The following is a 57,671-nucleotide window of genomic DNA, read 5'->3' as shown; positions in this document are numbered from 1 at the left end:
CCGGCTCGTTGCCGTGGCCGTAGACGACCGCGGGAACCTTGTTCTCGCGGCGGATGCGGCGGGCGGCGCCCTTGCCGAACTCGGTGCGGGCCTCAGCGGCGAGCTTGATCTCAGCCATGACTACTCCTCGTAGGTCAGGTCAATCGATGAAGGGGGTCCCCCTGCTCCTGAAGAGCTCGGGGACGGTCACCCGGCCATACGACTACTGGCCTGCTACGAAGAGCGCGTCGATAACGGACCGCCGTACACACCCCGTATCCGGAATGAGAACGGCCTCCCTCGCCGAGCAACTCGCACAGTCTACTCGGCGGGGAGGCCGCACCCAAAAGGATCTTTACGAGCGCTACGCCTGCTCGTCGAAGAGGCTCGTCACCGAACCGTCCTCGAAGACCTCGCGCACCGCGTTCGCGATCGTCGGCGCGATCGAGAGCACCGTGATCTTGTCGAGCTCCAGGTCGCCCGGGTCGGGCAGGGTGTCCGTGAAGACGAACTCGCTCACCTTGGAGTTCTTCAGACGGTCCGCGGCCGGGCCGGACAGCACGCCGTGCGTGGCCGTCACGATGACGTCCTCCGCGCCGTGCGCGAACAGGGCGTCTGCGGCGGCGCAGATCGTGCCACCGGTGTCGATCATGTCGTCGACCAGGACGCAGACGCGGCCCTTCACGTCACCGACGACCTCGTGCACGGTGACCTGGTTGGCGACGTCCTTGTCGCGGCGCTTGTGCACGATCGCCAGCGGCGCGCCGAGGCGGTCGCACCAGCGGTCGGCGACGCGCACGCGGCCGGCGTCCGGGGAGACCACGGTCAGCTTCGAGCGGTCGACCTTCGCGCCCACGTAGTCCGCGAGGACCGGCAGGGCGAAGAGGTGGTCGACCGGGCCGTCGAAGAAGCCCTGGATCTGGTCCGTGTGCAGGTCGACCGTGAGGATGCGGTCCGCGCCCGCGGTCTTCATCAGGTCGGCGACCAGCCGGGCCGAGATCGGCTCGCGGCCACGGTGCTTCTTGTCCTGACGGGCGTACCCGTAGAACGGCACGATGACGGTGATGGAGCGGGCCGACGCGCGCTTCAGCGCGTCGATCATGATGAGCTGCTCCATGATCCACTTGTTGATCGGAGCGGTGTGGCTCTGGATCAAGAAGCAGTCGGCGCCGCGGGCCGACTCCTGGTAGCGGACGTAGATCTCGCCGTTGGCGAAATCGAAGGCCTTCGTCGGCACGATGCCGACACCCAGCTTGTGTGCGACCTCCTCGGCCAACTCGGGGTGGGCGCGGCCGGAGAAGAGCATCAACTTCTTCTCGCCGGTCGTCTTGATCCCGGTCACAGCACTGTCTCCTCAGAGAGTTCGTCCCGCTGCCGTACTCACGCGTCCCGGTGCGTCGAGTCGGCCGATGTGTGCACCTATCACGGTACGCCGTGTCAGACGCACCTGTTTCCGGTCAGCTTGCGCTGTCCGGACTCTTGGGGTCCCGGGACGCCGCCTCCGCCGCCTTCGCGGCCGCGCTCCCCGGACGCTTACGGGCCACCCAGCCCTGGATATTCCGTTGCTGGCCCCGCGCGACGGCCAGCGAACCGGCCGGCACATCCTTCGTGATCACGGACCCGGCGGCGGTGTACGCGCCGTCCCCGATGGTGACAGGAGCCACAAACATGTTGTCCGAACCGGTCCGGCAGTGCGACCCCACCGTCGTGTGGTGCTTCGCCTCGCCGTCGTAGTTCACGAAGACGCTCGCGGCGCCGATGTTGGAGCACTCGCCGATCGTCGCGTCGCCCACGTACGACAGGTGCGGCACCTTCGAGCCGTCGCCGATCGTCGCGTTCTTCATCTCCACATACGTACCCGCCTTGGCCTTCACCCCAAGCCGGGTGCCCGGCCGCAGATACGCGTACGGACCGACGCTCGCCCGCTCCCCGACCTCGGCGCTGACCGCGACGGTGTTGTCGACCCGGGCCCCGGCGCCGACCCGCACGTCCGTGAGACGGGTGTTGGGGCCGACCTCGGCGCCCTCCCCGAGGTGCGTGGCGCCCTGCAGCTGCGTACCGGGGTGCACGAGCGCGTCCTGCTCGTACGTCACCGTCGCGTCGATCCACGTCGACGCGGGGTCGACGACCGTGACGCCGGCCAGCATCGCCTCGGTGAGCAGGCGGTCGTTCAACGTGCGCCGGGCCGCGGCCAGTTGTACGCGGTTGTTGATCCCGGCGATCTCCTCGTGATCGGCGGTGACGGAGGCGCCGACCCGGTGCCCCGCCTCCCGCAGGATCCCGAGCACATCCGTCAGGTACTCCTCGCCCTGGCTGTTGTCCGTGCGGACCTTGCCGAGCGCGTCCGCGAGCAGCGCGCCGTCGAAGGCGAAGACGCCGGAGTTGATCTCCCGGATGGCGCGCTGCGCGTCCGTGGCGTCCTTGTGCTCGACGATGGCGGTCACGGCGCCGCTCTCGCCGTCCCGCACGATGCGGCCGTACCCGGTCGCGTCCGGCACCTCGGCGGTCAGGACGGTGACGGCGTTCCCGTCGGCGGAGTGCGTGGCGGCCAGCGCCTGCAGCGTCGCGCCGGTCAGCAGCGGGGTGTCGCCGCACACGACGATGACGGTCCCGTCCACGGAACCGCCGAGCTCCTCGAGCGCGATCCGGACGGCGTGCCCGGTCCCCTTCTGCTCGCTCTGATAGGCCGTACGCACGTCGGGCGCGATGCCCCCGAGGTGCTCGACGACCTTCTCGCGCGCGAACCCGACGACGGTGACGAGCCGCTCGGGGCTCAGCGCGTACGCGGCCTGGAGCACATGCCCGATCAGGGACCGTCCGCAGATCTCGTGCAGGACCTTGGGGGTGGCCGACTTCATACGGGTGCCCTCACCCGCTGCGAGGACGACGACGGCTGCCGGGCTGTTGGCGCTCACAAGGGTGCCCTTCGGCTTCGAAAGTGCGGGGAGTGGACATCCGCAGGATACCGGGGCGTTGTGGGGCGGAAATGAGGGCGGGTCCCGACTGTGACCGTCAGGACCCGAACAGAAGAAGCTCCCCCGCCAGGACTCGAACCCGGACAGATGGCACCAAAAGCCACAGTGCTGCCAATTACACCACGGGGGATGGAAGCGACCGAAACCGGACATTGCGTCAGGTCCTCGGCCGGGCACCCAACACTATGCCGTACGTGACGCCCTCCACGCGACGGTGTAGATCGATGCCTTCCGACCCGTCTCGCGGGGCGCCCGGAATGCAGGATTCCGCTGCGAAATGATCATTGGTTCAGGGGTTCGAGGGATACCGGCAGGTTTCGCTTCTTCTCGAACGACGCGTGTGTTGGATCACCGCACGGGAAACTCGCCGGAAAAGGAGGGCTTCGCGCCCGTAGGCTGGAAGGCATGACCACGACGGGGGAGAGCCACGCGGCGGCCGTGACCGGGCCGTGGTGGTGGGAGCGGCGGCGCAGTGCCGTGCTTGATGTGGGGCTCGCGCTGGCCTCGGCCGCCGAGTGCGGGGCCGAGGGGATCACGTTCGCGGGGGACACGGGGATTCCGGTGCCGGTGGGGGTCGGCTTCGGGGTCGTCGCCGGGTCGGCGCTGGTGCTGCGGCGGCGGTGGCCGATCGCCGTGGTGCTCATCTCGATCGGGATCACTCCCGCGCAGATGGGCATTCTGCTGACCATCGTGGGGCTCTACTCGCTCGCCGCTTCCGAGCTGCCCCGGCGGATCATCGGGTCCCTCGCCGGGATGTCGCTCCTCGGGACGCTGATCGTCACGCTGGTGCGGACGCGGCAGGACATGGCGAGCGGGGATCTGGCGTTCGCCGAGGGGTTCATACCCTTTATCGCGATTACGACTTCCATTGGGGTTACCGCCCCGCCGATCCTGCTAGGCCTGTACGTGGGAGCCCGGCGGCGGCTCATGGAGAGCCTCCGGGAGCGTGCCGACAGCCTGGAGCGGGAGTTGCAGCTGCTCGCCGAGCGGGCCGAGGAGCGGGCCGAGTGGGCCCGGAACGAGGAGCGGACGCGGATCGCCCGTGAGATGCATGACGTCGTCGCCCATCGGGTGAGTCTGATGGTCGTGCACGCGGCCGCCCTCCAGGCCGTGGCCCGGAAAGATCCCGAGAAGGCCGTCAAGAACGCCGCCCTCGTCGGTGACATGGGACGCCAGGCGCTGACCGAGCTGCGGGAGATGCTCGGGGTCCTGCGGACCAAAGAGTCCAAGGCGACCAAAGCGACGGCCACCGCATCGGTGGCGGCCTCCGACGCCGTGCCGCTCGCCGCCGTGGGGTTCGCCGCTGCTGCCGCCGCCTCGCGTGCGGTGGACGAGGACGGGCCGTGCCTGGCCGAGCTGGACGAGCTGGTGGGGCAGTCCCGTGCCGCGGGGATGGCGGTCGATCTGTCGGTGGAGGGCGAGACGCGCGCGTACGCCGCCGAGGTCGAGCAGACGGCGTACCGAGTGGTCCAGGAAGCGCTGACCAACGTCCACAAGCACGCGGCCGGAGCGAAGACGTACGTCCGGCTCGCGCACCGCGGCGCGGAGATCGCGATGCAGGTGGAGAACGAGCCGCCGCCGGAGGCGGGCCCCGCCGACGCGCGGCTGCCGAGCGGCGGCAACGGCCTGGTGGGCATGAAGGAGCGGGTCACCGCTCTGGGGGGTGTGTTTGTGTCGGGGCCGACGGACGCGGGCGGGTTCCGGGTCTCCGCGGTACTGCCGGCGGGGGCGTAGTTTCGGCTGTGCCGCCGGCCGGGGCCGCCGCGTAAGCCGTCAGACCGCCCTGAGGCGTTCCGGCCGCGCGCCCGACAGCAGCGTGTCCAGGGCCTGGTCGATGTGCGCGCCGAGGTACCAGTCGCCGCTGTGGTCCAGGGAGTACAAGCGCCCCTCCGCGTCGATCGCCAGCAGCGCCTGCGTCTCGCTCTCCTCCCCGATCGGGCAGACCTCCGTGTCGAGCGCCCGGCCCAGGTCCCCGAGGGTGCGCGCCATGTGCAGCCCGTACAACGGGTCGAGATGCATGGTGGCCGGGGCTATCTGCCGCCCGGGGCCCTGCGGGGTGATGTGCAGTCCGCCGAACTCCGCCCAGGCCTCGACGGCCGCCGGGAAGACGGTGTGCCGGTGCCCCGCCGGCGAGATGTGCTCGCGCAGGACGTCGGCCCAGATCTCGGCCTGCTTTATGTCCCAGCGTCCCGGCGTCCAGCCCGCCGCGCGCAGGGCGGCGTCGACGGGGACGGAGAAGCGGGGGGACGCGGCGGCGGGAGCGGTGTGCTGCTGTTCGGTGTGCATGGGCCCTCTTGCGGTAGCGCGGCTCGGTGGGGGGGTCAGGCTTCGGCGGTGGTCGGGTCCACGACTCGTACGCCGAAGTGCGCCGTGAGCGCGGTGCAGGAGCGGCAGGGGCGGGCGAAGCCGCCGTGCAGGGGGTCGCCGTCCTCGCGGATGCGGCGGGTGGTGAGCTTGGCGTGCTTGAGGGCCTTGCGGGCCTCGCCGTTGGTCATCGGTTTTCGCGCCGCGCGTTTGGAGCGGCTGCCGTCGGCGGCCGTGAGGTGCCGGGAGATGAGGATCGCCTCGGCGCACCGCCCGGTGAAGCGTTCCCGCTGGCCGCTGGTGAGGGTGTCGAGGAAGTCCTGCACGAGCGGGTGAAGGGCGGGCGGCTCCTCGCCGCGCCCCGCGGTGCAGGTGAGGGTGGCGCCGCGCACGGAGAGCGCGGCGGCGACGGTGGGCAGGATGCCGTCGCGGCGCTGGCGCAGGGCGGGCGCGTGCGCGGAGGTGCTGCTCCAGCCGACGCGGGGGTCGCCCGAGCCGGTGGTGTTCGCCCCGGTCGCGGCGGCCGCCGTCGTGGACGGTGTGTGGCTTGACCGACTGGTTTGTGCCGTGTGCATGGTGGTGCTTCCCTCCCCGCAACCCGCGGTGCGACCGCGTGTGCCACGCCCCCGCGTTGCGGAGACAGCCTGCCAAATGGGGCGGGGGGTGCGGAAGCCGGGCCGCCGCGACACGCCTGGCTTTCGTCGCACGGTGACGGTGCGGTGGCTGCTGGTCATGGAACCGGAGGCCCGGTGACCGGTGTCGTCCTTACGCATAGGCTGTCGACATTCGCAGTACGCAGAAGCAGTTTGCGGTACGGCGACCCGCAGTACCGCAGAACAGTGATCCGCAGAACCATTAACAGTGCCGCAGGGGGCAACCGCCATGACGACAGGTCGGCTGGGGCAGCAGACCGCGCCGCCGAACGCGGCCTACGCCGGGCAGGTCGTGCATTTCCCGGACCCGGTCCGGGCCTCGCGCCATCCCAGAGGTGTGCGCGTGGACGAGCACGGCTACCCGGACTTCTCGTCCTACGCGCGCGCCGCGGCCGAGATCGCCGAGCCCCCGGAGGGCTTCGGCGTCGACGAGCTGCGGCTCACGGACTATGTCTCCGCGAACGCGGCGCTCGCGGCGTCGGGCCATGACCTGTGGGACACGATCCCGCCGGTGGCGACCCCGCACGGCTGGACCTGGCACCACGTGCCGGGCGGCCGCCGCCTTGAGCTGGTGCCGGTCGAGGTGAAGGCGCTGCTCCGGCATCACGGCGGCATCGCGACGACGGCCGTGGACCACGACAAGAGGGGCACGCGCCCGCTCCAGGAGACCCGTCCCGCGCATCTCGCGCTGCCGAAGTCGGCGGTCGCGGTGAGCGAGCAGCAGGTGCTGGGCGTCGAGGAGGACCTGGGCTACCGGCTGCCGGGTGCCTACCGCTCGTTCCTGAAGGCGGCGGGCGGCTGCGCGCCGGTCGGCGCCGCGCTCGACGCGGAGCTGGGCCTCCTCGTTGACCAGCCGTTCTTCACGGTGCGGGACGAGGCCGCGGTCAACGACCTGGTGTACGTGAACAAGTGTCTGCGCGACCATCTCACCAAGGACTACTTGGGAGTCGGCTTCGTGCAGGGCGGGCTGCTCGCCGTGAAGGTCAAGGGCGACCGGATCGGTTCGGTGTGGTTCTGCGCGTACGACGACGCGCGCGACGTCTCGGAGGCGGCCGGCTGGCAGCCCGCCGAGCGGGTGGAGCGGCTGCTGCTGCCGTGCGGCGACGATTTCGACGCGTTCTTGTCCCGGCTCGCGGGGAACCCGCCGGAGCTGGAGACCGTGGCGAACCTGATGGTGGACGGCGGCTTCGCGCAGGCCGTTCCGGTGGGGGAGTGACTTGGCGATGGTGACCTTCGCGCAGGCGCAGGAGCGCGCCGAGGAATGGATCAACGGCGACGTGCCCGGCTATCAGCACCGTGAGGTGCGGGTCCGGGAGTTCGACCTCGGCTTCGTGGTGTGGGCGGAGGACCGGGAGAACGGTCCGGTCTCCGACGGCGGCCGGCAGCGGCTCGTCATCGCCCGCGACAGCGGCGAGGCCACGCTCTGGCCGGGGCTCCCGGTCGGTGAGGTGATTCGCCGGTACGAGGAGGAGTACGGCGTCGTGGACGCGGCGCCGGAGGATCCCGCGCCAACGCCGCCGGAGCGGGTGGACCTGAATCAGACGTCGTTCCTGTTGAGCCCTCCGGAGTGGCTCCAGGAGGCGGCGGACAAGCTGGGCATCCCGGACCGGCGGTCGGACGCGTCGCAGGGGGCGGGTGCCGCGGCTTCTCCGGCGCCTTCGACTCCTTCGGTCCCGTCGGCTCCCTCGACTCCCTCGGCTCCTGAGGCGCCCGCACCGGCAGCTCCCGCACCGGTCGCGGCGGCGGCTCCCGAGACTCCCGAGGCGCCCGGTGGCGGTACGCCGTGGCCCGCGGCCGGATCGTCGGGTGCGCCCGGCGGTGCCGCTCCGTGGGACGGCACGGACACCAACGGGGCTTCGGGTGACGAGGGTTCGGTGCCCGCGCCCGCGACGGTCTTCGCGCCGCCGCTGGTCGGCGGGGACGCCGACGACACCCCGCCGCCCGGTGTGCCGCCGGAGGCCAAGACCGCACTGATGCACGGCGGCAGCGCGCTGCCGTCGACGACGGTCGCGCCCGCGCTGGACGTGCCGGGCGCGGGTGTGCCGGGTGCGCCCGCAGCTCCCGCCGCTCCGGGGCCGAACCTGCCGCCGCCGCCCGCCGGTGCGGCCGTCAACATGCCGCCGCCTCCGGGTGCGGCCGTGCCCGACGCGTCCGCGTACGGCTATCCGCAGGGTCCCGCTCCGGCGGCTCCCGGTGTGTCGGCTCCGGGTGCGGGTGACATCGCCGACGCCGCGACCAGCAAGGCGGAGGCGCCGCCGCGTTCCGCGCGGGGCAGCGGTGCGGGTACGCCGCCGCCTCCGAGCGCGCCGGGTACTCCCGGTGCGGCTCCGGGGAGTACGCCGCCGCCGTCGGGGCCCGGTGCTCCGGGTACGCCCGCGGGCGGTTACGTCCCGACGCAGCTGGTGTCGGCGCTGGGTCCGGACGGGCCTCAGCCGCCTGCGGCTCCGGGTGCGCCTGCGGCTCCGGGTGCTCCTGGTGCGCCGGGTGCCCCGCAGCCTCCGGGTGCTCCCGGTACGCCGGGTACGCCGCCCGGTGGGGTGCACCACGCCGCGACGATGCTGGCCGACCCGAGCCTGGGCGGTCCCGGCGGGATCAAGCCGCCGGGTGCCCCTGGTGCTCCTGGTGCGCCGCAGCCGCCCGGTCCTCCTGGTGCTCCTGGTGCTCCCGGAGCGCCGGGTGCCCCGCAGCCTCCCGGCCCGCCCGGTACGCCGGGTACGCCGCCCGGTGGCGTGCACCACGCCGCGACGATGCTGGCCGACCCGAGCCTGGGCGGTCCCGGCGGGATCAAGCCGCCGGGTGCCCCCGGTGCTCCCGGTGCCGGCACCCCCGGCACCCCGCCCCCCGGCGGCGGTGTCCACCACGCCGCGACGATGCTGGCGGGACCCGCGGTCGGCGGCCCCGGTGCGCCGTTGCCGCCTCCGCAGGGCCCCGGCGCTCCCGGCATGCCGCCGCCCGCGCCGGGTCAGCCGTACGGCTATCCGCAGCCGCCCACCGGTCAGCCGACCGTCGGCCCCGGCTACCAGGCCGTGCTCCGCTACCGCGCGCAGGACGGCTCCGAGCAGCAGCTCATCCGCCGCTCGGCGCCCGGTACGCCGCACCCGGAGTGGCAGATCCTGCACGAGCTGCGCGGCATGAACGTGCCGCCGCAGCAGGTGCTCGAACTCCACACCGAGCTGGAGTCCTGCGAGCTGCCGGGTGCGTACTGCGCCCGGATGATCCGTGAGACGTGGCCGCAGGCGCGGATCACGTCCATCGCCCCGTACGGCACGGACCATGCGTCGCGCCAGGGCGGCATGCAGCAACTCCTGGCCCACCAGGGCGAGTTGCACCAGGTCGCGGACGGTCCGGCGCGCCCCGCGCCGGTGCGCGCGCCGCTGCCGCAGGTGCAGCCCGCGCCGCCGATCCCGCCGGAGGGCGTCGCGCAGGAGCTGGCGGGCGCGTTCGGGCCCGGCGTCTTCCGCTTCGACCAGCGCGCGGTGTCGCGGCAGGGCGTGCCGGACATCGTGGCGCACACGCTCGTGGTGGCGGGTCTGCCGGTCGACTTCGGTCCGTTCTTCTGGGCGCAGGCCCAGCCGGGCCGTCCGGTGCCGACGCTTGCCGAGACGGCTCAGGAGCGGGGTGTGCAGCCGGCGTCGGACGCCGGTTCGTACCTCGTCATGGGCAGCGACTTCGGCCGCGCGATCTGCGTCCAGTACGGCACGGCGAACATCGTGGCCGTGCCGGTGGAGGCGGGTCCGGGCGGTGCTCCGGTGCCGCCGCAGTTCGTGAACACGGGCCTGCCCGAGTTCACCCGCTGCCTGGCGCTGCTCGGCCGGATGTGGCGACTCCGCTTCGGCCTCAACCAGGAGCAGGCTGGTCGCTGGACGGTCGACTTCCAGAGCCAGCTCGCCGCGCTCGACCCGGCGGCGCTCGCGTCCCCGGAGAGCTGGTGGTCCGTCCTCCTCGAGCAGATGTGGGACGGCCTGCTCTGAACGAAGCCCCGCCAGGGGCACCGCAGGAACCACCGAGGCGCCCGACCCGCGACAAGGGTCGGGCGCCTCGTCCGTATGCCCCGGCGGCCCACTGGGCCCCGTATCGGAACCGATTCCGACTTCTGTCACCAAATGACGCATCCTTGAACGGATGAGATGCGCGGAGTGTCGCGTTATGAGCGCTTCCGCTTGATCCATCAAGATGTGCGCCAATCGCGCAGTGCGCGCGGGGTGCGGTGGAGAGGGGATTCAAGGATGAGCAGCGGTGCAACGGCGTCGCCGTACGGCTTCGTCGGCGTACGCGGACGCGGCTACCGTCCCGAGCAGGTGGACGCGTACGCCTCCGGCCTGTCCCGGGAACGCGACGACGCGTGGGAGCGCGCGGCGCGGCTCACCGTCCTCGCCAAGGAGATGGAGGCGGAACTCGGCCGGTTGCGGGAGGCGGTCGCGGGCCTCGCCCCGCAGACGTACGAGGAACTGGGCGCACGGGCCCAGCAGATCCTCGCGGTGAGCGAGGCGGAGGCGGCGGAGCTGCGGGCCGGCGCGGAGACGGAGGCCCGCCGGGTGGGCGACGAGTCCGACGCGGCGGCACAAGAGGTCGCCGCGACCGCCCGTGCGTACGCCGACGACCTGCGCGCCGAGGCCGAGGAACGCGCCCGGCAGCGGCTTCTCGCGGCCCGCGCGACGGCCGACGACGCACGCATCGCGGCCCGCCGTGACGTGAAGGAGCGCCGGGGCGAGGCCCTGGCCGCGCTGCGGGACATGCGGCAGCGCAGCGCCACGCTGCTCGCGGACCAGGAGAAGGAGCACGCCGAGCGCCGCGAGGCCGTGGAGCGGGAGATCGCGGCGGCGGTGACGGCGGCGGACGCCCGCGAGGCGCAGCAGGTGGCGGCGGCCGAGGCCCGCCTCTCGGAGGGGAAGCGGGCCTTCGCCGAGGCGGAGGAGTCGGCGCGCCACGGCCAGGAGGACGCGGAGGCACGCGGCGCGGAACTGGTGGCCGAGGCGGTGGTCAAGGAGGAGCGGATCACCCGCGAGACGGAACGGCTGCTGCGGGAGCACGGCGAGGAGTGGGACGAGGTGCGGGCCCACATGGACCACGTACGCACCAGCCTCACGGCCCTGACGGGCCGGGCCCCGGCAGAGGAGACTCCCTGACTCCCCCGCCCACCACCCCCACCGCCGGGCATGATCCTCGCCTCCGCTCGCACCGCCGCCTGGGCGGCGCATTGGCCGTGCGAGGAATTGCTGTCGTGCGCGAGGCGCTGTGGAACGCCCAGGCTCTGTCCGGCCCACCCGCCCACCCGCTTACCCCCGCTTGATCCCCGCCAGGATCCACCCCTCCACCGCCTCGTACCGCTTGCGCTGTTGCTCCGATTCGCTGCGGCCCGACGACACCGTGCCCAGCCAGCCCAGGAGGAAGCCGAGGGGGATGGAGGCGATGCCTGTCGTCGTGAACGGGAACCAGTTGAAGTCCAGGTCCGGGAAGGCCGAAGTCGGGGAGCCCGAGACCAGGTTGGTGCCCGTCATCAGGATCGTGGAGCCGAGCGTGCCGCCGATCAGGGTCCACAGCAGGCCCCTGCGGGTGTAGCGGCGCCAGAAGAGGCTGTAGACCAGGGCGGGGGCCAGGGCCGATGCGCCCAGGCAGAAGGAGAGGGTGACCAGGGGCTGCAGATTGCGGTGCTGGACCAGGACCGCCAGGAAGATCGCCAGGCCTCCCACGGCGAACGCCGCGACGCGGGCCAGCGTCATTTCGCGGCGTGGGGTCATGCCCTGCGCGCGGTGCGCGAAGACGTCGTGCGCAAGGGAGTTGGCGCAGGCCAGGATCATTCCCGCCACCGAGGCGAGCAGGGTCAGGAAGATCGCCGTGGTGACCGTCGTGAAGATCAGGGTCTCGGCCGTGGAGGGGTCCGCGCCGAACACCGCCTTCGCGCTCAGCAGGTACGCCGTATTGCCCTGCTGGTCCGCCTGCGCGATCGGCTCCCTGCCGATCATCGCCGTCGCCCCGAAGCCGACGACGGAGATGATGAGCACGAACAGGGCCACCGACGAAACCGCCCAGGACATCGAGCGGCGTATCTCGGGGGCGCTGCGCGCCGTGTACATGCGCATCGTCACATGGGGCAGGCAGGCGCCGCCCAGTACCACCGTCAGCTCCGAACTGATCATGTCCAGGCGGGGGTTGGGGCCGCCCGCGAACTGCAGTCCGGACTGGAGGTAGGCGGGGCCGATGCCGCTGCCGCGCTCGGCGGCGGCCAGCAGGGCGCCCAGGTCCCAGTCGAAGCGGTTCAGGATCAGCGCGGCGACGACCAGGCCGGAGCCGAGCAGGATCACGATCTTCAGGATCTGGATGAGGGCGGTGCCCTTCATGCCGCCGATCGCCGCGTAGCTGATCATCAGCGCGCCGAGCGCGATGACGCATCCCGTCTTCAGGCCCTCGCTGGAGAACCCGAGGATGAAGGAGAGCAGATCGCCCGCTCCCGCCAGCTGCACCAGCATCAGCGGGAGGAGCGCGGCCAGCGTCGCCGCGCACGCCGTCATCCGTACGGCGCGGCCCGGCATCCTGCGGGCCAGCACGTCGCCCATGGTGAACTGCCCCGCGTTGCGCAGGGGTTCGGCCAGCAGGAACATCAGGAGCATCAGGGACAGTGCCGTGCTCAGGGCCAGTACGACACCGTCGTGCCCGAGCAGGGCGATGACGCCGCTCGTGCCGAGCACGGTCCCCGCCGAGATGTAGTCGCCGGCGATGGCCAGGCCGTTGCGCATCGGCGAGAGCGCGCCGTAGCCGGTGTAGAACTCGCCCAGGTCGTCGCGGTCGGGGCCGGTCAGTACGCAGAGCAGCAGCGTGAGTGTGACGACCGCGGTGAAGGCCACCAGGGACATGGCCTGCGCGGAGTCCGTGGCGAGCACGGTCGGCGGGGTCATCGGTTCGCCTCCAACTCGGCCAGCCTGCGCAGCCGTTCGGAGAGCGGGTCGAGGCGGCGGCGCGCCGTGTACTCGTACAGCGCTATGGCCAGGAGCGTGACCGGCAGTTGGCACAGGCCCAGCAGCAGGCCCGTGGAGAGGCCGCCCGTGACGGTGCTCGTCATGAAGGACGGTGCGAAGGCGGAGAGGACCAGGAAGAGGGTGAAGTAGCCGAGCGCGGTGAGGGTGGCGACGCGGCGCTGCCGACGGTAGGCGCCGCGGAGGTGGCGCAGGTCGCTGTGGCGGCCGAGCGCCGGGTGCCGCAGCCGGGGGCGTGCGGGCGGCGGGGGCGGCGGTGCGACGGGCTGCCAGGGGTACGTGGGGTAGGAGGGGGACGATTCGTGCGGGGGGAGGTGGGGGTGGTGGGCGTGGTGGTGAGGGTGGTGAGGGTGCGTCATCCCGGTTCTCCTTGCGCGGCGTCGGTCCGGTGCGGGACCGCAGGAAAGCGAGAGGTGAGAGCCGAGCACGTTACTTGCAAGTAGGCGGGCTGCGAAGGGTTTTGGGCATACTGGTTGGTCGGTCTATTCGGCCGGTTTATTCACGGGCCGTTCACGCGGGGTCGGTCCGGTATTTTCCCCGCTCTCCGGGCCCTTCTCGCCGATTACCGGAAAGCGCCGGGGTGCGAGGAAGAGCAGCACCAGCAAGGCGATCACCGCCGCGCAACCCGCCCCCACGTACACCGTGTCCACCGCCGTGGCGACCGCGCGGCGCAGCCGGTCGGGGTCGGCGACGGACGCCGGGTCCTCCAGGGCGTGCGCGACGGAGTCCAGCGAGCCCGCGCCGCCGAGCCGCGAGCTGAGCACCGCGTTGGCCAGCGCGCCGAAGAGCGCGGCGCCCAGCGTCTGGCCGATCTGCCGGCAGAAGAGGACCGACGCGGTCGCCGTGCCCCGCTCCGACCAGCCGACGGTCGACTGGACCCCGACGATCAGCGGCAGTTGGAAGAGGCCGAGCGCCGCGCCGAGGAGCAGCATGATCAGCGCCGGCTGCCAGGCCTGGCCCGGATAGGGCAGGAAGGGGAAGGCGAAGAGGAGCAGCGCGGCCGCGCTGATGCCGATGGCCGCGGTGTTGCGGAAGCCGAGCCTGCGGTACACGTGCTGGCTCAGGGCGGCCGACACCGGCCAGCTCAGCGTCATCACGGAGAGCACGAACCCGGCGGCGATCGGCGCGAGGCCGAGCACGGACTGGGCGTACGTGGGCAGGAAGACGGTCGGCGCGACCATCAGCAGGCCCAGCGCCCCGAGCGCGAGATTGACCGCCGCGATGGTGCGCCGCCGCCAGACCCAGCCCGGCAGGATCGGTTCGGCCGCCCGCCGCTCGACGACCACCACGGTCGCCGCGAGCACGAGCCCCGCGGCGAACAGCGCGAGCGAGGGCGCGGAGAGCCAGCCCCAGGCGACGCCGCCCTGCACGAGTGCGGTGAGCAGGACGCCGCCGCAGGCGAAGACGGCGAGCGCGCCCGCCCAGTCGATGCGGCCGCGGGCGGTGGCCGCCGCACGCTCCGGCTCGTGCAGGTGCCGCACGATCAGCCACAGGGCGACCGCCCCGATGGGCAGATTGATCAGGAAGATCCAGCGCCAGTCGGCGTACGCGGCGATGAGGCCGCCGAGCGCGGGGCCCGCGATCGCCGAGGAGGCCCACACGGTGGACAACTTGGCCTGGATCTTGGGGCGTTCCTTCAGCGGATAGAGGTCGGCGGCCAGCGTCTGCACCGTGCCCTGGAGCGCGCCGCCGCCCAGGCCCTGTACGACGCGGAAGGCGATCAGCGCCGCCATGTTCCACGCCATCGCGCACAGCGCGGAGCCGATCAGGAAGAGGATGCTGCCCGCGATGAGGACGGGCTTGCGGCCGAAGGTGTCGGAGAGCTTGCCGTAGATCGGCAGCGTGACGGTGACCGCGAGCAGATAGCCGGAGAAGAGCCAGGAGAAGACGGAGAATCCGCCGAGGTCGCCGACGATCTGCGGGATGGCGGTCGAGACGATGGTGGAGTCCAGGGCGGCGAGCGCCATGGCGAGCATGAGCGCGGCGACGACGGGGCCGCGGCGCCGTATGTGTTCGCTGCTCGCACCGTCCGCTGCCGCGCTTGCACCGTCCGCTGCCACCGAGATTCCTTCCCCCTGCACCTATTTGCTTCGGGCCACCTTCTCACCCGGAGTGCGGCCAGGGCAGGGGGTGGAGGTCATATCGGCAGGTGGGCGGGTGTCCGGTAGGTACGAGGGTGGAGTCGGGGCGGGGGTGGCTCCACCCGGCGGTGGAGATCCCCTAGGGGAACCTCCGTACTACGGACCGGGGGTCGTTCGTACCGCTGGAGGACGAGAAGGCCCGGTGCGGCTCCTTAGATTGGCTTTATGCCGACGGGGTCGGATGAACCGCACGACGGGTTCGGACGGGCCCCACCTTCGAAGGTGGGGTTTTCCCCAGCAGAAGACTGCGCTGGGCACCAGCGCGCGGGGGCCCTCGGCCGACCAGACTTTATGAGCAGCGAACACGCCTGAACGCACCACGCGTGACGCACGACGCACACGCCTGACCTTCGCGTAACCGACATAGGAGACTTACCGTGACATCGGCTGTAACCATTCCCAGGCACGGGGGCACTGGAGGGCGTACGGCCGTGGCGGCACGGGCGCGCCAGGTCGTCAAGGCGTACGGCTCCGGGGAGACCCGCGTCGTCGCGCTCGACCACATCGACGTGGACATCGCCCGCGGGCAGTTCACCGCGATCATGGGTCCCTCCGGCTCCGGAAAGTCGACCCTGATGCACTGCCTCGCGGGACTCGACACCGTGTCCTCCGGGCAGATCTACCTCGACGAGACCGAGATCACCGGGCTCAAGGACAAGAAGCTCACCCAGTTGCGGCGGGACCGCATCGGCTTCATCTTCCAGGCGTTCAACCTGCTGCCGACGCTCAACGCCATAGAGAACATCACGCTCCCGATGGACATCGCGGGCCGCAAGCCCGACCGCGGCTGGCTGGACCAGGTCGTGGAGACGGTTGGCCTCGCGGGGCGACTCAAGCACCGGCCCACCGAGCTCTCCGGCGGTCAGCAGCAGCGCGTCGCCGTGGCCCGCGCGCTCGCGTCCCGCCCCGAGATCATCTTCGGTGACGAGCCCACCGGAAACCTCGACTCCCGTGCCGGGGCGGAGGTGCTGGGCTTCCTGCGCCGCTCGGTGACCGAGCTCGGCCAGACCATCGTGATGGTCACGCACGACCCGGTGGCCGCCTCGTACGCGGACCGGGTGCTGTATCTCGCCGACGGCCGGATCGTCGACGAGATGTACTCGCCGACCGCCGAGACCGTCCTCGACCGCATGAAGGACTTCGACGCCCGGGGGCGTACGTCATGACCGTCCTCAAGACCTCGATGCGCAACTTCCTCGCGCACAAGGGGCGGATGGCGCTCTCCGCGGTCGCCGTCGTCCTGTCGGTGGCGTTCGTGTGCGGCACGCTCGTCTTCTCCGACACCATGAACACGACGTTCGACAAGCTCTTCGCCGCGACGTCCGCCGACGTCACCGTCACCTCCAAGTCCGCGACGGACCCCGGCGACCGCCCCGACACCGGCAAGCCCGAGTCGATGCCCGCCTCCGTCGTCGACCAGGCGAAGAAGGCGGACGGCGTGAAGGCCGCCGAGGGCGGGGTCAGCAGCGAGGGCGTGACCGTCGTCAACGCCAAGAACAAGGACCTCGGGCCCACCAACGGCGGCCCGACCATCGCCGGCAACTGGACGCACAACGACCTGCGTTCGATGGACATCACCTCCGGGCACGCCCCGCGCGGCCCCACCGAGGTGATGATCGACGCCGACACCGCCGACAAGCACGACCTCAAGCTCGGCGACGAACTGCGCACCATCGCCGTCTCCGGCGACCACAGCGCGAAGATCTCCGGCATCGCCACCTTCAAGGTGACCAACCCCGGTGCCGCGATCGTCTACTACGACACCGCCACCGCCCAGCGCGAACTCCTGGGCGCCACCGGCCGGTTCACGCACGTCAACGTCTCCGCCGACGCGGGCGTCAGCGACGCCCAGCTGAAGAAGAACGTCACCACCGCGCTGGACGCCGACGCGTCCGCGTACAAGGTCAAGACGCAGAAGGAGAGCGCGGACGACAACCGCAAGAGCGTCAGCGGCTTCCTCGACGTCATGAAGTACGCGATGCTCGGCTTCGCCGGGATCGCCTTCCTCGTCGGCATCTTCCTCATCATCAACACCTTCTCGATGCTGGTCGCCCAGCGCACCCGCGAGATCGGCCTGATGCGTGCCATCGGGTCCAGCCGCAAGCAGGTCAACCGCTCCGTGCTGGTCGAGGCGCTGCTGCTCGGCGTCGTCGGCTCGGTCCTCGGGGTCGGCGCGGGCGTCGGGCTCGCCGTCGGTCTGATGCAGCTGATGTCCGGCATGGGCATGGAGCTGTCCACCGAGGACCTCACCGTCAAGTGGACGACTCCCGTGGTGGGCATGGTCCTCGGCGTCGTCGTCACCGTCCTCGCCGCCTACCTGCCCGCACGCCGGGCCGGCAAGGTCTCCCCGATGGCCGCCCTGCGCGACGCCGGGACACCCGCCGACGGCCGGGCCAGCGCCCTGCGGGCGGTCATCGGCCTGGTCCTCACCGGCGCCGGCGGCTACGGCCTGTGGGCCGCTTCCCAGGCCGACAAGGCGAGCGACGGTTCGCTGTTCCTCGGCGGCGGCGTGGTCCTCACGCTCATCGGCTTCGTCGTCATCGGCCCGGTCCTCGCGTCCGGCGTGGTCCGCGTCATCAGCGCCGTACTGCTGCGGTGGTTCGGCCCGGTCGGCCGGATGGCCGAGCGGAACGCGCTGCGCAACCCGCGCCGCACCGGCGCCACCGGCGCGGCCCTGATGATCGGCCTCGCCCTGGTCGCCTGCCTCTCCGTGGTCGGCTCCTCGATGGTCGCGTCGGCGACGGACGAGCTGGACAAGTCGGTCGGCGCGGACTTCATCATCCAGTCCGGCAAGGGCCAGCCGATCACGCCGAAGGCCGCGAAGTCCCTGGAGAAGGCGGACCACATCGCCCACATCACCAACTACAAGGACATCAAGGCGGACCTGACGGGACCCGACGGGAAGGTCGCCAAGGAGGTCGGCCTGAGCGCCGCCGACGCGACATACGCGCAGGACCTGCGCAGCGAGACCGTCTCCGGAAAGCTCGCCGACGCCTACAAGCCCGACTCGATGTCGGTCGGCGAGGACTTCGCAAAGGACCACGGCATCTCCGTCGGCGACAAGGTGAAGGCCGCGTTCAACCGGGGCGAGAGCGCGGAGCTGACCGTCCGGGCCATCACGTCGAGCGACGCGACGATCGACGGCGGCGCGATGTACGTGAACATCTCGACGGCCGCGAAGTACGTGCCCGCCGACCGGATGCCGCCGAACGAGATCATGTTCGCCAAGGCGGAGAAGGGGCAGCAGGACGCGGCGTACAAGTCGCTGAAGGCGGCCATGTCCGAGTACCCGCAGTACAAGGTCATGGACCAGACCGACTTCAAGCAGACCCTGAAGGACCAGGTCGGCCAGATGCTCAACATGGTCTACGGGCTGCTCGGCCTCGCGATCATCGTCGCGATCCTCGGCGTCGTGAACACGCTGGCCCTCTCGGTGGTGGAGCGCACCCGCGAGATCGGCCTGATGCGGGCCATCGGCCTCTCCCGCCGCCAGCTGCGCCGCATGATCCGCATGGAGTCGGTGGTCATCGCCCTCTTCGGCGCGCTGCTGGGCCTCGGCCTGGGCATGGGCTGGGGCGCGACGGCCCAGCAGCTCCTGGCCCTGGAGGGCCTGAAGGTCCTGGAGATCCCCTGGCCGACGATCATCACCGTCTTCGTGGGCTCGGCGTTCGTGGGCCTCTTCGCCGCGCTGGTCCCGGCGTTCCGGGCGGGCCGGATGAACGTACTGAACGCGATCGCCACGGAGTAGCTCCCGCTACGGGGGTGCGGGGGAAACGGCCCCCGGCAGGCATGGCGCCTGCCGGGGGCCCTCCCTGTTGTCGCGGGGGTCTCCCGGGTGCCGTCGGCGGACCGTCGGCGGACTTGGCCAGCGGCTGTCGGCGCGGAGTCGTACGCTGGAGACCCCCCGGCCCGTTCGACGTGCCGGGCGCTTCGCGTTGCCCACCTCCCGGACGGGATGCCCCTTCATGAGCCTGCACGGACTCCTCGACGCCGTCGTCAAGGACGCGGCCCTCGCCGAAGCGGTCAAGGCCGCAGCCGACGGCAACCGCATGCACGTCGACCTGGTCGGACCGCCCGCGGCCCGGCCGTTCGCCGTGGCTGCGCTGGCCCGCGAGACCGGGCGTACGGTCCTGGCCGTGACGGCGACCGGCCGTGAGGCCGAGGACCTGGCGGCCGCGCTGCGCACGATCGTTCCGCCGGACGGTGTCGTCGAGTACCCCTCCTGGGAGACGCTGCCGCACGAGCGCCTCTCGCCCCGCTCCGACACCGTCGGCCGCCGCCTCGCCGTCCTGCGCCGCCTCGCGCACCCCCGCGAGGACGACCCCGAGACCGGACCCGTCTCCGTCATCGTGGCGCCCATCCGGTCGGTGCTCCAGCCGCAGGTCAAAGGGCTGGGGGAGCTTGAGCCGGTCGCCCTGCGCTCGGGGCAGACCACCGATCTGAACGAGACCGTCGAGGCGCTCGCGGCAGCCGCGTACTCGCGGGTGGAGCTGGTCGAGAAGCGCGGCGAGTTCGCCGTACGCGGGGGGATTCTCGATGTCTTCCCGCCGACCGAGGAGCACCCCCTCCGCGTCGAGTTCTGGGGCGACGACGTCGAGGAGATCCGCTACTTCAAGGTCGCCGACCAGCGGTCCCTCGAAGTCGCCGAGCACGGACTGTGGGCGCCGCCCTGTCGTGAGCTGCTGCTCACGGACGAGGTGCGGGAGCGGGCCGCAGTGCTCGCCGAGCAGCACCCCGAGCTCGGCGAACTGCTCGGCAAGATCGCCGAGGGCATCGCCGTCGAGGGCATGGAGTCCCTCGCCCCGGTCCTCGTCGACGACATGGAGCTGCTGCTCGATGTCCTGCCGGACGACAGCATGGCCGTGGTCTGCGATCCCGAGCGCGTCCGCACCCGTGCCGCCGACCTGGTGGCGACATCGCAGGAGTTCCTCCAGGCCAGCTGGGCCGCGACGGCCGGTGGCGGCGAGGCGCCCATCGATGTGGGCGCGGCCTCCCTGTGGGGCATCGCGGACGTCCGGGACCACGCGAGCGACCTCGGGATGATGTGGTGGTCCGTCTCCCCCTTCGCCGCCGACGAAGAGCTGGGCGAGGACACCCTCAAGCTCGGCATGCACGCCACCGAGACCTACCGGGGCGACACCGCGAAGGCCCTCGCCGACACCAAGGGCTGGCTCGCCGACGGCTGGCGCACGGTCTATGTCACGGAAGGCCACGGACCCGCCGCCCGTACCGTCGAGGTCCTCGGCGGCGAAGGCATCGCCGCCCGCCTGACTGTGCTTGATTCAAAGACGGGCGACCTCAGCGAGCTGACGCCGTCCGTCGTGCACGTGTCCTGCGGTTCGATCGACTACGGCTTCGTCGACCCCGCCCTCAAGCTCGCCGTCCTCACCGAGACCGACCTCTCCGGCCAGAAGGCGGCCGGCAAGGACGGCCAGCGGATGCCGGCCCGCCGCCGCAAGACGATCGACCCGCTGACCCTGGAGTCCGGCGACTTCATCGTCCACGAGCAGCACGGCGTCGGCCGCTACATCGAGATGGTGCAGCGCACCGTCCAGGGCGCCACCCGCGAGTACCTCGTCGTGGAGTACGCCCCCGCCAAGCGCGGCCAGCCCGGCGACCGGCTCTACATCCCCACCGACCAGCTGGAGCAGATCACCAAGTACGTCGGCGGTGAGGCCCCCACGCTGCACCGCCTGGGCGGCGCCGACTGGACCAAGACCAAGGCGCGCGCGAAGAAGGCCGTCAAGGAGATCGCCGCCGACCTCATCAAGCTGTACTCCGCCCGCATGGCCGCCCCCGGCCACTCCTTCGCCCCCGACACCCCCTGGCAGCGCGAGCTGGAGGACGCCTTCCCGTACGCGGAGACGCCCGACCAGCTCACCACCATCGCCGAGGTCAAGGAGGACATGGAGAAGACGGTCCCGATGGACCGCCTCATCTGCGGCGACGTCGGTTACGGAAAGACGGAGATCGCGGTCCGCGCCGCCTTCAAGGCCGTCCAGGACGGCAAGCAGGTCGCCGTCCTCGTCCCGACGACGCTCCTGGTGCAGCAGCACTTCGGTACGTTCTCCGAGCGGTACTCCCAATTCCCGGTGAAGACACGGGCGTTGAGCCGCTTCCAGACGGACACCGAGTCCAAGGCGACGCTCGAAGGACTGCGTGACGGCTCGGTCGACATCGTCATCGGCACCCACCGCCTCTTCTCCTCCGAGACCAAGTTCAAGGACCTCGGCCTGGTCATCGTCGACGAGGAGCAGCGCTTCGGCGTCGAGCACAAGGAGCAGCTGAAGAAGCTGCGCGCCAATGTGGATGTGCTGACCATGTCCGCCACGCCCATTCCCCGTACGTTGGAAATGGCCGTCACCGGCATCCGCGAGATGTCGACCATCACCACGCCCCCGGAGGAGCGCCACCCGGTGCTCACCTTCGTCGGTCCGTACGAGGAGAAGCAGATCGGCGCGGCCATCCGCCGTGAACTCCTGCGCGAGGGCCAGGTCTTCTACATCCACAACCGCGTCGAGTCCATCGACCGCGCGGCGGCCCGGCTGCGGGACATCGTCCCGGAGGCGCGCATCGCCACCGCCCACGGCCAGATGTCCGAACAGGCCCTGGAACAGGTCGTGGTGGACTTCTGGGAGAAGAAGTTCGACGTGCTCGTCTCCACGACGATCGTCGAGTCCGGCATCGACATCTCCAACGCCAACACGCTGATCGTGGAGCGCGGCGACAACTTCGGCCTCTCCCAGCTGCACCAGCTGCGCGGCCGCGTCGGCCGAGGCCGCGAGCGCGGTTACGCCTACTTCCTCTACCCGCCGGAGAAGCCGCTCACGGAGACCGCCCACGAGCGCCTCGCCACCATCGCCCAGCACACCGAGATGGGCGCGGGCATGTACGTCGCGATGAAGGACCTGGAGATCCGCGGCGCCGGAAACCTGCTCGGCGGCGAACAGTCCGGGCACATCGCGGGCGTCGGCTTCGACCTCTACGTACGCATGGTGGGCGAGGCCGTGGCCGACTACCGCGCCTCCCTCGAAGGCGGCGACGGGTCTTCGGATGAGCAGCCGCCCCTGGAGGTCAAGGTCGAGCTGCCCGTCGACGCGCACGTCCCGCACGACTACGCCCCCGGCGAGCGGCTGCGCCTGGCGGCCTACCGCGCCATCGCCTCCGCCAACACGGAGGCGGACATCAAGTCCGTACGCGAGGAACTCGTCGACCGCTACGGCAAGTTGCCCGAGCCGGTGGAGAACCTGCTCCTGGTGGCCGGGCTGCGGATGCTGTCCCGCGCCTGTGGGGTCGGCGAGATCGTGCTCCAGGGCAACAACATCCGCTTCGCCCCGGTGGAGCTGCGGGAGTCCCAGGAGCTGCGGCTCAAGCGGCTCTATCCGGGGACGGTCATCAAGCCGGGCGTCCACCAGGTCCTGGTGCCGCGCCCGAAGACCGCGAAGGTCGGCGGGAAGCCGCTGGTCGGGCGGGAACTGCTGGGCTGGGTAGGGGAGTTCCTCACCTCGATCCTGGGTTCGTAGAGAGCAGCGGCATCCCCCGCGCCCCGTAAGGGGCGCGGGGAACTGCGCGACCAGCCACGTCGAACCCGCAGACGAGAACCGGCCGCTCCAACGTCACTTCAGTCGCCGGAAGACCAGTGCAACGTTATGCCCGCCGAAGGCGAACGAGTTCGACAGCACGGTGTCGACGTCGGCCTCCCGGCCGCCCTCGCCCACCACGTCGAGGCCCAGCGACTCGTCCGGGTTCTCCAGATTGGCCGTCGGCGGAATCACCCGGTGCACGATGCTCTGCACCGCCGAGACCGCCTCGATGGCCCCGGACGCGCCCAGCGTGTGCCCGGTGAGCGATTTCGTGGCGGTCACGGGAATCCGCCCCGCGGCCTCGCCCAGCGCGAGATGCAGCGCCGCCGCCTCGCCCGCGTCGTTGAACGACGTCGCCGTCCCATGCGCGTTCACGAGGTCCACGTCGTCCGGGGTGAGCCCGGCAGAACGCAGCGCTGCGGTCACCGCCCTCGCCGCCCCCGAGCCGTCCGGCCGCGGGGCGGTGATGTGGTACGCGTCCGAAGAGCGTCCGTACCCGCTGAACTCGGCCAGCGGCACCGCGCCCCGCGCCGCCGCGTGCCCCGCCTCCTCCAGGACGAGGACCGCCGCGCCCTCGCCGAGGACGAAGCCGTCCCGGTCGGCGCTGAACGGGCGGCTGGCCCGCTCCGGCTCCTCGTTGCGGGTGGAGAGCGCCCGCATCTTCGCGAAGCCGCCGAGCACCGAACGGATCACCGGGGCGTCGGTGCCGCCGGCGAGGACGACGTCGGCCTCGCCGCTGGTGATCATCTGGTGGGCGGCGACCAGTGAGTCGGCCGCCGAGGCGCAGGCGGTCACCGCGGCGCTGCTCGGCCCCGTCAGGCCGTACTTGATGCCGACCCAGGCCGCCGAACTGTTCACCATCGTCGCCGGGATGAACCGCGCGGACAGGCCGCGGTAGCCGCCCTTCTCGTAGGAGGCGCGCAGATTCTCCTCGGTGCTCCCGCCGCCGCCGACCCCGGAGCCGATGACCACGCCGATCCGGTCGAGGTCCTCGGCCGTGAGGTCGAGCGCGCTGTCCCGCAGGGCCAGTTCGGCCGCCGCGAAGGCGAGGTGGGTCGCCCGGTCGGTGATCCTCTCGGTACGCCGGTCCGGGGCGAGATCCTCTGGCAGATCCACCTCGCCGGCTATCCGGACGGGCAGCTCGGAGGCGTCGAGGCGGGTTATCGGCCGGATCGCGCTGCGGCCTTCCAGCTGTGCGACCTGGAAGTGCTTCGCGCCGATGGCGAGCGGGGTGACCGGTCCGATGCCGGTGACGACGACGCGCCGCGGGCCCTGGGGCGCGCTCACGCGGCGGCCTCGGAGGTGGCCTTGGCGCCGTGCTCCTCCAGGTACGCGACGACGTCCTGGAGTGTCGTGAGGTGCTCGAGCGCGGTGTCGGCGACGGCCGCGCCCAGGTGGGACTCGAGGAGGGAGACGAGCTCGACCATGTCGAGCGAGTCCAGGCCCATGTCCTCCTTGAAGCGGGCCGTCGGGCCGATCTCGTCGGGGAGCAGGCCGAGCCGGTCGACGAGGTAGTCGGTCATCTGCTGCTGGAGGGTGTTGCTCATGATGGCTGGTCCTTTCACGGATCCGGGAGAGTGGCGAAGAGGTGGTGCGGGGGAGTTCAGGCGGGCCGCTGCCAGGCGCCCAGGTCGGCGTGGAGCGCGAGCCCCTGGCAGACCTCGGCGACCGCGTCGACGAAACGGTCGGCCTGGGCCGTGTCGAGGACGAGCGGCGGCTGGATGCGCAGGACGCCGGTGCGGTTGGCGGTGACGAAGGTCAGGACCTTGTGGTCGCGGGCCAGGCTGCCGACGAAGCGCAGGCACATCAGGTCGCCGAGCGTCGACTCCACGGCCCGGCCGACCCCGGAGAGCGCGGTGCGCAGATCGTCCGGCAGCCAGTCGACGAGGGTGTGCAGATCGCCGGGGAAGCGGGTGAGCGCCTCGTCGGTGAGGGCCTGCACCGCTCCGGAGAAGTCCCCGTCGAACTCGATGGCGGTCATCATGCCGATGCCGCGTACGTCCTTGATGAAGCCGTACGGGGCGGTCACCTCGCGCAGCCTGCCGCGCAGGTGCTCGCCGACCTTGCGGGCGTGGGCGGGCAGGTCGTCGCCGGTCAGGACGTCCAGGGTGGCGAGTCCTGCCGCCGCCGCGAAGTTGCCGCCGCCGAACGTCGACGAGTGCAGCATGGAGCGGTTGGTGGTGCCGTACGCGGCGTCCCACAGATCGGCGCTGCACAGCGTCGCGCCGATCGGGACCAGGCCGCCGGAGAGGGACTTGGCCAGGCACAGGATGTCCGGTTCCAGGCCGTCGTGGTCGGCGGCGAACAGCGCTCCGGTGCGGCCGAGCCCCGTCTGGATCTCGTCGAGGATGAACGCGGCGCCCGCCTTGCGGCACAACTCCCGTGCGGCGCGCAGATATCCGGGCGGCGGAAGGACGACACCGCCCTCGCCCTGCACCGGCTCGACGATGAACCCGGCGGCTCCCTCGATGGCCCGCTCCAGGGCTTCGAGATCGCCGTAGGGCACCTCCGCGGTCTCGGGGAGCAGCGGTCCGAAGGGCGCGCGGTGGCCCTCGCGGCCGGTGACGGAGAGCGCGCCGAGGGTCTTGCCGTGGTAGCTGTTCTCCGCGTAGACGAGCCGGGTGCGGCCGGTGCCGGCCCGCGCCAGTTTCAGGGCCGCCTCGACGGCCTCCGTACCGGAGTTGCTGAAGAACACCCGCTCCAGGCGGCCGGGGGACACGGCGCTGAGCCGCTCGGCGAGCTCCGCCGAGTGCGTCGGCATGGACACGTACTGCACGAAGGTCGGCGCGGACGCGTCGAGGAACTGCCGCAGCCTGCCGGTGACCTCGGGGTGGTTGTGGCCGAGGTTGAGGCAGCCGTACCCGGCGATGAAGTCGAGGTAATCGGTGCCGTCGGCGGTGGTCAGCGTCGCGCCGTTGCCGCCGGTGAAGACCCGGTCGAGGCCGTGCGCGGCGAAGAGGCGGGCCATGGGCGGGTTGACGTGCTGCTCGAAGCGGCGCGGCGTCTCGGCGGCCGGGTCGGGCGCGGGCGCAGGGGCGGCCGACCCGGCGGGGCGGTGGTGCCGGGCCAGGCGCTGCACGTCGTCCTCGGGCACGGTGCGGCCGAACGAGGCCAGCGACGTGGGCCGGAACCCGTGCCGGGCGGCGAGCGCGCCGATGGTGCGCACCCGGTCCAGGTCCAGCTCGCGGCCGAGCGAGAAGGACTCGGTACGGCCTTCGAGGGCGAGCACGATGGTCTCGGCGAGGCAGCCGTTGAGCTGCTGGGCGGGCGCGGGCAGCGAGCCGTCGCCGACCTGGACCTCGTCCGACGCACTGACCAGTCCGCCGTCGATGACGAGCACGTCGCTGCCGGGCGCGGGCGGCTCGGCGACGTCGCGGGGCAGCGCCACGTCGACGACGATCGAGCCGGGCCGCAGCGCGGCGGGGTCGACCAGGCCGCCGACCGAGGAGGCGGTGACGTACAGCAGGGTCTCGGCGGAGCACTGCGCGACGGTCTCGACGAGCCGCACCCGGTCGTGGTGGATCGGGTCGAGGTGGCGCAGCAGCCGCTCGGAGGACTGGCTGCCGATGCGGGCCACCAGGTCGAGCGGGTGGCCGTCGCCGAGCAGGAGTTTCGCGATGGCGAGGCCGATGGAGCCGGGGTAGCCGACGACGGCGACCCGCGTCTTCTCCGGGTCGAGGCCCAACAGGCTGACGACATGGGCGAGTTCGGCGTGCGCCGCGTAAACGGTCAGGGAGTTGCCGCTGGTGACGGGGACGCCGACCTGCTCGGCGGTCCACAGTCCGCGGTCGCCCACGATGGACGTCGCGCCGCCGAGTCCGACGAGCTGGGCACCCGCCTCCTCGCGCAGCGCGCTGACCTCGGCGACGACGAGTTCCCGCGCGGTGGTGGGCCGGGCCAGCAACTGCTGGGCGGTGTAGGGGAGATGGCGGACCTCGCCGGTCGCGGTGACGCCGGTGGCGGAGGTCACGGAGGTCAGCAGCGGTACGGGGACGTGGTGGCGGCGGGTGCCGGGCGGCTCGGGGGTGCCGCGGTGGTCGTCGAAGAGACGGCCGAGCAGGTCGAGGGCGCGGACCTGGTTGCGGTGGCCGGGACTGATGGGGTGAGCGAGGAAGCCGAAGGTGGCCGGCATGGGGAGATGACTCCGATTCGGTCGGACGGAAGGCGCTGAACGGCGAGGTGCTGAACGGCAGTGCGCTGAACGGCGAAAGTGCTGAACGGCAGTGCGCTGAACGGCGATGCGCTCAGCGGGCGGCGCGGGCCATGGCGAAGGTCAGCTCGGGCAGGTCGTCGCGCTGCCAGCCGAGCGAGGAGAGCAGGCTCAGTCCGTCGCCCTCGTTGTTGTGCGAGAGCAGCACGGACGCGAAGGTGACGGAGGCGCGCTGCTGGAGCAGCCCGCGCAGATCCGTCCGTGCGGCGTCGGTGATGTGCCGGTGCCTGACGGTGAGTTCGCCGTACCTTCTGGTCCACTCCGGTTCCAGCAGCGAGAGCACCTGCGTCTGGCGGCTGGCCTCGGCGCCGGTGCGGCCCTCGTGGTAGGTGCGGATGACGGAGTGGCCGCCGTCGACGAGCCGGAACACGGTCACGTTCTGCCGCAACCGCCGTCCGTAGAGCACCGATTGCTGAACCAGCGTCGGCGTGATGTCCGGTACGAGGGACGCGGCGCCGTCACCGATGAACGCGAGGACGTTGTCGTCGCGGGTCAGCGCGATGGTCGGCACCGCCTGCAGCGCGTCGCCCATCAGCGCCCTGCCGTACCACCCGGAGTAGCCGGGCCCGGTGCGCGGCAGGTTGCGGACGGCGGAGATGCCGCCGCGGCCCACGTCGAAGACGCCCGTGTAGGTGTAGCCGTGCCGGGTGATGAGGTCGTCCAGCACGGTGCGAAGGTGCTGGAAGAAGTAGTTGGCGCTCATCGGCAGCACGGGCAGGTCGTGGATGACGTCGGAGGCGCTGTCCCGGGTGCGGGCGATGGCCTCCTTGCGCACGTCGAGGACGCCCGGTGTGACGTCGAGGCGTTCGCGTACGGCGGTGAGGAAGGCCCGCGCGTCGGCGTGCACCGGATGGTCGGCGTACGGAGCGAGGTGCTCCTTCTCATGGCTGACCTGCACGATCCGCAGCTGGCGGCCGAGCGTGCGCGGGGAGAACGGGGTCGCCGCCTCGCCGAGCCGGCTCTTCAGGAAGAACAGCGCCTGTTCGCCGCGCGGGCGCAGTCTGCCGTCCTCGTGCAGATAGGCGTGGACGCGTGAGGAGAACGCGTACAGGCCGAGGGTGCCCAGATACTCCTCGACCACGGTCCCGTCGCGGTGCCGCCCCACGCTGCCCGGCCGGGTGAGCGAGTCGGCGAGGCCGACGCCGGCCCGCGCGGCGATGTCGTGGACCAGCCAGGACTCCTGCGCGTCAAGCGATCCGCACTGCCAAAGGAGCCTTGTGGGCTCGGAGTTGACGATGCGGAGCACCGGTTCCAGCTCGCTCTCCTGGACCTGGAGCGCGGCGGTCGCGGGCGGTTCGACGGCCTCGGGGCGGTTCAGCTCGTCGGCGGTGCCCGTCGCGTCGAGCACGGCGGGCGTGGCCAGCAGGAAGACCGGGCCGCGGTGCGCGTGGTACTGCGCGTAGGCCTCGGCGAGGTCGTCCGCGATGCGGTCCGGGTCGGTGAGATAGACGTACGGAATGCCCTTGGCGGCGAGTACGGCGCGGGAGTCCTCGGCCGCGTGCACCGTCCCCTGGAAGGGGAACCACGCGTCGGGCGGAGTGTCGGCGCAGATGACGAAGCCGCGGGCGCGGGCCTCGCGCAGATTGGCGAGGGTGCCGCGGAACTCGTCGACCATGCCGCTGGTCACGACGATCACGAACGGTGCCCGGTCCAGCTGCCAGCGCGCCAACGCCCCGCTGGCCAGGCTGTGTTCGCTCGGCCCGCGCAGCACCGGGTTGCCGGTGGTGGTGGCGAGCCGGTCCAGGTCGGAGATGGTGCCGGAGACCACGGAGCCCGTGTAGTAGTGCAGCCCCCAGGGTCCGTCGTCCTCGGCGCGGGGCTGCCGGCCGAGGAAGTCGTGCAGGGCGGCGGCGAGGGCGGAGGGGCCCTTCTTGGTGGCCGCGCGCAGGGCGGAGCCGGTGTGCCGCAGCTGGACGTGGTCGGTGAAGGCACAGATGACGTCGGCCGCGAGAACCCAGGCGTCGGCGGGCAGGGCGCGCAGCACGAAGGGGCGGGCGACCTGGGCGGCGGCGAGGCTCTCGGCGGTGGCGCTGATCCCGTAGACGTAGGTGCTGTGCGGGGAGAGCGTGGCGCGCAGCGGCTCCGGCAGCCCGTCGGCCAGTTGACCGAGGGCCTCGGGGACCGAGCGGTCGAAGGGATCGGCGTTCAGGCCCGCGCCGTCGGCGTCGATCAGTACCAGTGACAGGGCGCCCCGCAAGGGCGATTCCCGGACAGCGCGAGCGGCGGCCGATGTGCTGTCCGCGGTCAGGATCCGTATGTCGAGTCCGGGAACTGCGCGGTCCAGGAAACGTCGAGATCTGGCCAGTGTTTCGAGGTAGGCCGGGGTCGATATTGAGGGGGCGTCAGACGCTCCCATAAGGTCGTGCAATCCGATGGAGATCCGCTCGTGGAAGTCCGCCCTTTTACTGATGGAGAGGACGACGAAGCGGTTGTTTAAGTGGTTCGCCGATTCTTTCGATGAGCTCGATGACACCTTTGCTGCTCCCATGAGGGTAAACGGAAAAGGGCATCGCAAAGGCCTTCGGTCGCACATGTGAAGACCTCGTGCGAGGTTACTGTCAAGAAGGCGTCAAGCCTGGAATCAAGGCATCGCAAATAGGCCAAGCGCGTGCTTGACCTGCGCTTATGCAGAGCCTTGAGGGAAGTTGAGATGCGTCGCGGTCAACGACTCGAGGTCGTGGTCTACGACTCGGCGATGTGTTTACACATGCGGGGCCCCCGTGGTTGAACGTATCCAGGCGTCGTTGCCCGGTTTTCTTGTTCAAGTGTCATCATTCAGCAGCGAAGTTGTCCGGGTCAAGGGGATCAAGGGATGCGTCGCGTGATGCGGGTCACGTAATTGCGACTGATGTGCAGAAGTTGAATTTTGTTCTTGGCCTGGTAACCCGGAATTGCCGCCACCGCTTGCTTGGAGGCAAGCGCAATTGATTCTATTGGGTCATGCAGAATTTAACGGAATCGAAGAAGCTGGACGGGAATATTCTGGTGCTCGGCGGCTACGGGGCCGTCGGCCGGGTCACCGCGCTCGAGCTCGCGGCGCGGCTGCCGGGCCGGGTGATCGTCGCGGGCCGCGACCGGTCCCGCGCCGTCGAACTCGCCGCCGGCAGCGGCGGCACCCTGCTTCCCGCGCGGGTCGACCTCGCCGACCCGGCCTCACTGGACCAGGCGCTGGAGGGGGTCTCCCTTGTGGTGCTCTCCGTGGAGCCCCGCACCCCGGCCGCGCATCCCGCGCGGCTGCTCTTCGAGCGGGGCATCGGCCTGGTCGACGTCACCGCGACGCACGCGCTGATCACCGAGGTCGAGCGGCACGACGCGCTCGCCCGCACCGGCGAGGCGACCGCGGTGCTCAGCGTCGGGGTCGCCCCCGGACTCACCAATCTGCTGGCCCGCCGCGCCTCCGAGGCCGTCGGCGGCGCCGAACGCCTCGACATCTCCGTCGTCCTCGGCGCGGGCGAGGCGCACGGCAAGGACGCGGTGCGCTGGACCGTCGCCCAGCTGACGGACGGGCGGGCCGGCGGGGCGCGGCCGTTGCGGGCCGCGACCTGGCCGCCGGGCAAGGAGCGCACCCACCATCCGTTCCCCTTCTCCGACCAGCACACCCTGCGCCGCACCCTCGGCGTCCCGGACATCACCACCCGGCTCGGCCTGGACTCCGGGGCGCTGACGGGGCTGCTCTTCGGGCTGCGCCGGGCGGGCGTCTTCCGGGCCGCGCGCCGGGCCCGCCTCGACGGGGCGCTCACCGCCTCGCTCAGCCGCATCCATCTGGGCGGCGACCGGTTCGCGGTGCGGGTGGACGCCCACCGGGGCGGGCGCCGGGCGACGCGGGCCCTGACCGCCACGTCGCAGTCCCGCTTCACCGGGCTCACCGCTGCGGAGGTCGCGGCGCGGGTCTACGAGGGCGCGGTGCCGCTCGGGGTACACCACATCGAGGAGGCCACGGGCCTCGCCGATGTTCCCGAGGCGCTGGCCGAGCGGGGTCTTGCGGCCTGGGCCGGCGACGCCGGGGCGTAGCCGGCCCAGACCCGGCCGGTTCCGGGGCAACGGGGGAATGGTCTTACCCGGAACCGGACGCGGTGCGTGGGGACGCGTCACTCGCCGGCCCCACGCCGCTCTGTGGACGGGCGGTCGCCGCCGCCCGCGTGACTGTCGACCAGATCGCCCCCGGCGGCCGGCTTCGCCTGGGCCGCCGCGCCGCCCGCCAGCTGGGCGGAGAGCCGCTCGCCCTCCATGTCGACGTGCGGCACGGTCCGCTCCAGGAAGCCCGGGAACCACCAGGCGGCCTTGCCGAGCAGCGTCATCACCGCGGGGACCAGCGCCATCCGTACGACGAAGGCGTCGATGAACACGCCGACGGCGAGCGCGAATCCGATGGGCTGGACGATCGGGTCGTGGCCGATGACGAATCCGGCGAAGACCGAGATCATGATCAGCGCCGCGGCCACCACCACCCGCGAGCCGTCCCGGAACCCGGCGATCACCGCCTCCTTGGGGGCCGCGCCGCGTGAGCTCTCCTCCTTCATGCGGGAGACCAGGAACAACTCGTAGTCCATGGCGAGACCGAAGAGCACGCCGATCAGCAGGATCGGCAGGAAGCTCACCACCGGGCCCACCTTCGGCACCGCGATGAAGTCGCTCAGCCAGCCCCACTGGTAGACCGCCACCACCGCGCCCGCCGACCCCGCGATGGAGAGCAGGAAGCCGACGACGGCCTTGAGCGGGACGAGCAGCGAGCGGAAGGCCAGCGCGAGCAGGATCAGCGAGATGCCGACGATCACCGCGATGAAGGGCAGCAGCGCGTCGCTCAGCTTCTTCGACACGTCGATGTTGGCGGCCGTGGTCCCGGTGACCGTCAGCTTCATCCCGGCGTCGGCCGCCGCGCGCTCGCCCTCGCCCCTGATGTCGGCGACGAGGTCCTCGGTCGCCTGGGAGTCGGGTCCGCCCTTGGGGATCACCGGGATCGCGGCGAGCTGCCCGGACTTGTCGACGGAGGGCGGCAGGAGCGTGGAGACACCCGGCAACTGGCCGAGCTTCTGGGCGAGTTGCTTGACGCCGTCCTCGGAGAGCGCGGGACCCTTGTCGGCCTCCGCGACCGCGACGAGCGGCCCGTTGAAGCCCTGCCCGAATCCCTCGCTGACCAGGTCGTACGCCTGACGTGCCGAGGTGCTCTCGGGGTAGGAGCCGTTGCCGGGCAGGCCGAGCCGCAGGTCCTTCGCGGGGATCGCGACCACGCCGATGCCGACCAGACAGGCGATGAGTACGAGGACGGGGCGCCGCGCGACACCGCGCACCCAGCGCTCGCCCGCCGACGGCTTCTCGCCGCCGGGCTTCTTCTTGCCGCCGCGCAGCCCCGGCACCGGCAGCCGGTCGACGGAGCGGCCCGCGTAGCCGAAGAGCGCGGGCAGCAGCGTGACGGCGACGAGCATCGCGATGATCACGGCGCCGGCCGCCGACAGGCCCATCACGGTCAGGAACGGCACTCCGGCCACCGCGAGCCCGGCGAGGGCCACCACCACGGTCGCCCCGGCGAAGACCACGGCGCTGCCCGCCGTGCCGCCCGCCCGTGCCGCGGCCTCTTGCGGCTCCATGCCCTCGGCCAGGTTCTGCCGGTGGCGGGAGACGATGAACAGGGCGTAGTCGATGCCGACCGCCATGCCGATCATCAGGGCGAGCACCGGTGCGGTGGAGATGATGTCGTACGCGCCGGTCAGCGCGAAGAGCCCCGCCATGCCGAGGCCGACGCCGACGAGTGCGCTGAGCAGCGGGAGCCCCGCGGCCAGCATCGAGCCGAAGGTGATGAGCAGCACGAGCACCGCGACGCCGACACCGATCGCCTCGCCGCCCTCGACGGTCACCGTCGGGGTGTAGGCGTCACCGCCGAACTCGACCTGGACTCCCGCCTGTTCGGAGATCTCCCCGGCCTCGCGCACCGCGTCGCGCGGCCCGCTGCCGAGGTCGTGCAGGCGCGTCTCGAAGACCACCTGGGTGAGCGCGATCCGGCCGTCCCTGGACACCGCCTGCGCGGAGAACGGCTCGATGACCTGCGCCACGCCGTCCGCCTTGCCGATGGCCGCCACGGCCGCGGAGACCGCCTCGCGCCGCTCGGGCGCGGTGAGCGACTGGCCGTCGGGGGCCGCGAAGACGACCTGCGCCGAGGCGTTCGCGTACTCCGGGAGCCGTTCCGAGATGCGGTCGACGGTGGACTGCGCCTCGGTGCCCGGCACCTTGAACTCGTCGGTGGTCTTGCCGGAGAACGCCGCCGCGAGCCCGCCGACGGCGAGCAGCAGGACGAGCCAGACGGCGACCACGGCATGGCGGCGCCGATAGCACAGCCCGGCCAATCGGTAGAGGAGCAAGGCCATGGGAGGTGCCTCCATCACGGGTGCGTACATGGCGCGGGGCCGGGAGAAACGGCGCGGAGCCGGGAGAGCAGCCCTTCGCCTGCCTACGGCGACCACCATACGCGCAACTTTGTCACCTGACAAAGTCGAATGACGAAGTCGTTCGTCAGGGTCGACTGATTGAGTCACTCTCACCGATACTCTGGGGTCATGGCACACATCTCCGCCGCCGAGCGGCGTCCGCAACTCGTCCAAGCCGCCATCGAGCTGATGGCCCGCGAGGGCGTCGACGCCGGATCGACCCGCGCCATCGCCGCCGAACTGGGCGTCGCGCAGGCGACGGTGCACTACACCTTCGGCACCAAGCGCGACCTCTACCGCGCCGTCATCGAGCAGCTCACCGTCGAGCTGGTCGAGCTGGTCCGCGGCGCGGTCCCCGCCGCCGACGACGGCCCGGCGGACTTCGAGCGCTCCGTGCGCCGGATGGCCGAGGCGCTCTGGCAGGCGCTCCAGGAGCAGCCCGGCCGGTTCCGGCTCTTCATCGAGCTGACGACGTACGCGGTGCGCAGCCCCGACCTGCACGAGCTGCTCCGCCGCCACCAGTGCGACCTGGAGGAGACGGCGGCGGACCTGATCAGGGGCGTGCTCGACGGCACGGACGACGCCCACGCCGCCGAACCCCTCGCCGTGGCCCGCTTCTTCCTCCAGGGCTTCGACGGGCTGACGCTGCGTCATCTGGTGATGGGCGACGGCAAGCAGGAGTCGGCGGCGGACGGCGAGTCGGCGGCGGACCTGGAGCGGCTGCTCGAGGCGACGCTGAACCTCACGCGGGCCAAGTAGGGGCGAGGCTCCCGGCGGGTCCTACGCGTACTCCTGCACAAGGAGTTTGAGTCCGGGCGCGCCCATCAGGGTCTCGAACTCCCGCCCCCGATAGTCGGCCCGCACCTCGAACCCGGCGCGCTCCCAGGTGCGCTGGGCCCGCGTGTTGCCGTTCAGGCAGAGGACCTGGGCGCAGGCGTAGCCCTGCGCGCGGCCCAGTTCCAGGGCGTGGTCGAGCAGGGCGTCGACGACGCCGGTGCCGCGGAACTCGGGCAGGACGGCGACGTTCTCGATGCCCCAGGATCCCGCGTAGTCCGCGGGCAGGCAGGACTGGAAGATCTGCTGGCGTGCGTAGACGTCGTCGAAGGCGGCCGTGCCGGGCCAGCCGTCGGACGTCGCCAGCTGCGCGCACTGCTCGCCGATCGCCGCGTGCCCGTCGGTCGCGGGGTCGTAGGCGGTGAGGGCGCCCACGGGCCGGGGTTCCGCCTCGTCCGCCGTCTCTGCGACCCAGAAGCGGGAGAGGTGGCACCAGTGCGAGCGGGGCGAGCGGGCGAGGGTGCGCAGGATCTCGCGGGTGACCTCGGTCCCCTCGCCGAGGAGCGGTTCCCAACAGCAGCGGTCCAGATGGGACTTGGCCGCCGTCTCCATGACCCAGACGAGGAAGCCGAGGTCGTCGGGCGCGGCGCGGCGCACGGTGACGGGCGTGTTCCCGGGGTTCGGGGAGTTCTGGGTGCTCCGGGTGTGCTGGGTGTTCTGCACGATGACCACCTGTTTCCGCGGCTCTGCCGCCCATGTCCTGGTGGGGGTCGATTGGCTCCCTGTTGTGACGGTAGAGGGATCTTGTTCGTTTGACAAAGTCGCGCGAACCGATTTCGGCCGGTCGGGGGACGCCTGACGGTTCATCATCTTTGTCCGGGATATCGTCGAACCACGTGTACCGGTCAGGGGAGGAGAGGCACTGTGGGGTCTGGGGCCGTAGTGGGGCTCGGCTGTTTTCCGGTGAAGTCGATGCTGGGGGAGGAGCACGAGCGGCTCGTCGTCGACGGGCGGGGCGTGGCCGGCGACCGGCTGTGGGCCCTGCGGTACGCGGACGGGAAACTGGGCAGCGGAAAGAACCACCAGCGCTTCCGGCGCACGCCGGGACTGCTCGAACACGTCGCGGCGTACGACGGTGACGTCCCCGTCGTCACCACGCCGGACGGCGAGACGCTGCGGCCGGGGGACCCGCGGATCGCCGAACGCTTCGGCGACGGCGTGGAGTTGGCCCGTGAGTCCGACGCCCCGCACCAGGACGCCGGAGCCGTCTCCCTCGTGGGCACCGCCTCGCTCCAGGCGCTCGGCGAGCTGCTCGGCGACGCCGACCCCGTCGACGTACGCCGACTGCGCAAGAACATCGTGGTCGAGACCGCGGAACCCTGGGTCGAGGAGAGCTGGGTCGGCCGCGAGATCAGCTTCGGCGGCGAGCTGACGCTGCGGGTCGTCAAGCGCATCGCGCGCTGTGTGATGACCACCCAGGCCCAGCGCGACCTGCCCGCCGACCACCGCATCCTGAAGACGCTCACCGCCGCGCGCGGCATGTGCATCGGGGTGTACGCGGACGTCGTGACGCCCGGCCCGCTCGTGCTCGGCGCCGAGGTCACCGTCCGATGACCCCGCGCACCACCCGCGCCACGGCCGCGGCGCTGCTCGCGCTGCTCGTCGCCGCCGGCTGCACCCCCGAGGAGAAGGACGGCGGCGGCTCCTCGGGCCCCGACGTCAAGGCGGTCTCCGCGCTCGCCGCCGTCGACTCGCTCACCGTCAAGGGCCGTGCGCCCAAGACCGGTTACGAGCGGGCGCGGTTCGGCAGCCCCTGGGCCGACACGGACTCCAACGGCTGCGGCACGCGCGTTATCTCTATGCTTCGCGCCGTGACGGATCTGTTCTCGCAGCGTATGCAGGGTGTGGTCGGCTGTGCGTAGGGAGAGGCACGTGAGTCACGGGCTCCTGTCGACTCGCGGGATGAAGGCTGTGCTTTCGGCCGTCGTCGTCGCGGCGTTCGTCGCAGGCTGTGATGGCCTGGAGCCGGGCGGAAGCTCCGCAGGATCCGGACCGGACGCAGCTGCCGGCCAGGCGGTGAGCCCGTTGACGAATCCCGACGGGACGAAGCCGGGGCTCGCCGTGCTCACGTCGGAAGCGGACAAGGCCGACGCACGCAAGCTCGTCCAAGGACTCACCACAAAGGGACGGGGGTCGAAGACGGCCTACGAACGGGATGCGTTCGGCTACGCGTGGATGGACACGGCGGACGGAGTACCGCTGGCGAGGAACGGTTGCGACACGCGGAACGACTTGTTGAAACTCCATGGGAGGCACGTGCAGTTCCGTTCAGGTTCCGACTGCGTGGTCGTTGCGATGGACCTGTACGACCCGTACACCGGCAAGGACATCGCCTGGAAGAAGGCGAAGGCCACCGAGGTGCAGATAGACCACGTGGTCCCGCTCTCCTACAGCTGGCAGATGGGCGCCGCCCGATGGCCGGAGAGCAAGCGCAAGCAACTGGCGAACGACGTGCTCAATCTGCTTCCTGTCGAAGGGCGCGCCAATTCGGCGAAGCGGGACTCGGGGCCCGCGTCCTGGTTGCCGCCGAACAAGAAGATCCGGTGCTCGTACGTGGTGCGCTTCGCGCAGGTCGCCGACAAGTACGAGCTCCCGGTGACAACGGCGGACAAGGCGATGATGCTGAAGCAGTGCCAGGGCTGACAACTTCCCGATGACTGTCCTGGCCTCGGAGGCTGCGGGGTTCCTGTCGGACGTGGTGGTCAAGGTGCGCGATCGCGGGAGAACGCGACCTACGGAGACGGAACAGCCCGCACGGCACGACGGAGACTGGCCCGTGCGGCGGTGAGATTGTCTTCCGCCTCACGCAGTTGGCTCTCCAGTGCGGCGATCTGATCCCTGGCCTCTGTCAACGCTTGCTCCAGCGCGGTACTCCGCTGCTCGATCTCCTGTACCCGCTCGATCAGGGCATTCCGGTTCACGCCCTCCAACTCGGCGCCGAGAGACAGCCTGACCCGGTTACGGAGCTGATCGCGCTCCTTCTTGAGGTCCTTGATCTCTTCGCGGGCCAGGGCGAGGTCTGTCCGCAACCCGGCCGGAGACACCTGCGATGCCTCGGGAGCAAGGGAGTTCTGACGCCCCCGCGCCCGCTGGGCGGTGATGCCGTCCTGAACGGCCTGGTGCACCTGAGCCTGGTTGTAGACGAACCACGTGGACACCGAGGCGTCCCGCGCCACTTGGGTGACGGTGATCCGCCGTCCCGAGCGCAGAAGGCCGTCCACGGCGTCGAGTGCGCGCCTGGTTTTGTCTTCGCTGTCCTTGGCGCGGCTGAGGCGCAGGCGCTCGACCCGGGCGTTCCGGTCGTTGCCGCCGGAGGCGGGGATTTTCATTCGGAGTTCCGTGTCGTCAGTGCTTGCAGAGGGATGAAGGCCGCTGCCGAACGTGCCTTGCGCAGCTCTTGTGAGGCGGATTCGACGGCGGCCCGCTCCTCGGCGGGCAGCGCATCCAGTTTCCGCCGCATCTTGTCGGTCGACTTCGAGTAGGCGCGGATCTGGTCGTCGAGGTTGCGCACGACCCAGTCGGCGGCCTCCATCGCCAGGGCGGCTTCCTTGTCGGCCCGCAGGTCCGCGATCTGCTGTTCCAGGGCCGGCGGGTAGGAGGGATCAGGCCGGTAGAAGTCGCATCCGGCGCACTGGAAGCGGATGCGGCAGTGCCCGCCGCCGGCCTTGACGTTGCTCGGCTCGGTGCAGCCGCCGTAGGGGACCCCGACGCTTTCCACCTCGTAGGCGAGGGGATCGCCGAATCCGCGGGCTGCTCCGTGCCGGTCGACGGCGAGTGCCGCGACCGTGCGTACGGCCTCCTGCTTTCGGCTGAGGGAGACCTTGTAGTAGCCCATGGTCACGTCCAGCGAACGGTGGTCCATGAGTTCCCTGAGGACGTCGGGGCGAGTGCCCGCGTCCGCGTGACGCTGGGCGTACGCGTGTCGGAAGCCGTACGGGACAACCTCGGTGCGGTCGTAGGCGAGCGGGGCGCCCTCGTCGTCGAGCCGGTCGTCCGAAAGGCCTGGGATCAGCTCGTCGACCCAGTCGCGGAAGATCCGGTTGCAGAACTGCGCGGCCTGCAGATGCCCGCGGCGTGGGCGGTTGCGCTGCCCCGGGGAGGGAAAGAGCCACTGGGCACAGGCGGGTACGGCCGGTAGCGCATCGAGCTCATGCTGCCAGGTTTCGATCAGCTGGGCGGTGCTCTCCGAGATCGGCAGCCGACGACCGTGGCGTCGCCGCTTGTGGTTGTCGTAGATCAGCGTCGGTTTGCCGTCGACCCGCTCCAGGCAGTCGCGGCGCAGGCTGGTGACCTCGCCCGGACGTCGGCCGGTGTCCCGGAGAACCGCGTAGACCGCCTGGTACATCCGCGCGAAGTCGGCGGCCGTCCAGCCGCCGCTCGCGTATCCCGTGGAGGTGCCCAGCAGACCGAGGTGTGCGTCGAGCTGGGCGATGACGTGCTCGGGGATCGCACGGCCGAGATCGTCCTCGGTCACTTCCACGGCGGTGATGCTGTGGAAGCGGGGGTTGAGCGCGAACCCGCCGGGCACGTGGTCCATCATCCCGGCCTGCCGTGCGTACTCCAGGAACGTGCGCCAGTGGCGGAGCAGGGCTCTGCGGTGGCTGGTGGAGTAGTCGTGACCGTCCTCGGGCCGCTTGGTGATGCGGAACGTGTCCACCACGGCGTTCATGTCAGCCATGGCGAGGAGTGCCGGCTCATCCCCATGGCGGCGGCCTGCCAGCGCGGAGGACGCGATGGTCGCCGCGTGGACGGTCTGCCGTAGGTCCATGACGTTGGGGCGTGCCGTGCGTCCGTACTCCTTGACCAGCTCCCGCAGCCAACGCTGCCGTACCGGGCGGAAGTCGATGTCGCCGTGGACAGCGGCATACTTGCGCCCGCGCCCTGCCGTCAGCCCGATGAGGGCACACTCCCATACGTCGCCCGAGGTCGGATCGGTGCCCTCGAACTCGACGCGTGCGCGTCGGACGTGCAGGAGAACACCGTTCAGGACACCGGAGGCCGCAGCCGGAAGCCTGGAGGAGAAGGAGGCGTCCAGGTCGAGGAGCGAGCCGAGTCCGGCGGGAAGGCCGGCCACAATGCGGCGTACCCGCTGAGGGACCAGGCTGATCCCGGCGTCGTCGCGCTGCTGGATCCCGTACAGGAGCTCCTGGCGGACCGCAGGGCTCACAGCGGCGAGCGAGAACTGGGAGACGCCTGGCATCGCCCCGTTCGCGTAGGTGTTGGGCCTGCGGCGGGACGGATCCGGGGCGTGCGTGGTGTCGAAGTCCGCAGGGTTCCCCAGGAGGTAACGGGCTTTCCGGCAAGCGTCGCAGCGGGAACCGTTGCTCGCCACATGGGTGGTGCAGGAGGCCACGGAGCAGACGAACACACTGGTCGTCGGGTTACCGGGATCGGCAGTGAACAGTGCCTGAACGGGGTCCCACTCATCTGCCCGCCAGCCCGACGGGAGGCGCGCCGCGAGCCATGACGGCCACTCCGGTTCAGCGGAGACGGAGGCAACAACAGCCGCGCGGAGAGGTGCAACGGTCATCGCAGCGGCTCCGAAGCGAGGCTGTCGACTGCCGCGCGGAGATCCTCGTCCTGGGCGTGCACGTACACAGCTGTGCTCGCCGACGAGGCATGGCCCAGGAGCGTCTGCACGACGTCCGGAGCGACCCCGCTGCGAATCCAGCGGGTGGCGGCCGTGTGCCGCATCATGTGCGGCCGGGCGGTCAGACCGCAGCGTCTCCCGATCCGCTCGACCACTTGCTTGGCGTTGGAGTACGACAGGGGCCGTCCCGCGTGCACGCCGACGAGATTGACGAAGACGTAGTCACAGGCGGCGGAGCCGGCCACCTGTTCACGCTCGGCGAGATGCTCGCGATACCGATGCACCACCTCTGGCGTCAGTGGAACCATGCGAGGGCGCCCGGCCTTGGCCCATGCCCCGTTGACGTTGTCCTGCCGAGGCCTGACGTGCAGGTGTGCGCCAATGGTCCGGCAGCCGAGGTGGGTGGAGTCGGGGAGCAGATGCATGTCCTCGCGCCGCAGTCCGAGGGCTTCGCCGATGCGGAGGCCTGCTTCCAGGAGGACGGTCAGCACCAGCCGGTCACGCGCGGTGCGAGCGGCGTCGAGGATCTGATCCGTCTGGGTGCGGGTGAGCGTCTGCGGCGCCCGCTCGATCTCCGGCGCCTTCAGGACGCGGGCTTTGATCATCAGGTGCTGGCCGCCCTCGCCGGGATCGAAGCCGGCCGGAGCGTGGGCGAGGAAGCGCGGCTCGCTGAGACGCGCGGCGACTTCGTGGGCCACGTATCCCTGGACGGCGCAGAAGCGGAGGAACTCGCAGACCGCGGTAAGCGTGGCGTTGACCGTCTTGCCGGACGGAGGCCGCCCGTACCGGGTCGGTGTCCGCTCGACGTGGAACTTGAACAGGCTCATGTCCCCGAGTCGGGCGGTCTTCCAGTCGGCGCCCCGCTCCGTGCACCAGTTGAGGAAGCGACCGATCCTGGGGATGTACGCGCGCTGTGTCTGCGGTGACCGCCCGGCTCCGCGCAGGTACAGGGAGAACTCGCGGGCCTCGGGGTGAGGCGCGTAAGTCTCCTCGTCGACCAGCAGCCAGGTGATCTCGCCGGTGGCAGGCGACACGGCCTTCTCTGCACGTAACGTCACGGGATCTGCGTCCTGTCTCCGATGTCACTCATGTGCCTCATGGCATGACTGATAACTGCGAGGGACAAGAAGGGGTTACGGCTGTGCCTCATGTGCATCGCGATCGGGAGAGGGATAGAGATAACGCGCGACGACATACTGGGCCGCGACCTGGACGGCGTGAAGTTCCGCGACGGCGACTGCGAGGTCGTCTCCGGGAGGCTCGTGCCCGACCCGTACACCGGCAAGGACGTCTCGTTCGTGCGCGGCCGCAGCCGGGTCGACATCGACCATGTCGTCGCGCTCTCCGACGCCTGGCAGAAGGGCGCGGGCGGCTGGGAGCCGGGCAAGCGCATCGCCTTCGCCAACGACCCGCTCAATCTCCTCGCCGTCGACGCGGGCCCCAACCGGGGCAAGGGCGACGGCGACGCGGCCACCTGGCTGCCGCCGGACAAGGGCTACCGGTGCGCGTATGTGGCCCGGCAGGTCGCGGTGAAGCAGAAGTACGGGGTATGGGTGACCGGCGCCGAGCGGGACGCGATGAGGCGGGTGCTGTCCGGCTGTCCGGAGGAGAAGCTGCCGGGTGGCGGCACTCCCACGAAGGCGCCGGACCGCTTCCACGCGCGCTGAGGCGCGGGGCCGCCGGAAATTCGCTTAACAGTGCGCTTGTGGCCCGCTAGCGTCCCGGACATGGACCTCAAGATCACAACCCTGGCCGAGCGTCCGGAACTCATGGCGCCCCTCTGGCAGATGGAGGAGACCTGGCCGGAGTTCATCGGGAACGACCCGATCGCCTGGTCGATGATCGGGCGGATCGTCAAGGACCTTCCGGAGTACGTCCTGGTCGCCACGGACGAGCAGGACGCGGTCGTCGCACGGGCGTTCAGCGTGCCGTTCGCGCTGGGCGCCGAAGGGCGCGGCGAACTGCCGGACGGCGGCTGGGACCAGGTCATGCTCTGGGCCTTCTCGGACCTGCGGCACGGCAGGAAGCCCGACACGGTGAGCGCCATCGAGATCACCGTCGCCAAGGGCTTCCTCGGCCGGGGCGTGTCCGGGCGGATGCTCGCCGCGATGCGCGACAACGCCCGCGCCCGCGGCTTCGCCGAGGTCGTCGCCCCGGTACGGCCGAACGCCAAGCACCTCGAACCGGCCGCGCAGATCGACGCGTACGCGCTGCGCAAGCGGGACGACGGGCTGCCCGCCGACCCGTGGCTTCGGGTGCACGTCCGCGCCGGCGGCACCATCGAGAAGGTGGCGCACGCGTCGATGACGGTGTCCGGGTCGACCGCCCAGTGGCGGGCGTGGACGGGCCTGCCGTTCGACACCGCCGGGACGGTGGAAGTGCCGGGCGCCCTTGTACCGGTGCACTGCGAGCCCGAGCGCGGATATGCCGTGTACGTCGAGCCGAACGTGTGGGTGCGGCACGTGCTGTGACGGCACGTGCCGTCGGTCGTCAGCCCGCCAGCTTGTCCAGGTCGAGGACGTCGCCGGTGGGCGGCGTCGTCTTCACGGGCTTGTCGTAGTCGCCGAAGGTCAGGGACTCGGGCTTCCCGCCGGTCTTGGCCGTCTGGTCGACCCGCAGCAGATACGGCTTGCCCTCCGTGGCGACGTAGATCGTGTACTTGTCCTTGCCGTCGTTCTCGGTGAGCTTGATCGCCGGGGTGCCGTCGACCGTGGTCGTGCCGCCCCTGCGGGCCGCGGAGTTGACGTCCGTGAAGTCGGCGAGCAGCACGTCGAGGTCGCAGAACTGGGCGATGTCCTTCGCGTCGGAGCTCTTCGCGTCCGTCTTCACCCAGCGGTCCGCGAGCATGTCCACCGCGGCCTGTGTGTCGGCGGCGGGCTGCCCCTTGCTCTGCGCGCGCAGGAACTTCTCGTCGTACTTCATGTAGACGGTGCCGCCCGGGACGATCAGGTCCATCGAGCCCTCGTCGGCCATGGTGATCGTGCCCGCGCACTTGCCGCTGGTGTCGAGGGCCAGGTCCATCGAGCCCAGGCCGGTCTCCTCGTCCGTGACCTGGCCCGCGATGCGGAGCGACTTGGCGTCCGAGGTCGCCTCGACGGCCTTCTCGGCGATCTCGGCGCCGGACATCCCGGCGAACGGCCCCTTGGGCTCGGCGCTCGCCAGCTTGTCGCCGGCCTTGCCGGATTCGGTGCCGCAGGCCGTCAGGCCCGTGACCGCGGCGGCGGTCAGAAACACGGCGGCAAGAGTGGTACGACGCATGGAAGTTCCCCCCACGGGAGCTCGGAAGTGCTGTCACCATCTCAGCAGAGCCTGTGAACCGAGTCAACACGAGACTGAGTGGATTGTTGGTTAACGGGCGTGAAGCGGGCCGTTCCGCGTGCGCGGGTATGCTCGGCGCCACAGCGCCGCGACACGACCACACGCGGCGGGGGACGGGACTGAGGGGAGCCGGTTCGGTGCGGGACGACGCGACAGACGCGGTGCGGGACCACGCGACGGAGGTGACCGCCGCGGGAATCGCCCGGCTGGCCGGAGTCGGCCGCGCCGCCGTCAGCAACTGGCGCCGCAGGCACCCCGACTTCCCCAAGCCCGTCGGCGGCACCGAGACCAGCCCTTCCTTCGCGCTCGCCGCGGTCGAGGACTGGCTGCGCACCCAGGGGAAACTCGGTGAGGTCCCGCTCCGGGAGCGGGTCTGGCAGCAGCTCGCCGGGCATCCCGCGGGCCCGGTCACCGCCCTGCTGCACGCGGGCTGCGCGCTGCTCCTGGTCCGCGACCGGCCGCCGGCCTGGCTCGCGGTGAGCGCCGTGTCGGACGAGCGGATGGCGGGGCTGCTGCCCGGCGAACTGGACGAGGTGGTGGCGATGCGCTTCGGCGTACGCCGCCGCAGGGCCGTCCGCATCCCCGACCCCGCCGAACTCCTGCCCTCGGTACCGCTGTTGCGCGGCGTCGCCGAGCTCGCCGCCGAACTGGGCGCCAGGCAGACGTACGAGTTCCTGCTCGGCCGGCACCTCGACGCCAACCCCCGCCAGTACACGCTCACTCCAGCGGGCCCCGCCGAGCTGATGGCCGAGCTGGCGGGACCCGCCCGCACCGTCCTCGACCCCGCCTGCGGCACCGGCGCCCTGCTGCGGGCCGTTCCGCCGCGCCCCGACCAGTACCTGTACGGCCAGGACAGCGCCCCCGAACTCGCCGCCCTCACCGCGCTGCGGCTCGCCCTGCACTCCGACGCGACCGTGCGCTCCATGGCCGCCGACACGCTGCGCGCCGACGCCTACGACGACCGCAGGGCCGACGCCGTGCTCTGCCACCCGCCGTTCAACGAACGCAACTGGGGGCACGAGGAACTGGCCTACGACGCCCGCTGGGAGTACGGCTTCCCGGCCCGCACGGAGTCCGAACTCGCCTGGGTCCAGCACGCGTTGGCCCGCCTCCGGGACGGCGGCACCGCCGTCCTGCTGATGCCGCCCGCCGCCGCCTCCCGCCGCTCGGGCCGCCGGGTCCGCGCCGACCTGCTGCGCCGGGGCGCCCTGCGTGCCGTGATCGCGCTGCCCGCCGGTGCGGCACCCCCGTACAACATCCCGCTGCACGTCTGGGTGGTGCGGCGCCCCGTCCCGAACACGCCGCCCCCGACCGAACTGCTCCTGGTCGAGACGGCCCAGATCGCCGGGCCCGACGGCAGGGACCGGCAGGCGTGGCGGCCGGTGCAGGACGCCGTCCTCGACGCCTGGCGGCACTTCGACCGGCACGGCACGCTCGACGAGCGGCCCGGCCTCGCCCGCGGAGTGCCGGTGCTCGAACTCCTCGACGACGAGGTCGACCTGGCCCCCGCGCGACGGCTTCCGCCGGCGGCGGCGGGCGGCGGCATCGAGCAGCTGACGGCGGTGCGCGAGCGGCTCGGGGACGCGGTGCGCCGCACGGCCGATCTGCTGCCGCCGCCCGCCGCGCCCGACGAGAGCACCGGACCCGCCCGGTGGCCGCTCACCACCGTCGGCGAACTCGCCCGCGCGGGAGCCCTTTCGCTGTGTACGGGGTCGGGTTCCGGCGCCCCTGGAGCGCGGGTGCTCACCGAGCACGACGTACTCGCCGGAACGCAACCCTCCGGATCTGTCGACCCGCTACAGGGGACGGCTGCCGGCGAACCGGCAGACTCCGTGGTCACCGAACCCGGCGACGTCGTCATCCCCCTGTCCGGCGGCGGGACCGCCGCCCGCGTCGTCGACGAGGCGACGGCAGGCGCAGTGCCCGGCCGCGGACTCACCCTGCTGCGCCCCGACACGACCGCCATCGACCCCTGGTTCCTCGCCGGATTCCTGCGCGGCACCGCCAACAACCGGCAGGCCAGCAGCTACGCCTCCACCGCCGCGCGGCTCGACGTCCGCAGGCTCCAGGTGCCGCGCCTGCCGCTGACCGGACAGCGCGGCTACGGGGAACGCTTCCGCGCGCTCGCCGCCTTCGAGGACACCCTGCGGCTCGCGGGCCGGCTCGGCGAGCAACTGGTGCGCGGGCTGCACGACGGACTGACGGACGGGACGCTTCCGCCGGAGTGACGCAACCGGAGGCCGCCCTGCGGGCGTGACCAGTACGGCAACGGTTCGGTACAACCCGGGACCGGTTCGCGGCGTCGGCCTATACGCTCGAATCTGCAATCCGTTCGTATGAAGACTTCCGGCCGTGCGTTCGCCCGTGGGCGCGTACGGCCGCATCAGGCACCAGGAGCAGCCATGCACGGCCACGGCTACGCGCCGCAGCAACCACCGCCGTCCTCGGGCGGCACGCATGTGACGCTGCGCGTGGTGTTCGTGGTCCTCGCCGTCGTGACGTGCGGACTCGCCGCGTGGGCGCCGATGCTGCGGCTCGGCATCGTGACCCGCAAGACGCACGACTGGGTGCTGTTCGGGCTCGTCGCCGCGCTCGACGTGACGGCCGTCGTGCTGATCGGCGTCGACCCGGGCGAGGAGGACTTCCAGGGTCCGGGCAACGCGGGCATGGTGATCATGCTGAGCACGATGGTGGCCGCCGTCGCCTACTACCTGTTCGCGGACATACGCCACTTCAGCCCGTACCGGCAGCCGCAGTTCACGGGCTACGTACCGCAGCAGCCGCAGAACGCCTACGGCTACCCGCAGCAGCAGGGCCCCGCCCCCGTCCACCTCCAGCCCACGCAGCTGCACCAGCCGCCCGTCCAGCAGACGCCGCCCCCGCCCACGCGGCCCGCGCCGGCCCGCATCCACCAGGTGCAGGCCGAGCTCGACGAACTCAGTGACTACCTGCGCAAGCAGGAAGGCGGCAGCTGACCGTGACACTGGGGACCGGGGGCCGCGTCGTAGCCGGACGCTACGAACTCTCCACGCTCATCGGCCAGGGCGGCATGGGCCAGGTCTGGACGGCGTACGACCAACGCCTCGACCGCCGCGTCGCCGTGAAGCTCCTGCGCCCCGACCGGGTCGCGGGCGCCGAGGCCGAGGAGCTGCGCCGCCGCTTCGTGCGCGAGTGCCGGGTCACCGCCCAGGTCGACCACCCCGGTCTGGTCACCGTCCATGACGCGGGCACCGAGGGCGAGGACCTCTATCTCGTCATGCAGTACGTCGACGGGGCGGACCTCGGCGACCACCTCGCCGAGCACGACCCCTACCCGTGGCAGTGGGCGGTGGCGATCGCGGCCCAGCTCTGCGCCGTGCTCTCCGCGGTGCACGCCGTGCCGATCGTGCACCGCGACCTGAAGCCGCGGAACGTGATGGTGAAGCAGGACGGCACGATCTCCATCCTCGACCTGGGCATCGCCTCGGTCATGGACACCGACACCACCCGCCTCACCCACACCGGCTCCCCCATCGGCAGCCCCGCCTACATGGCCCCCGAGCAGGCGATGGGCGGCGCGGTCGGCCCGTACACCGATCTGTACGCCCTCGGCGTCCTCCTCCACGAACTCCTCAGCGGCGACGTCCCGTTCAGCGGCTCCACCGCGCTCGGCGTCCTCCACCGCCACCTCTACGAACCGCCGCTCCCGGTCCGCCGCCTGCGCGCCGAGGTCCCCGAAGCCCTGGAGCAGCTGGTCCTGCGGCTCCTCGCCAAGGACCCCCAGCACCGGCACGGCAGCGCCCAGGAGGTCTACGAGGAACTGGCCCCGCTGCTGCCCGCCCGCGGCGTCCCCACCGGCGGCCCGCTCGACCCCACCCGCCCCTTCCTGCGCCCGCAGGCCCCGTGGCCCGACCGCGCGGGCAGCCCGGCCGCCGCCCCTGCGATGCCTCCGAACCCGGCCGACCAGCGGCCGGGACCCGGCGGCCAGACCGACGTCGTGCACGCGGTCGACGAGGTCAAGCGGCTGCTCGGCGAGGGCCGCATCACCCAGGCCGTCGACATCCTCGGCTCGATCCTGCCCGCGGCCGCCGCCAAGCACGGCGAGCACTCCCCGGTGGTCCGCTCCCTGCGCAAGCAGTACGCGGCGACCCTGATGGACGACGGCCAGTACCGCCGCGCCCTGCCCGAACTGCGCCGCCTCGCCGACGAACGCGCCGCCGAGTCCGGCCAGGCCGACCCGCACTCCCTGCAGTTCCGCTACGAGGCCGCGCAGTGCCTGGAGCAGCTCGGTGAACCGGCGGCGGCCCTCGCCGAGTACCGCGCCCTCCTCCCGTACTACGAGAACCGCTACGCATCCGACGACCGCGAACGCCCCCTGGAGATCCGCCGCCGCATCGGCCACCTGCTGCTCGCCCTCGGCGACCGGCCCGCGGCACACGACGCGCTGGCCCGGCTGCTCCTGGACGCGGAGCGGATGCACGGCGTCGGGCATCCGTTCCCGGCGGAGATCCGGCGGACGCTGCAGTGGCTGGGACAAGTGCGCGGATAGTGACGGCGCGGCGCGGGGGTGCCCCAACTCTCCGAGAATCGTTGGTCGAATAGGTGGCCGAGGGACCGGCCACTCCCTAACATCGATCACCGCAAGACTTTGTGCACCGCCGCACAATCTCCTCGGGAGGCTCACTTGCACCGCCGTCGTCGTCGTACCGCGCTCGCTCTCTCCGTGGCCGCCATCGCCGCGGCCCCCCTCCTGACCGCCTGCGGCAGCGAGGCCCACCCCGGCGCCGCGGCCGTCGTCGGCGGCGACCGCATCACGCAGGCGCAGCTGGAGAGCCGGGTGAACGAGGTGCGCGACGCGCAGCGGTCCGCCGTCCCGGACGACCGGCAGTACGAGCAGGCCATCGCCAAGTCCGGCGGCCTCACCCGCAGTACGCTGCACACGATGGTCCTGGACAAGGTCCTGCACCAGGCGGCGACCGACGCGGGCGTGGACGTGTCCCGCCGCGAGATCCAGACGATGAGAGCGGGCCTCGAACAGCAGGCGGGCGGCAAGAAGGCCCTCGAACAGGGCTGGCTGCAGCAGTACAGCGTCGCCCCGTCCCGCCTCGACGACAGCCTCCGTACGGAGATCGAGGCGCAGAAGCTGGCGAAGAGCCTGGGCGCGGACATGAACTCCCCCGAGGGCCAGGCGGCCTTCTGGAAGGCACTCTCCGCCGCCTCCAAGAAGCTGGACGTCGACCTGAACCCCCGCTATGGCACTTGGGACGTGGAGAAGAGCAAGCGCGCGGACACGAAGACGCCGTGGGTGCGTGAGGTGTCCGGCGGCGGTGCGGCGGCGCCCCAGCAGGCGTAGGCAGTGGTGCTGTCAGTGGCGTGGGTTACGTTCGACGGGTGAACGAAACCACGCCCCCGGCCGACGCCCCCGGCCGCGTCATCCTCCTCACCACCAGCCATCGGGTGGCCCCCGGCCTGCTCTCCTGGCCCGCGTGGCAGGCCCTGCACGGGGCGGACGAGGTCCTGTGCGCCGACGCCACGCACGCGCAGCTGCCGTATCTGCGCGAGGCGGGCGTGCGCGTGGAGCAGGCGTCGCCCACGGCCCAGGAGCTGGTGGACGCCTGCGCCGGCGGCCGCACGGTCCTGGTGATCGCCACGGCCGAGGGCGACCGCCCCCTCACGGACGGCCTGGCCCGCCTCGCGGGTTCGGGCCGCGTCGCGATGCCGGACCTGGAGCTGCTCCCGGCGTCGTACGACCTGCCGGGCGCGCGGCTCCTGGACCTGGTGCAAGTGATGGACCAGATCCGCAACGAGTGCCCGTGGTCGTCCCAGCAGACCCACAAAGGCCTGGCCAAGTACGCGATCGAGGAGGCGTACGAACTGGTCGAGGCGATCGAGGAGGGCGAGCGGGAGGAACTCCTGGAGGAGCTGGGCGACGTCCTGCTCCAGGTGGTCTTCCACGCCCGTATCGCGGAGGACGACACGGAGTCCCCCTTCTCCGTGGACGATGTCGCGGGCGGCATCGTGGAGAAGCTGATCCACCGCCATCCGCATGTCTTCGGCGACGACTCGGCGGACACCCCCGAGGACGTCAAGGCGCACTGGCTGCGCACCAAGGCGGAGGAGAAGCAGCGCACTTCGGTCACGGAGGGCGTCCCGCTGGGCCAGCCGGGCCTCGCCCTTGCGGCGAAGCTGGCGTCGCGGGCGCGGACGGCGGGACTGGAGGTTCCCGCGCCGACGGGGGAGGGCGTCGGGTACGAACTCCTCGCGCTGGCGCTGCGGGCGGAGGCGGAGGGAGTCGACCCGGAGGCGGCCCTGCGGGTCGCCGCGCGGGCTTATCGGGACGCGGTTCGGGTCGCGGAGGGCTCGCGGGGGGCCGGGGGTTAGTACCTTTGGCTCAGGGCGAGTTGAAGCGGCTGGGGGCTTGGCTGGATGGACGCGGAACTGGTGGCGCTGGCGTCTGCGGGGAGTTCGGCGCTCGTGCAGGCGATGGCGACGGACGCGTGGGAGGCGGTGCGGGATCGCGTCGCGCGGCTGTACGGGCGGGCCGAGCGGACTCAGCGGGCCGAGGCGGCCCAGCTCGACGAGATCAGGGCGGAGCTGCTCTCCGGCGACCAGGGCCAGGCACTCGACCCGGAGGCCGAGTGGCGGGCGCGGCTGAGCCGTCTGCTGGCCGAGAACCCGAGGGCCGCCGGCGAACTGCGCCGCATAGTCGATGAGTTCACCGGGCAGCCGGGAGCCGGTCCGCAGACCCACAACACCGTCTCCGGGGGAACCGCCGGTCACGTCGTACAAGCCGGAGTCATCAACTCACTGACGCTCCAGGCGGCCCCCGAAGCGGGGGACGTCGTCGACCTCAGCGACGGCACCTTCAACGGCTCGGTGGTGGGCGTCCAGCACAACCACCACTACGGCACCCGTCCGCCCACGGACCGCGCGGCCGCGGACGAATGGCCCCGCATCGGCCAACTGCGCCGCCTGGACATGGGCATCCACCCCACGCGGCGGCTGGACGGCGAGTCGTATGTGCCGCCGTACGTCGCGAGGGACTGCGACGGAGAACTCAACACCCTGGTGCGGGCCGCCCGGCGAGGCGGCGGCTTCATCGTCGTCACGGGCGAACCGCTCTCCGGCAAGACCAGGACGGCCTGGGCGGCACTGGCCAGGAACGTGCGCGGTGACGTCAGGGTGTGCGTCGCCCCGGCGGACACCGAGCTGCGGGACCTCCCGGCCCGGCTCCGGGGCCGCGACCCCGAAGGCACGTACGTCGTCTGGCTCGACGACCTGGCGGGCCACCTCGGCGAACACGGTCTGACGGCGGGCCTGCTGGCCCAGCTCACCCAGGAGAAGGTGCTGGTCGTCGCCACGATGAACGACGACGACTACGACACCCACCGCTTCGGCGGCGGCCCCACCTCCCGTGTCCTGAGGGGCGCGGGCACGGTCCAGCTGAGCTGCCGGTGGAGCGAGGCGGAGCTGAAACGGCTCGCGGAGTTCGACGACCCGCGGCTGGTGGACGCCCGGGAGCGGCGGGGCGACAGCGGCGTCACGCAGTTCCTCGCGCTGGGCCCGGAGCTGTGGGACGAGTGGCGCAGGGCCCGCCAACGGCACCCCGTCGGCTATCTCCTGGTGCGCGCGGCGGTGGACCTCGCCCGGTGCGGGATCACGCGGGACATCCCGGAGCCGCTGCTGCGGGCCGCGTTCGTCCGGTACGAGGAGGCACCGGAGGCGTATCTGGAGGGGGCGGACGTGGCGGCGGCGTTCGCCTGGGTGGCCGCCCCACGGCACGGGGTCACCGGACTCCTCGTACGCGGCACGGCCCCCGGCACCTGGCGGGCGTACGGCTCACTGATCGCGGACGCCGTCCGGTGGCCGGATCTGGAGCCGGTGCCGGACCTGGTGTGGGGCGAGGCGGTGCTCGGGGCGCGTACGCACGGGCTCGGCGCGGAGACGGTGTCCGCCGCGTACCGCGCGGCCATGCTGCCGCTCGCGGAGGACGGCGACCTGACGGCCATGACGGGCATCGCGTCCCTCGCGCACCTGGAGGGCGACGCGGCGGAGGCCGAGACCTGGTACCGCAAGGCGGCCGACCTGGGCGACACCCGCGCCTGCAACGGCCTGGGCCAGATCCTCGCGAACCGCGGCGCCGCGGCGGAGGCGATCGGCTACCTGGAGATCGCCGCGGAGGCGGGCCTGGAGGAGTCGTACACAACGCTGGGCAAACTCCACCGCGACCGGGCCCGCCACTGGCTGACGCGGGGCGCGGAGACGGGCGACGCGGAGGCGGCCTTCCAGCTGGCCCATCTCGTACTGAAGCCGGGCAGCGAACGCGAGGCCGCGAAGTGGTACCGCCGGGCGACGGAGGCGGGGCACCGCAATGCGGTGACGTACCTGAACACGCTGCGGGCGGGGATCGCCGCACCGGAGGAGGAGACGGAGTAGCGCGTGGGGGCGAGCGTGGAACCGGAGTTGGACGAGCTGGCGGCTTCGGGTGCGGTGGTGGCGCTGTGGGCGGCGGGCCTGGCGCCGGAACAGACGGCCGCGTTCCGGCTGGAGGAACTGATCCGCCGGTCGAAGCGCCGGGTCAGGGAGGGCGGCAGCGCCGCGAGCTGGCGCCTGTGGCAGCAGGCACAGGGGCTCGGCTGGCAGGAACGGCTGCGGACGCTCCTGAGGGTCGATCCGGACTTCGCCGCGGAACTGCACGCGTTTGTGGGGAAGTTCGGCCCGTCCGTGCCACCCACCCCGGCCCCGTCCCCGGAGGCCACCAACACCATCTCGGGCGGCACGTCCCACGGCCCGGTGATCCAGTCACGCGACATCGGCTCGCTCACCGTGCACGCGGCCGTCGCCGCCCCCGCGGCGGCGGACGACTGGCCCCGCGTCGACGAGCTGCGGCCCCTCACTCTGGGCGTGCGCCCCACCCGCCGGTTCGGCGACGAGCCGAGCCTGCCGCCGTACGTTCCGCGCGACTGCGACGCGGAGCTGGTCGGCATGATCATGCAGGCCCTGGTGCTGGGTGGTCTGGTCGTCGTCACGGGCGAGCCGCTCTCCGGCAAGACGGCGGCGGCCTGGGCGGCACTCGGTACGAGCGTGCACGAAGACGCCCGGATCTACGCCCCGCCGCCGGGAACGAACCTGCGCGACCTGCCCGCACAGCTCCGAGGCCACGACACCACGAAGTCGTACGTCGTCTGGCTCGACGACCTGGAGGGCCACCTCGGCGAACACGGACTGACGGCGGGCCTGCTGGCCCAGCTGACCCACAAGGGCGTTCTTGTCCTGGCGACGATGAACGACGACGCGTACGACACCCACCGCTTCGGCGGCGGTCCGGCGTCCCGTGTCCTGAGCGGCGTGGCCATGGTCCAGCTGAGGTGCCACTGGAGCGATGCGGAACTCGCACGGCTCGCGGAGGCCGACGACCCGCGCCTCGTGGACGCCGCGCGGTGGCGCGGCGAGCGTGGCGTCACCGAGTTCCTGGCGGTCGGCCACGAGCTGTGGGAGGCGTGGCGCCGCGCCGCCCACCGGGACCCGCTGGGGCATCTGCTGGTGCGGTCGGCCATCGACATCGCACGGTGCGGACTTGCGGGACCGGTGCCGGTGACGCTGGTCGAGCAGGTGTCCCGGGTGTACGACCCTCAGGTGGACGACGCCGAGGACGACGCGACCGAGTCCGCGATGGCCTGGGCCCTCGAACCCCGGCTGGGCGTGGCCGGACTGCTGACGCTCGACACCACGGCGGAGGTCGTGCAGGCGTACGGCTCGCTGGTCGCGGACGCGATGCGGTTCGAGGGGACCGAACCAGTGCCGGACGAGGTCTGGCAGGAGGTGCTCGGCGAGGCGGTGCTCGACGACTCGCTGGACGAAGGAGCCGTGAAGACCGCCTTGCGCGAGGTCCTCGCCCCGCGGGCCGAGGCCGGGGACGCCGAGGCGATGGAAGCGCTCGGCGTGCTCGCGGAGCACGGGGGAGCCCAGGCCGAAGCGCTGGACTGGTATCGCAGGGCGGCGGAGTTCGGGGATGTCGAAGGAGCGGGCGACGCGGGCCGGCTGCTCGCCGAGTGGGGCGACGACACCGAGGCGATGCCCTACCTGGAGACCGCCGCCGAAGCGGGCAACACCGACGCGATGGTCACCCTGGCCCGCCTCCTCGAGCAGCGCGCCGCCCACTGGCGTGAAATGGCACGGCAAACACCGGAGGGAGCGGCGAAACTCCTCCAGTCCATGACACCCACCGATTGATGTACCTACAGCCCGAGTTGTTCGCCGACCTCGCGCCCGAACTCGACAGCCTCTCCGACGTACTGCTCGAAGAGCGCGACAGGGAGCGGCGCCGGTGATCCAGCGCACAGCTGTCGAGGCAGGCCGTGCGGGGTGTCTACCTGACCGACGTCACCACCACCGTCACGGCGCGCGCCGCCGCCTACCGCACCCAGCGGCCCGGCACGCTTGACGCCATCCACCTGGCGAGCGCGGACCCCTTCCGGCAGGACATCACCGAGTTCGTCACCTACGACCAGGAGCCGGCCAGAGTGGCCGAGGAGCTCGGCTCCGGTGAGCTCACCGGCGTAACGGACCAACCGCACGCGTGGACAGGCGGCCGGATACGGTCGGGGGCATGCACGACCAGCCCTCCGCCCCGCCCACGCAGCCGGACCTCTTCACCTGGGAGTTCGCCACCGACCCCTACCCGGCCTACGCCTGGCTGCGGGAGAACTCTCCGGTGCACCGGACCACGCTGCCCAGTGGTGTCGAGGCCTGGCTGGTCACCCGGTACGTCGATGCCAAGCAGGCGCTCGCCGATCAGCGGCTCAGCAAGAATCCCGCCCATCACGACGAGCCCGCGCACGCCAGGAGCAAGACCGGGATTCCGGGTGAGCGCAGCGCCAATCTCATGACGCATCTGCTCAACATCGACCCGCCGGACCACACCCGGCTGCGCCGCCTCGTCTCCAAGGCCTTCACGCCCCGCCGCGTCGCCGAGTTCGCCCCCCGCGTCCAGGAGCTGACCGACCACCTCATCGGCCGGTTCGCGGAGAAGGGGGAGGCGGATCTCATCCATGACTTCGCCTTTCCGCTCCCCATCTACGCCATCTGCGATCTGCTCGGCGTCCCGCGCGAGGACCAGGACGACTTCCGTGACTGGGCGGGCATGATGATCCGGCACGGGGGAGGGCCCCGCGGCGGCGTCGCCCGCTCCGTGAAGAAGATGCGGGGCTATCTCGCCGAACTGATCCACCGCAAGCGTCTCGACCCCGGCGACGACCTCATCTCCGGCCTCATCCGCGCCTCCGACCACGGCGAGCACCTCACCGAGAACGAGGCCGCCGCGATGGCCTTCATCCTGCTCTTCGCCGGCTTCGAGACCACCGTCAATCTCATCGGGAACGGTACGTACGCTCTCCTCACCCACCCCGAGCAGCGCGCGCGGCTCCAGGACTCCCTGCGCGAGGGGGACACCGGGCTCCTGGAGACCGGCATCGAGGAACTCCTCCGCTTCGACGGACCCGTGGAGCTCGCCACCTGGCGGTTCGCCACCGAGCCGCTCACCATCGGCGGGCAGCACATCGACCGCGGCGACCCCGTTCTCGTCGTCCTCGCCGCCGCCGACCGCGACCCCGGGCGATTCGCCGAACCCGACACGCTCGACCTCTCCCGGCGCGACAACCAGCACCTCGGCTACGGCCATGGCATTCATTACTGCCTCGGCGCACCCCTCGCCCGCCTGGAGGGACAGACCGCGCTCGCGACCCTCCTCAGCCGCCTCCCTGACCTGCGTCTCGCGGCGGAACCTGATGATTTGCGGTGGCGTGGCGGGCTCATCATGCGCGGACTGCGCACGCTGCCCGTGGAGTTCACACCCGCACAGACGAGCAAAAAATAAGCGGAAGCAGAGCCCCCGACGGACCGCTCATCTGACGGTGCGTCAAGACTGTGACTTTCACGTGATCTCCGCTGCATCGACTTGTGACAAGCGTTCGACTGTCGCTAGGTTCACGACGACTCGGCATCCGCTGACGCAGGCGCCGCAGTCGTCGCAGCAGTCTCCTGAAAGGCAACCGCATGCTCTCCGGCAATGGCCGTCACCGACGTCCCCGCCAAGCCCCGGCCCTCATCGTCGCGGCAGGTGTCACCGGATCAGCCATCGCGATCCCGCTGCTCGGCGCCACCAGCGCGAGCGCCGCGGACACCGCCACGTGGGACAAGCTCGCCGAGTGCGAGAGCGGCGGCTCCTGGAGCCTGGACCCGGGCAACGGCTACTACGGCGGACTTCAGATGTCACAGGAGACCTGGGAGCAGTACGGCGGCCTCGACTACGCGCCCTACGCCGACCAGGCCAGCCGCTCGCAGCAGATAGCCGTCGCCGAGAAGGTCCTCGCCGACCAGGGTCCCGGCGCCTGGCCGAGCTGCGGCCTCATCGCCGGCCTCACCCAGCACGACGACCCGGCCGACGTCGACCCCGGCGCCCCGATCACCCCGGCGCCCTCCGAGACGACTCCGGGCTCCGACGACTCGACCGGCTCCACCGGCTCGGACGACAGCGCCGAGCCGGGCGACTCCGCCGAGCCCACGGACGAACCCTCCGAGAAGCCCGCCTCCGACGGTGACTCGCGAGACAAGAATCACGACGACTCGGGCAAGTCGGACGAGGGAGGCGAGGCAGGCGAGGGAGCCGAGGGCGCCGAGAAGGGCGACTCCGGCAAGTCCGGCGACTCCAAGGGCTCTGACGACTCCGGCGACTCCGACGGCGCCAGCGACTCCGACAAGTCCGGCCGGGACGACACCACTTCGCCCGACCCGACCGCCACGCCCTCCCGCCCCTCCGCCGGTGAAGGCGAGGGCTCCGGCCGGCACCGCGGCGACAGCGCCGCCGACGAGGACTCCGCGAGCGGCGACCGCGACGGCTCCGGACGGCACGCGTCGCGCGGCGGCGACCGCGCGAAGGACGGCGCCGACGGGACGTACACGGTCCGCTCCGGGGACAACCTCTGGGTCATCGCGGACGACCTCGGCATCGAGGGCGGCTGGACCGAGCTCTACGACGAGAACAAGAAGTCCGTCGGCTCCGACCCCGACCTCATCCTCCCTGGCCAGAGCCTCGATTTGGGCGAAAAGTAAGGGAAGTTGACGAAGAGTCGGCCAACCGCTTCGCGCTGAATGTCCAAGTTTGGCGGAAGTGAGAGATGGGTCTCAGAAGCCCTGATCGTCTTTGAAATTCGGCGGATCGCATGTCTACGGTCGTGACCGCTCGCCACAGCGGGCCCCGCCGGTCGGTACGCCTAGTCCTGCCAACGGCCGTTCGGGAACAGTCGTCGCGTCAAGCGCCGTAGGCAGGAGCGGGGGACCCAAGGTTTGCGCCGGGCCCGGCCGCACAGCAGCAGAACGAAGAGGCTGCCGAGCGGAGTTGGGACCGGCTGGGGGTTAAGTCGCACGCATGACGTGCGGCCGGGCAACTTCATCGGCCCGAACCCGACAGCTCACCTCGCAGGCGTCGGTGAGGGGATCTCTCATGCTGTTTTCCAGCAAGGGCAAGCACCGCCGCCCGTCCAAGGCCACCCGCGTCGCCACGCTGGCCGGCGTCACCGGTGCCGCGGTCGCCGCCCCGCTGATGGCCGCCGGCTCGGCCTCCGCCGCCACCGCCTCCGAGTGGGACGCCGTCGCCCAGTGCGAGGCGGGCGGCAACTGGTCGATCAACACCGGCAACGGCTACTACGGCGGCCTGCAGTTCTCGTCCTCCACGTGGGCCGCGTACGGCGGCACGAAGTACGCCGCCACCGCCGACCAGGCCTCCAAGGCCCAGCAGATCGAGATCGGCGAGAAGGTCCTCGCGGGCCAGGGCAAGGGCGCCTGGCCGTCCTGTGGCGTGAGCCTCTCGGGCACCGCGTACAACGGCGGCGGTGCGCAGGAGAGCGCCCCGCAGCAGCAGCCGGCCCAGCAGCCGCAGAGCCAGCCGAGCGCCCAGACCGAGGCGCCCAAGCAGCAGGCCGCCCCGAAGACCGAGTCCAAGAAGACCGTCGAGACCCCGACCGGCAAGAAGGTCAAGAAGGGCGACGGCGAGTACAAGGTCAAGAAGGGCGACACCCTCTCCAAGATCGCCGAGGAGCACGACGTCAAGGGCGGCTGGCACAAGGTGTACAAGCTGAACGGCGACATCATCGACAACGCGGACATGATCTACCCCGGCCAGCAGCTTCACCTCAGCTAAGAGCTGACGGATGACTGAGGGCCGACGGATCAGCTAAGAGCTGACGGAGCGGCGGCCGCGCCTCGGCGGAGGCGCGGCCCGCCCCACCCCCGTCCCCACGGGTCCACCCCGTCCCGGCGTGCGTATCCCCCGTACGCGCCGGGGCGGGGTTCTGTCTGTCCCTCCGCTTGTCCCTCCGCCGTTTTGTTCCGTTCGGAAACTTTTTGCTCTCGGTTTGTCCACAGGGCGGTCGCTCGGCTGGCTCTTGTCCGGGAGCCGGTTAGGCTCGTGTCCGCGAGGCCAACGCCCCGCGTACCGCGTCACATCCCAGAAGGAGATGCTCGTGCCGTCCATCGACGTCGTCGTAGCCCGGGAAATCCTGGACTCCCGAGGCAACCCCACGGTCGAGGTCGAGGTCGGCCTCGACGACGGCAGCACGGGTCGTGCCGCCGTTCCGTCCGGTGCCTCCACCGGTGCCTTCGAGGCCATCGAGCTTCGCGACGGTGACCCGAACCGCTACCAGGGCAAGGGTGTCGAGA

At 71.5% G+C, this 57,671-nt stretch carries 42 protein-coding genes, 1 tRNA gene, 1 pseudogene and 1 riboswitch (2 of these 45 only partly in view); of the genes and pseudogenes, 25 read left to right on the top strand and 19 right to left on the bottom strand.

Annotation, left to right across the window (positions count from 1 at the left end):
- From ACIBKX_RS36155 to ACIBKX_RS36140, 4 genes are all read right to left on the bottom strand, one after another.
- A protein-coding gene (locus ACIBKX_RS36155) for a 50S ribosomal protein L25/general stress protein Ctc (protein WP_363270068.1) crosses the window boundary here: on the bottom strand, positions 1-118 show its 5' end (the start). The gene continues 476 nt to the left of window position 1, outside the view; 118 of the gene's 594 nt are visible here — the first part of the coding sequence; it begins with the start codon at positions 116-118; its stop codon lies beyond the left edge, outside the window.
- 225 nt (positions 119-343) lie between these two features.
- A complete protein-coding gene (locus tag ACIBKX_RS36150; protein WP_266866016.1) occupies positions 344-1,321 on the bottom strand; it encodes a ribose-phosphate diphosphokinase in 978 nt (325 codons plus the stop codon).
- 115 nt (positions 1,322-1,436) lie between these two features.
- Entirely contained in the window at positions 1,437-2,894 is a 1,458-nt protein-coding gene (gene glmU, locus ACIBKX_RS36145; protein ID WP_363270069.1) for a bifunctional UDP-N-acetylglucosamine diphosphorylase/glucosamine-1-phosphate N-acetyltransferase GlmU, read from the bottom strand.
- A gap of 118 nt (positions 2,895-3,012) precedes the next feature.
- Positions 3,013-3,084, bottom strand: a tRNA-Gln gene (locus tag ACIBKX_RS36140).
- Positions 3,085-3,359: 275 nt separating this feature from the next.
- On the opposite strand from ACIBKX_RS36140, the gene ACIBKX_RS36135 reads away from it, so the two are divergent.
- Complete coding sequence (locus ACIBKX_RS36135; RefSeq protein ID WP_363270070.1) at positions 3,360-4,688, top strand: histidine kinase; 1,329 nt, start codon at positions 3,360-3,362, stop codon at positions 4,686-4,688.
- Between the two features lie 39 nt (positions 4,689-4,727).
- Here ACIBKX_RS36135 and ACIBKX_RS36130 read toward each other — a convergent pair whose 3' ends face one another.
- Both ACIBKX_RS36130 and ACIBKX_RS36125 read right to left on the bottom strand, forming a co-directional pair.
- Entirely contained in the window at positions 4,728-5,240 is a 513-nt protein-coding gene (locus tag ACIBKX_RS36130) for an SUKH-3 domain-containing protein (RefSeq protein ID WP_363270071.1), read from the bottom strand.
- Between the two features lie 35 nt (positions 5,241-5,275).
- Positions 5,276-5,833, bottom strand: a complete 558-nt coding sequence (locus tag ACIBKX_RS36125; RefSeq protein ID WP_363270072.1) for a YwqJ-related putative deaminase — start codon at positions 5,831-5,833, stop codon at positions 5,276-5,278.
- Positions 5,834-6,140: 307 nt separating this feature from the next.
- Here ACIBKX_RS36125 and ACIBKX_RS36120 point away from each other — a divergent pair, with 307 nt between their 5' ends.
- The 3 genes from ACIBKX_RS36120 to ACIBKX_RS36110 all read left to right on the top strand — a co-directional run bounded on the left by ACIBKX_RS36120 (position 6,141) and on the right by ACIBKX_RS36110 (position 11,037).
- Positions 6,141-7,127 (top strand): SMI1/KNR4 family protein, encoded by a 987-nt coding sequence (locus tag ACIBKX_RS36120; RefSeq protein ID WP_363270073.1) that lies wholly within the window; start codon positions 6,141-6,143, stop codon positions 7,125-7,127.
- Between the two features lie 7 nt (positions 7,128-7,134).
- Positions 7,135-9,882, top strand: a complete 2,748-nt coding sequence (locus tag ACIBKX_RS36115) for an SUKH-4 family immunity protein (RefSeq protein WP_363270074.1) — start codon at positions 7,135-7,137, stop codon at positions 9,880-9,882.
- A 255-nt stretch (positions 9,883-10,137) separates the two neighbouring features.
- Positions 10,138-11,037, top strand: coding sequence for a cellulose-binding protein (locus tag ACIBKX_RS36110; protein ID WP_363270075.1), 900 nt, complete (start codon positions 10,138-10,140; stop codon positions 11,035-11,037).
- Positions 11,038-11,187: 150 nt separating this feature from the next.
- On the opposite strand, the gene ACIBKX_RS36105 is transcribed toward ACIBKX_RS36110, so the two are convergent.
- The 3 genes from ACIBKX_RS36105 to ACIBKX_RS36095 all read right to left on the bottom strand — a co-directional run bounded on the left by ACIBKX_RS36105 (position 11,188) and on the right by ACIBKX_RS36095 (position 14,858).
- Entirely contained in the window at positions 11,188-12,804 is a 1,617-nt protein-coding gene (locus ACIBKX_RS36105; RefSeq protein WP_363270076.1) for a cation acetate symporter, read from the bottom strand.
- Entirely contained in the window at positions 12,801-13,241 is a 441-nt protein-coding gene (locus ACIBKX_RS36100) for a DUF485 domain-containing protein (RefSeq protein ID WP_363270077.1), read from the bottom strand. Before ACIBKX_RS36100 ends, ACIBKX_RS36105 begins: the two co-directional genes overlap by 4 nt.
- Before the next feature lie 123 nt (positions 13,242-13,364).
- A complete protein-coding gene (locus ACIBKX_RS36095) occupies positions 13,365-14,858 on the bottom strand; it encodes an MFS transporter (protein ID WP_399377039.1) in 1,494 nt (497 codons plus the stop codon).
- A gap of 542 nt (positions 14,859-15,400) precedes the next feature.
- Here ACIBKX_RS36095 and ACIBKX_RS36090 point away from each other — a divergent pair.
- The 3 genes from ACIBKX_RS36090 (at position 15,401) to mfd (ending at position 22,546) form a co-directional block, all read left to right on the top strand.
- Entirely contained in the window at positions 15,401-16,189 is a 789-nt protein-coding gene (locus tag ACIBKX_RS36090) for an ABC transporter ATP-binding protein (RefSeq protein ID WP_363270078.1), read from the top strand.
- Positions 16,186-18,771 (top strand): FtsX-like permease family protein, encoded by a 2,586-nt coding sequence (locus ACIBKX_RS36085; RefSeq protein ID WP_363270079.1) that lies wholly within the window; start codon positions 16,186-16,188, stop codon positions 18,769-18,771. Before ACIBKX_RS36090 ends, ACIBKX_RS36085 begins: the two co-directional genes overlap by 4 nt.
- Before the next feature lie 217 nt (positions 18,772-18,988).
- Complete coding sequence (mfd, locus tag ACIBKX_RS36080; RefSeq protein ID WP_363270080.1) at positions 18,989-22,546, top strand: transcription-repair coupling factor; 3,558 nt, start codon at positions 18,989-18,991, stop codon at positions 22,544-22,546.
- A 93-nt stretch (positions 22,547-22,639) separates the two neighbouring features.
- Here the strand turns inward: mfd and ACIBKX_RS36075 are convergent, their stop codons facing one another.
- The 4 genes from ACIBKX_RS36075 to ACIBKX_RS36060 all read right to left on the bottom strand — a co-directional run bounded on the left by ACIBKX_RS36075 (position 22,640) and on the right by ACIBKX_RS36060 (position 29,013).
- A complete protein-coding gene (locus tag ACIBKX_RS36075) occupies positions 22,640-23,893 on the bottom strand; it encodes a beta-ketoacyl-[acyl-carrier-protein] synthase family protein (RefSeq protein WP_363270081.1) in 1,254 nt (417 codons plus the stop codon).
- The gene (locus ACIBKX_RS36070) at positions 23,890-24,153 is read right to left on the bottom strand and encodes an acyl carrier protein (protein ID WP_363270082.1); all 264 of its coding nucleotides are present in this window, start codon (positions 24,151-24,153) and stop codon (positions 23,890-23,892) included. The genes ACIBKX_RS36075 and ACIBKX_RS36070 overlap by 4 nt, the downstream gene beginning before the upstream one ends.
- Positions 24,154-24,209: 56 nt before the next feature.
- Positions 24,210-26,738 (bottom strand): aminotransferase class III-fold pyridoxal phosphate-dependent enzyme, encoded by a 2,529-nt coding sequence (locus tag ACIBKX_RS36065; protein ID WP_363270083.1) that lies wholly within the window; start codon positions 26,736-26,738, stop codon positions 24,210-24,212.
- Between the two features lie 112 nt (positions 26,739-26,850).
- Positions 26,851-29,013, bottom strand: coding sequence for a hypothetical protein (locus ACIBKX_RS36060; protein WP_363270084.1), 2,163 nt, complete (start codon positions 29,011-29,013; stop codon positions 26,851-26,853).
- Between the two features lie 743 nt (positions 29,014-29,756).
- Here ACIBKX_RS36060 and ACIBKX_RS36055 point away from each other — a divergent pair.
- Positions 29,757-30,827 carry a saccharopine dehydrogenase NADP-binding domain-containing protein gene (locus tag ACIBKX_RS36055; RefSeq protein ID WP_363270085.1) on the top strand — a complete coding sequence of 357 codons (1,071 nt, stop codon included), beginning with the start codon at positions 29,757-29,759 and terminating at the stop codon, positions 30,825-30,827.
- A gap of 77 nt (positions 30,828-30,904) precedes the next feature.
- On the opposite strand, the gene ACIBKX_RS36050 is transcribed toward ACIBKX_RS36055, so the two are convergent.
- Positions 30,905-33,175, bottom strand: a complete 2,271-nt coding sequence (locus ACIBKX_RS36050; RefSeq protein WP_363270086.1) for an MMPL family transporter — start codon at positions 33,173-33,175, stop codon at positions 30,905-30,907.
- A 189-nt stretch (positions 33,176-33,364) separates the two neighbouring features.
- Between ACIBKX_RS36050 and ACIBKX_RS36045 the strand changes: the two genes are divergently transcribed.
- Positions 33,365-33,994, top strand: a complete 630-nt coding sequence (locus ACIBKX_RS36045) for a TetR/AcrR family transcriptional regulator (protein ID WP_363270087.1) — start codon at positions 33,365-33,367, stop codon at positions 33,992-33,994.
- A gap of 21 nt (positions 33,995-34,015) precedes the next feature.
- On the opposite strand, the gene ACIBKX_RS36040 is transcribed toward ACIBKX_RS36045, so the two are convergent.
- Entirely contained in the window at positions 34,016-34,732 is a 717-nt protein-coding gene (locus tag ACIBKX_RS36040; protein WP_363270088.1) for an N-acetyltransferase, read from the bottom strand.
- Positions 34,733-34,933: 201 nt separating this feature from the next.
- Between ACIBKX_RS36040 and ACIBKX_RS36035 the strand changes: the two genes are divergently transcribed.
- From ACIBKX_RS36035 to ACIBKX_RS36025, 3 genes are read left to right on the top strand one after another with little or no spacing between them, the layout of a single operon-like run.
- Complete coding sequence (locus ACIBKX_RS36035) at positions 34,934-35,623, top strand: MOSC domain-containing protein (RefSeq protein WP_363270089.1); 690 nt, start codon at positions 34,934-34,936, stop codon at positions 35,621-35,623.
- On the top strand, positions 35,620-35,931 hold the full coding sequence (locus tag ACIBKX_RS36030) for a hypothetical protein (protein ID WP_399376986.1): 312 nt from the start codon (positions 35,620-35,622) through the stop codon (positions 35,929-35,931). The genes ACIBKX_RS36035 and ACIBKX_RS36030 overlap by 4 nt, the downstream gene beginning before the upstream one ends.
- Before the next feature lie 40 nt (positions 35,932-35,971).
- Complete coding sequence (locus tag ACIBKX_RS36025) at positions 35,972-36,712, top strand: HNH endonuclease family protein (RefSeq protein WP_363270090.1); 741 nt, start codon at positions 35,972-35,974, stop codon at positions 36,710-36,712.
- 89 nt (positions 36,713-36,801) lie between these two features.
- Here ACIBKX_RS36025 and ACIBKX_RS36020 read toward each other — a convergent pair whose 3' ends face one another.
- The 3 genes from ACIBKX_RS36020 to ACIBKX_RS36010 all read right to left on the bottom strand — a co-directional run bounded on the left by ACIBKX_RS36020 (position 36,802) and on the right by ACIBKX_RS36010 (position 40,717).
- Positions 36,802-37,398, bottom strand: a complete 597-nt coding sequence (locus ACIBKX_RS36020) for a DUF6262 family protein (RefSeq protein WP_363270091.1) — start codon at positions 37,396-37,398, stop codon at positions 36,802-36,804.
- Positions 37,395-39,269: a site-specific integrase gene (locus ACIBKX_RS36015; RefSeq protein WP_363270092.1), complete on the bottom strand. Its 1,875-nt coding sequence runs from the start codon at positions 39,267-39,269 to the stop codon at positions 37,395-37,397. The genes ACIBKX_RS36020 and ACIBKX_RS36015 overlap by 4 nt, the downstream gene beginning before the upstream one ends.
- Positions 39,270-39,595: 326 nt before the next feature.
- Positions 39,596-40,717, bottom strand: coding sequence for a tyrosine-type recombinase/integrase (locus ACIBKX_RS36010; RefSeq protein WP_363270093.1), 1,122 nt, complete (start codon positions 40,715-40,717; stop codon positions 39,596-39,598).
- A gap of 123 nt (positions 40,718-40,840) precedes the next feature.
- Between ACIBKX_RS36010 and ACIBKX_RS36005 the strand changes: the two are divergent.
- Together ACIBKX_RS36005 and ACIBKX_RS36000 are read left to right on the top strand one after the other, a co-directional pair.
- Positions 40,841-41,326, top strand: a pseudogene (locus ACIBKX_RS36005) (HNH endonuclease family protein); the annotation flags it as partial.
- 60 nt (positions 41,327-41,386) lie between these two features.
- The gene (locus tag ACIBKX_RS36000; RefSeq protein WP_363270094.1) at positions 41,387-42,130 is read left to right on the top strand and encodes an N-acetyltransferase; all 744 of its coding nucleotides are present in this window, start codon (positions 41,387-41,389) and stop codon (positions 42,128-42,130) included.
- A gap of 19 nt (positions 42,131-42,149) precedes the next feature.
- On the opposite strand, the gene ACIBKX_RS35995 is transcribed toward ACIBKX_RS36000, so the two are convergent.
- Positions 42,150-42,917 carry a hypothetical protein gene (locus ACIBKX_RS35995; protein WP_363270095.1) on the bottom strand — a complete coding sequence of 256 codons (768 nt, stop codon included), beginning with the start codon at positions 42,915-42,917 and terminating at the stop codon, positions 42,150-42,152.
- A gap of 221 nt (positions 42,918-43,138) precedes the next feature.
- Between ACIBKX_RS35995 and ACIBKX_RS35990 the strand changes: the two genes are divergently transcribed.
- The 11 genes from ACIBKX_RS35990 to eno form a co-directional block, all read left to right on the top strand.
- Positions 43,139-45,205: an N-6 DNA methylase gene (locus ACIBKX_RS35990; RefSeq protein ID WP_363270147.1), complete on the top strand. Its 2,067-nt coding sequence runs from the start codon at positions 43,139-43,141 to the stop codon at positions 45,203-45,205.
- Positions 45,206-45,379: 174 nt separating this feature from the next.
- Positions 45,380-45,952 carry a hypothetical protein gene (locus ACIBKX_RS35985; protein WP_363270096.1) on the top strand — a complete coding sequence of 191 codons (573 nt, stop codon included), beginning with the start codon at positions 45,380-45,382 and terminating at the stop codon, positions 45,950-45,952.
- Positions 45,953-45,954: 2 nt separating this feature from the next.
- On the top strand, positions 45,955-47,505 hold the full coding sequence (locus ACIBKX_RS35980) for a serine/threonine-protein kinase (RefSeq protein ID WP_363270097.1): 1,551 nt from the start codon (positions 45,955-45,957) through the stop codon (positions 47,503-47,505).
- A 135-nt stretch (positions 47,506-47,640) separates the two neighbouring features.
- On the top strand, positions 47,641-48,309 hold the full coding sequence (locus ACIBKX_RS35975) for a SurA N-terminal domain-containing protein (protein ID WP_363270098.1): 669 nt from the start codon (positions 47,641-47,643) through the stop codon (positions 48,307-48,309).
- 38 nt (positions 48,310-48,347) lie between these two features.
- Complete coding sequence (locus ACIBKX_RS35970; protein ID WP_363270099.1) at positions 48,348-49,337, top strand: nucleoside triphosphate pyrophosphohydrolase; 990 nt, start codon at positions 48,348-48,350, stop codon at positions 49,335-49,337.
- A 45-nt stretch (positions 49,338-49,382) separates the two neighbouring features.
- Complete coding sequence (locus ACIBKX_RS35965; RefSeq protein WP_363270100.1) at positions 49,383-51,392, top strand: sel1 repeat family protein; 2,010 nt, start codon at positions 49,383-49,385, stop codon at positions 51,390-51,392.
- A 3-nt stretch (positions 51,393-51,395) separates the two neighbouring features.
- Positions 51,396-53,189, top strand: a complete 1,794-nt coding sequence (locus tag ACIBKX_RS35960; protein WP_363270101.1) for a sel1 repeat family protein — start codon at positions 51,396-51,398, stop codon at positions 53,187-53,189.
- A gap of 376 nt (positions 53,190-53,565) precedes the next feature.
- Positions 53,566-54,831 carry a cytochrome P450 gene (locus ACIBKX_RS35955; RefSeq protein ID WP_363270102.1) on the top strand — a complete coding sequence of 422 codons (1,266 nt, stop codon included), beginning with the start codon at positions 53,566-53,568 and terminating at the stop codon, positions 54,829-54,831.
- Positions 54,832-55,010: 179 nt separating this feature from the next.
- Positions 55,011-56,066, top strand: a complete 1,056-nt coding sequence (locus tag ACIBKX_RS35950) for a transglycosylase family protein (RefSeq protein ID WP_363270103.1) — start codon at positions 55,011-55,013, stop codon at positions 56,064-56,066.
- Positions 56,067-56,260: 194 nt separating this feature from the next.
- A riboswitch (cyclic di-AMP (ydaO/yuaA leader) is annotated at positions 56,261-56,454 on the top strand.
- 3 nt (positions 56,455-56,457) lie between these two features.
- The gene (locus tag ACIBKX_RS35945; protein ID WP_363270104.1) at positions 56,458-57,153 is read left to right on the top strand and encodes a transglycosylase family protein; all 696 of its coding nucleotides are present in this window, start codon (positions 56,458-56,460) and stop codon (positions 57,151-57,153) included.
- A gap of 322 nt (positions 57,154-57,475) precedes the next feature.
- On the top strand, positions 57,476-57,671 hold the 5' portion of the coding sequence (gene eno / locus ACIBKX_RS35940) for a phosphopyruvate hydratase (RefSeq protein ID WP_363270105.1). The gene runs 1,085 nt beyond the window's last position; 196 of the gene's 1,281 nt are visible here — the first part of the coding sequence; the start codon lies at positions 57,476-57,478; the stop codon falls past the right edge of the window.

The sequence above is a fragment of the Streptomyces sp. NPDC050658 genome (genome assembly GCF_044457025.1).
Taxonomy (GTDB): Bacteria; Actinomycetota; Actinomycetes; order Streptomycetales; family Streptomycetaceae; genus Streptomyces.
Note: the sequence above shows the minus strand (reverse complement) of the source record. Positions and strands in the feature narration are given on the sequence as shown.

Excerpts from the sequence above, each read along its gene's own strand:
- ACIBKX_RS36135 (WP_363270070.1), top strand. The coding sequence starts at position 3,360 with ATGACCACGACGGGGGAGAGCCACGCGGCGGCCGTGACCGGGCCGTGG.
- ACIBKX_RS36130 (WP_363270071.1), bottom strand. The coding sequence starts at position 5,240 with ATGCACACCGAACAGCAGCACACCGCTCCCGCCGCCGCGTCCCCCCGC.
- ACIBKX_RS36125 (WP_363270072.1), bottom strand. The coding sequence starts at position 5,833 with ATGCACACGGCACAAACCAGTCGGTCAAGCCACACACCGTCCACGACG.
- ACIBKX_RS36120 (WP_363270073.1), top strand. The coding sequence starts at position 6,141 with ATGACGACAGGTCGGCTGGGGCAGCAGACCGCGCCGCCGAACGCGGCC.
- ACIBKX_RS36115 (WP_363270074.1), top strand. The coding sequence starts at position 7,135 with ATGGTGACCTTCGCGCAGGCGCAGGAGCGCGCCGAGGAATGGATCAAC.
- ACIBKX_RS36110 (WP_363270075.1), top strand. The coding sequence starts at position 10,138 with ATGAGCAGCGGTGCAACGGCGTCGCCGTACGGCTTCGTCGGCGTACGC.
- ACIBKX_RS36105 (WP_363270076.1), bottom strand. The coding sequence starts at position 12,804 with ATGACCCCGCCGACCGTGCTCGCCACGGACTCCGCGCAGGCCATGTCC.
- ACIBKX_RS36100 (WP_363270077.1), bottom strand. The coding sequence starts at position 13,241 with ATGACGCACCCTCACCACCCTCACCACCACGCCCACCACCCCCACCTC.
- ACIBKX_RS36095 (WP_399377039.1), bottom strand. The coding sequence starts at position 14,858 with ATGCTCGCCATGGCGCTCGCCGCCCTGGACTCCACCATCGTCTCGACC.
- ACIBKX_RS36085 (WP_363270079.1), top strand. The coding sequence starts at position 16,186 with ATGACCGTCCTCAAGACCTCGATGCGCAACTTCCTCGCGCACAAGGGG.
- mfd (WP_363270080.1), top strand. The coding sequence starts at position 18,989 with ATGAGCCTGCACGGACTCCTCGACGCCGTCGTCAAGGACGCGGCCCTC.
- ACIBKX_RS36070 (WP_363270082.1), bottom strand. The coding sequence starts at position 24,153 with ATGAGCAACACCCTCCAGCAGCAGATGACCGACTACCTCGTCGACCGG.
- ACIBKX_RS36065 (WP_363270083.1), bottom strand. The coding sequence starts at position 26,738 with ATGCCGGCCACCTTCGGCTTCCTCGCTCACCCCATCAGTCCCGGCCAC.
- ACIBKX_RS36055 (WP_363270085.1), top strand. The coding sequence starts at position 29,757 with ATGCAGAATTTAACGGAATCGAAGAAGCTGGACGGGAATATTCTGGTG.
- ACIBKX_RS36050 (WP_363270086.1), bottom strand. The coding sequence starts at position 33,175 with ATGGCCTTGCTCCTCTACCGATTGGCCGGGCTGTGCTATCGGCGCCGC.
- ACIBKX_RS36045 (WP_363270087.1), top strand. The coding sequence starts at position 33,365 with ATGGCACACATCTCCGCCGCCGAGCGGCGTCCGCAACTCGTCCAAGCC.
- ACIBKX_RS36030 (WP_399376986.1), top strand. The coding sequence starts at position 35,620 with ATGACCCCGCGCACCACCCGCGCCACGGCCGCGGCGCTGCTCGCGCTG.
- ACIBKX_RS36025 (WP_363270090.1), top strand. The coding sequence starts at position 35,972 with ATGAAGGCTGTGCTTTCGGCCGTCGTCGTCGCGGCGTTCGTCGCAGGC.
- ACIBKX_RS36020 (WP_363270091.1), bottom strand. The coding sequence starts at position 37,398 with ATGAAAATCCCCGCCTCCGGCGGCAACGACCGGAACGCCCGGGTCGAG.
- ACIBKX_RS36015 (WP_363270092.1), bottom strand. The coding sequence starts at position 39,269 with ATGCCAGGCGTCTCCCAGTTCTCGCTCGCCGCTGTGAGCCCTGCGGTC.
- ACIBKX_RS36000 (WP_363270094.1), top strand. The coding sequence starts at position 41,387 with ATGGACCTCAAGATCACAACCCTGGCCGAGCGTCCGGAACTCATGGCG.
- ACIBKX_RS35995 (WP_363270095.1), bottom strand. The coding sequence starts at position 42,917 with ATGCGTCGTACCACTCTTGCCGCCGTGTTTCTGACCGCCGCCGCGGTC.
- ACIBKX_RS35985 (WP_363270096.1), top strand. The coding sequence starts at position 45,380 with ATGCACGGCCACGGCTACGCGCCGCAGCAACCACCGCCGTCCTCGGGC.
- ACIBKX_RS35965 (WP_363270100.1), top strand. The coding sequence starts at position 49,383 with ATGGACGCGGAACTGGTGGCGCTGGCGTCTGCGGGGAGTTCGGCGCTC.
- ACIBKX_RS35955 (WP_363270102.1), top strand. The coding sequence starts at position 53,566 with ATGCACGACCAGCCCTCCGCCCCGCCCACGCAGCCGGACCTCTTCACC.
- ACIBKX_RS35950 (WP_363270103.1), top strand. The coding sequence starts at position 55,011 with ATGCTCTCCGGCAATGGCCGTCACCGACGTCCCCGCCAAGCCCCGGCC.
- ACIBKX_RS35945 (WP_363270104.1), top strand. The coding sequence starts at position 56,458 with ATGCTGTTTTCCAGCAAGGGCAAGCACCGCCGCCCGTCCAAGGCCACC.